At 60.3% G+C, this 52,706-nt stretch carries 61 protein-coding genes, 1 tRNA gene and 1 riboswitch; of the genes, 34 read left to right on the top strand and 28 right to left on the bottom strand.

Annotated features, from left to right (window positions below):
• Positions 1 to 63 precede the first annotated feature (63 nt).
• Complete coding sequence (locus O3A94_11650) at positions 64 to 534, bottom strand: nucleoside deaminase (protein ID MDA1356906.1); 471 nt, start codon at positions 532 to 534, stop codon at positions 64 to 66.
• A gap of 240 nt (positions 535 to 774) precedes the next feature.
• Positions 775 to 1,509 (bottom strand): class I SAM-dependent methyltransferase, encoded by a 735-nt coding sequence (locus tag O3A94_11645; protein ID MDA1356905.1) that lies wholly within the window; start codon positions 1,507 to 1,509, stop codon positions 775 to 777.
• Positions 1,510 to 1,614: 105 nt separating this feature from the next.
• On the opposite strand from O3A94_11645, the gene O3A94_11640 reads away from it, so the two are divergent.
• A complete protein-coding gene (locus tag O3A94_11640; GenBank protein ID MDA1356904.1) occupies positions 1,615 to 2,250 on the top strand; it encodes an FMN-binding negative transcriptional regulator in 636 nt (211 codons plus the stop codon).
• A 35-nt stretch (positions 2,251 to 2,285) separates the two neighbouring features.
• Complete coding sequence (locus O3A94_11635) at positions 2,286 to 4,106, top strand: adenylate/guanylate cyclase domain-containing protein (GenBank protein ID MDA1356903.1); 1,821 nt, start codon at positions 2,286 to 2,288, stop codon at positions 4,104 to 4,106.
• A 13-nt stretch (positions 4,107 to 4,119) separates the two neighbouring features.
• On the opposite strand, the gene O3A94_11630 is transcribed toward O3A94_11635, so the two are convergent.
• Entirely contained in the window at positions 4,120 to 5,244 is a 1,125-nt protein-coding gene (locus tag O3A94_11630; GenBank protein ID MDA1356902.1) for a P1 family peptidase, read from the bottom strand.
• A gap of 297 nt (positions 5,245 to 5,541) precedes the next feature.
• Between O3A94_11630 and O3A94_11625 the strand changes: the two genes are divergently transcribed.
• Together O3A94_11625 and O3A94_11620 are read left to right on the top strand one after the other, a co-directional pair.
• Positions 5,542 to 6,597 (top strand): hypothetical protein, encoded by a 1,056-nt coding sequence (locus O3A94_11625; protein MDA1356901.1) that lies wholly within the window; start codon positions 5,542 to 5,544, stop codon positions 6,595 to 6,597.
• A 3-nt stretch (positions 6,598 to 6,600) separates the two neighbouring features.
• Entirely contained in the window at positions 6,601 to 6,996 is a 396-nt protein-coding gene (locus O3A94_11620; protein MDA1356900.1) for a hypothetical protein, read from the top strand.
• Between the two features lie 30 nt (positions 6,997 to 7,026).
• Here the strand turns inward: O3A94_11620 and O3A94_11615 are convergent, their stop codons facing one another.
• The 4 genes from O3A94_11615 to O3A94_11600 form a co-directional block, all read right to left on the bottom strand.
• On the bottom strand, positions 7,027 to 7,845 hold the full coding sequence (locus tag O3A94_11615) for an FkbM family methyltransferase (protein ID MDA1356899.1): 819 nt from the start codon (positions 7,843 to 7,845) through the stop codon (positions 7,027 to 7,029).
• A gap of 82 nt (positions 7,846 to 7,927) precedes the next feature.
• Positions 7,928 to 9,247, bottom strand: a complete 1,320-nt coding sequence (locus O3A94_11610) for a tetratricopeptide repeat protein (protein MDA1356898.1) — start codon at positions 9,245 to 9,247, stop codon at positions 7,928 to 7,930.
• Between the two features lie 79 nt (positions 9,248 to 9,326).
• Entirely contained in the window at positions 9,327 to 10,322 is a 996-nt protein-coding gene (locus O3A94_11605; protein MDA1356897.1) for a carbohydrate kinase family protein, read from the bottom strand.
• A gap of 36 nt (positions 10,323 to 10,358) precedes the next feature.
• Positions 10,359 to 12,353, bottom strand: coding sequence for a BTAD domain-containing putative transcriptional regulator (locus tag O3A94_11600; GenBank protein MDA1356896.1), 1,995 nt, complete (start codon positions 12,351 to 12,353; stop codon positions 10,359 to 10,361).
• A gap of 130 nt (positions 12,354 to 12,483) precedes the next feature.
• Between O3A94_11600 and O3A94_11595 the strand changes: the two genes are divergently transcribed.
• Entirely contained in the window at positions 12,484 to 12,930 is a 447-nt protein-coding gene (locus O3A94_11595; protein MDA1356895.1) for a hypothetical protein, read from the top strand.
• Positions 12,931 to 12,963: 33 nt separating this feature from the next.
• Positions 12,964 to 13,188 carry a hypothetical protein gene (locus O3A94_11590; protein MDA1356894.1) on the top strand — a complete coding sequence of 75 codons (225 nt, stop codon included), beginning with the start codon at positions 12,964 to 12,966 and terminating at the stop codon, positions 13,186 to 13,188.
• A gap of 43 nt (positions 13,189 to 13,231) precedes the next feature.
• On the opposite strand, the gene O3A94_11585 is transcribed toward O3A94_11590, so the two are convergent.
• From O3A94_11585 to O3A94_11575, 3 genes are all read right to left on the bottom strand, one after another.
• Positions 13,232 to 13,308, bottom strand: a tRNA-Pro gene (locus O3A94_11585).
• Positions 13,309 to 13,374: 66 nt separating this feature from the next.
• Positions 13,375 to 13,941, bottom strand: coding sequence for a pentapeptide repeat-containing protein (locus O3A94_11580; GenBank protein ID MDA1356893.1), 567 nt, complete (start codon positions 13,939 to 13,941; stop codon positions 13,375 to 13,377).
• 68 nt (positions 13,942 to 14,009) lie between these two features.
• A complete protein-coding gene (locus O3A94_11575; GenBank protein MDA1356892.1) occupies positions 14,010 to 14,516 on the bottom strand; it encodes a DUF192 domain-containing protein in 507 nt (168 codons plus the stop codon).
• 192 nt (positions 14,517 to 14,708) lie between these two features.
• On the opposite strand from O3A94_11575, the gene O3A94_11570 reads away from it, so the two are divergent.
• Together O3A94_11570 and O3A94_11565 are read left to right on the top strand one after the other, a co-directional pair.
• On the top strand, positions 14,709 to 15,455 hold the full coding sequence (locus O3A94_11570) for an SDR family NAD(P)-dependent oxidoreductase (protein MDA1356891.1): 747 nt from the start codon (positions 14,709 to 14,711) through the stop codon (positions 15,453 to 15,455).
• A 31-nt stretch (positions 15,456 to 15,486) separates the two neighbouring features.
• The gene (locus O3A94_11565; GenBank protein ID MDA1356890.1) at positions 15,487 to 16,374 is read left to right on the top strand and encodes a sigma-70 family RNA polymerase sigma factor; all 888 of its coding nucleotides are present in this window, start codon (positions 15,487 to 15,489) and stop codon (positions 16,372 to 16,374) included.
• Between the two features lie 26 nt (positions 16,375 to 16,400).
• On the opposite strand, the gene O3A94_11560 is transcribed toward O3A94_11565, so the two are convergent.
• Together O3A94_11560 and O3A94_11555 are read right to left on the bottom strand one after the other, a co-directional pair.
• Positions 16,401 to 16,898 (bottom strand): helix-turn-helix transcriptional regulator, encoded by a 498-nt coding sequence (locus O3A94_11560; GenBank protein MDA1356889.1) that lies wholly within the window; start codon positions 16,896 to 16,898, stop codon positions 16,401 to 16,403.
• A 243-nt stretch (positions 16,899 to 17,141) separates the two neighbouring features.
• Complete coding sequence (locus O3A94_11555) at positions 17,142 to 17,708, bottom strand: MarR family winged helix-turn-helix transcriptional regulator (GenBank protein ID MDA1356888.1); 567 nt, start codon at positions 17,706 to 17,708, stop codon at positions 17,142 to 17,144.
• Positions 17,709 to 17,875: 167 nt separating this feature from the next.
• Positions 17,876 to 17,979, top strand: a riboswitch (TPP riboswitch).
• A 20-nt stretch (positions 17,980 to 17,999) separates the two neighbouring features.
• Between O3A94_11555 and O3A94_11550 the strand changes: the two genes are divergently transcribed.
• The 15 genes from O3A94_11550 (at position 18,000) to O3A94_11480 (ending at position 29,554) form a co-directional block, all read left to right on the top strand.
• Positions 18,000 to 18,755: an ABC transporter ATP-binding protein gene (locus tag O3A94_11550; GenBank protein MDA1356887.1), complete on the top strand. Its 756-nt coding sequence runs from the start codon at positions 18,000 to 18,002 to the stop codon at positions 18,753 to 18,755.
• A complete protein-coding gene (locus O3A94_11545) occupies positions 18,752 to 19,516 on the top strand; it encodes an ABC transporter permease (GenBank protein MDA1356886.1) in 765 nt (254 codons plus the stop codon). The genes O3A94_11550 and O3A94_11545 overlap by 4 nt, the downstream gene beginning before the upstream one ends.
• 16 nt (positions 19,517 to 19,532) lie before the next feature.
• Complete coding sequence (locus tag O3A94_11540) at positions 19,533 to 20,477, top strand: ABC transporter substrate-binding protein (GenBank protein ID MDA1356885.1); 945 nt, start codon at positions 19,533 to 19,535, stop codon at positions 20,475 to 20,477.
• Between the two features lie 141 nt (positions 20,478 to 20,618).
• Positions 20,619 to 21,119 (top strand): Na+/H+ antiporter subunit E, encoded by a 501-nt coding sequence (locus O3A94_11535; GenBank protein ID MDA1356884.1) that lies wholly within the window; start codon positions 20,619 to 20,621, stop codon positions 21,117 to 21,119.
• On the top strand, positions 21,119 to 21,388 hold the full coding sequence (locus O3A94_11530; GenBank protein ID MDA1356883.1) for a monovalent cation/H+ antiporter complex subunit F: 270 nt from the start codon (positions 21,119 to 21,121) through the stop codon (positions 21,386 to 21,388). Before O3A94_11535 ends, O3A94_11530 begins: the two co-directional genes overlap by 1 nt.
• Entirely contained in the window at positions 21,385 to 21,717 is a 333-nt protein-coding gene (mnhG, locus tag O3A94_11525; protein ID MDA1356882.1) for a monovalent cation/H(+) antiporter subunit G, read from the top strand. Before O3A94_11530 ends, mnhG begins: the two co-directional genes overlap by 4 nt.
• Positions 21,669 to 22,280, top strand: a complete 612-nt coding sequence (locus tag O3A94_11520; GenBank protein ID MDA1356881.1) for a DUF4040 domain-containing protein — start codon at positions 21,669 to 21,671, stop codon at positions 22,278 to 22,280. Before mnhG ends, O3A94_11520 begins: the two co-directional genes overlap by 49 nt.
• Positions 22,277 to 22,690, top strand: coding sequence for a Na(+)/H(+) antiporter subunit B (locus O3A94_11515; GenBank protein MDA1356880.1), 414 nt, complete (start codon positions 22,277 to 22,279; stop codon positions 22,688 to 22,690). The genes O3A94_11520 and O3A94_11515 overlap by 4 nt, the downstream gene beginning before the upstream one ends.
• Before the next feature lie 22 nt (positions 22,691 to 22,712).
• Complete coding sequence (locus O3A94_11510; protein MDA1356879.1) at positions 22,713 to 23,081, top strand: cation:proton antiporter subunit C; 369 nt, start codon at positions 22,713 to 22,715, stop codon at positions 23,079 to 23,081.
• Positions 23,078 to 24,559: a monovalent cation/H+ antiporter subunit D family protein gene (locus O3A94_11505; GenBank protein ID MDA1356878.1), complete on the top strand. Its 1,482-nt coding sequence runs from the start codon at positions 23,078 to 23,080 to the stop codon at positions 24,557 to 24,559. Before O3A94_11510 ends, O3A94_11505 begins: the two co-directional genes overlap by 4 nt.
• Positions 24,556 to 26,022, top strand: a complete 1,467-nt coding sequence (locus tag O3A94_11500) for a proton-conducting transporter membrane subunit (protein ID MDA1356877.1) — start codon at positions 24,556 to 24,558, stop codon at positions 26,020 to 26,022. The genes O3A94_11505 and O3A94_11500 overlap by 4 nt, the downstream gene beginning before the upstream one ends.
• 10 nt (positions 26,023 to 26,032) lie before the next feature.
• On the top strand, positions 26,033 to 26,275 hold the full coding sequence (locus tag O3A94_11495) for a hypothetical protein (protein ID MDA1356876.1): 243 nt from the start codon (positions 26,033 to 26,035) through the stop codon (positions 26,273 to 26,275).
• Positions 26,262 to 27,959, top strand: a complete 1,698-nt coding sequence (locus O3A94_11490; GenBank protein MDA1356875.1) for a Na(+)/H(+) antiporter subunit D — start codon at positions 26,262 to 26,264, stop codon at positions 27,957 to 27,959. The genes O3A94_11495 and O3A94_11490 overlap by 14 nt, the downstream gene beginning before the upstream one ends.
• On the top strand, positions 27,960 to 28,940 hold the full coding sequence (locus O3A94_11485; GenBank protein MDA1356874.1) for a ChaN family lipoprotein: 981 nt from the start codon (positions 27,960 to 27,962) through the stop codon (positions 28,938 to 28,940).
• 53 nt (positions 28,941 to 28,993) lie between these two features.
• Complete coding sequence (locus tag O3A94_11480; GenBank protein ID MDA1356873.1) at positions 28,994 to 29,554, top strand: DUF1353 domain-containing protein; 561 nt, start codon at positions 28,994 to 28,996, stop codon at positions 29,552 to 29,554.
• 26 nt (positions 29,555 to 29,580) lie between these two features.
• Here O3A94_11480 and O3A94_11475 read toward each other — a convergent pair whose 3' ends face one another.
• The 5 genes from O3A94_11475 to O3A94_11455 form a co-directional block, all read right to left on the bottom strand.
• Positions 29,581 to 30,411 carry a phytanoyl-CoA dioxygenase family protein gene (locus O3A94_11475; protein ID MDA1356872.1) on the bottom strand — a complete coding sequence of 277 codons (831 nt, stop codon included), beginning with the start codon at positions 30,409 to 30,411 and terminating at the stop codon, positions 29,581 to 29,583.
• A 132-nt stretch (positions 30,412 to 30,543) separates the two neighbouring features.
• Positions 30,544 to 32,253 carry an urease subunit alpha gene (gene ureC, locus O3A94_11470; GenBank protein MDA1356871.1) on the bottom strand — a complete coding sequence of 570 codons (1,710 nt, stop codon included), beginning with the start codon at positions 32,251 to 32,253 and terminating at the stop codon, positions 30,544 to 30,546.
• Positions 32,254 to 32,257: 4 nt separating this feature from the next.
• Complete coding sequence (locus tag O3A94_11465; GenBank protein MDA1356870.1) at positions 32,258 to 32,953, bottom strand: urease subunit beta; 696 nt, start codon at positions 32,951 to 32,953, stop codon at positions 32,258 to 32,260.
• Positions 32,954 to 33,075: 122 nt separating this feature from the next.
• A complete protein-coding gene (locus O3A94_11460) occupies positions 33,076 to 33,393 on the bottom strand; it encodes a TfoX/Sxy family protein (protein ID MDA1356869.1) in 318 nt (105 codons plus the stop codon).
• A gap of 25 nt (positions 33,394 to 33,418) precedes the next feature.
• Positions 33,419 to 33,994, bottom strand: a complete 576-nt coding sequence (locus tag O3A94_11455) for a hypothetical protein (protein MDA1356868.1) — start codon at positions 33,992 to 33,994, stop codon at positions 33,419 to 33,421.
• Between the two features lie 156 nt (positions 33,995 to 34,150).
• On the opposite strand from O3A94_11455, the gene O3A94_11450 reads away from it, so the two are divergent.
• Together O3A94_11450 and O3A94_11445 are read left to right on the top strand one after the other, a co-directional pair.
• Positions 34,151 to 35,059 (top strand): DMT family transporter, encoded by a 909-nt coding sequence (locus tag O3A94_11450; protein ID MDA1356867.1) that lies wholly within the window; start codon positions 34,151 to 34,153, stop codon positions 35,057 to 35,059.
• The gene (locus O3A94_11445) at positions 35,044 to 35,658 is read left to right on the top strand and encodes a class I SAM-dependent methyltransferase (protein ID MDA1356866.1); all 615 of its coding nucleotides are present in this window, start codon (positions 35,044 to 35,046) and stop codon (positions 35,656 to 35,658) included. Before O3A94_11450 ends, O3A94_11445 begins: the two co-directional genes overlap by 16 nt.
• Here the strand turns inward: O3A94_11445 and O3A94_11440 are convergent.
• Positions 35,645 to 36,268: a hypothetical protein gene (locus O3A94_11440; protein ID MDA1356865.1), complete on the bottom strand. Its 624-nt coding sequence runs from the start codon at positions 36,266 to 36,268 to the stop codon at positions 35,645 to 35,647. The two genes, O3A94_11445 and O3A94_11440, sit on opposite strands and share 14 nt — an antisense overlap.
• Before the next feature lie 128 nt (positions 36,269 to 36,396).
• Between O3A94_11440 and O3A94_11435 the strand changes: the two genes are divergently transcribed.
• The 8 genes from O3A94_11435 (at position 36,397) to O3A94_11400 (ending at position 42,616) form a co-directional block, all read left to right on the top strand.
• Positions 36,397 to 37,017: a carbon monoxide dehydrogenase subunit G gene (locus tag O3A94_11435; GenBank protein ID MDA1356864.1), complete on the top strand. Its 621-nt coding sequence runs from the start codon at positions 36,397 to 36,399 to the stop codon at positions 37,015 to 37,017.
• 4 nt (positions 37,018 to 37,021) lie between these two features.
• Positions 37,022 to 37,495, top strand: coding sequence for a molybdopterin-guanine dinucleotide biosynthesis protein MobB (locus tag O3A94_11430; protein MDA1356863.1), 474 nt, complete (start codon positions 37,022 to 37,024; stop codon positions 37,493 to 37,495).
• Entirely contained in the window at positions 37,492 to 38,388 is an 897-nt protein-coding gene (locus tag O3A94_11425) for a MoxR family ATPase (GenBank protein MDA1356862.1), read from the top strand. Before O3A94_11430 ends, O3A94_11425 begins: the two co-directional genes overlap by 4 nt.
• 113 nt (positions 38,389 to 38,501) lie before the next feature.
• On the top strand, positions 38,502 to 38,834 hold the full coding sequence (locus O3A94_11420; GenBank protein ID MDA1356861.1) for an XdhC family protein: 333 nt from the start codon (positions 38,502 to 38,504) through the stop codon (positions 38,832 to 38,834).
• 3 nt (positions 38,835 to 38,837) lie between these two features.
• Entirely contained in the window at positions 38,838 to 39,590 is a 753-nt protein-coding gene (locus O3A94_11415) for an XdhC family protein (GenBank protein MDA1356860.1), read from the top strand.
• Entirely contained in the window at positions 39,587 to 41,239 is a 1,653-nt protein-coding gene (locus O3A94_11410; GenBank protein MDA1356859.1) for a molybdopterin-binding/glycosyltransferase family 2 protein, read from the top strand. The genes O3A94_11415 and O3A94_11410 overlap by 4 nt, the downstream gene beginning before the upstream one ends.
• Before the next feature lie 12 nt (positions 41,240 to 41,251).
• Positions 41,252 to 42,364, top strand: a complete 1,113-nt coding sequence (locus tag O3A94_11405; protein MDA1356858.1) for a 2-aminoethylphosphonate--pyruvate transaminase — start codon at positions 41,252 to 41,254, stop codon at positions 42,362 to 42,364.
• A 24-nt stretch (positions 42,365 to 42,388) separates the two neighbouring features.
• Positions 42,389 to 42,616: a hypothetical protein gene (locus O3A94_11400; GenBank protein MDA1356857.1), complete on the top strand. Its 228-nt coding sequence runs from the start codon at positions 42,389 to 42,391 to the stop codon at positions 42,614 to 42,616.
• Positions 42,617 to 43,259: 643 nt separating this feature from the next.
• Here the strand turns inward: O3A94_11400 and O3A94_11395 are convergent.
• The 5 genes from O3A94_11395 to O3A94_11375 all read right to left on the bottom strand — a co-directional run bounded on the left by O3A94_11395 (position 43,260) and on the right by O3A94_11375 (position 47,515).
• Positions 43,260 to 43,469 (bottom strand): cold-shock protein, encoded by a 210-nt coding sequence (locus O3A94_11395; protein MDA1356856.1) that lies wholly within the window; start codon positions 43,467 to 43,469, stop codon positions 43,260 to 43,262.
• A 249-nt stretch (positions 43,470 to 43,718) separates the two neighbouring features.
• Positions 43,719 to 44,921 (bottom strand): acyl-CoA dehydrogenase family protein, encoded by a 1,203-nt coding sequence (locus O3A94_11390; protein ID MDA1356855.1) that lies wholly within the window; start codon positions 44,919 to 44,921, stop codon positions 43,719 to 43,721.
• A 62-nt stretch (positions 44,922 to 44,983) separates the two neighbouring features.
• The gene (locus tag O3A94_11385; protein ID MDA1356854.1) at positions 44,984 to 45,313 is read right to left on the bottom strand and encodes a hypothetical protein; all 330 of its coding nucleotides are present in this window, start codon (positions 45,311 to 45,313) and stop codon (positions 44,984 to 44,986) included.
• A complete protein-coding gene (locus O3A94_11380; protein ID MDA1356853.1) occupies positions 45,310 to 46,656 on the bottom strand; it encodes a DUF1446 domain-containing protein in 1,347 nt (448 codons plus the stop codon). Before O3A94_11380 ends, O3A94_11385 begins: the two co-directional genes overlap by 4 nt.
• Before the next feature lie 10 nt (positions 46,657 to 46,666).
• Positions 46,667 to 47,515 (bottom strand): alpha/beta hydrolase, encoded by an 849-nt coding sequence (locus O3A94_11375; protein ID MDA1356852.1) that lies wholly within the window; start codon positions 47,513 to 47,515, stop codon positions 46,667 to 46,669.
• Between the two features lie 153 nt (positions 47,516 to 47,668).
• On the opposite strand from O3A94_11375, the gene O3A94_11370 reads away from it, so the two are divergent.
• Positions 47,669 to 48,559 (top strand): NAD(P)-dependent oxidoreductase, encoded by an 891-nt coding sequence (locus O3A94_11370; GenBank protein MDA1356851.1) that lies wholly within the window; start codon positions 47,669 to 47,671, stop codon positions 48,557 to 48,559.
• A 20-nt stretch (positions 48,560 to 48,579) separates the two neighbouring features.
• On the opposite strand, the gene O3A94_11365 is transcribed toward O3A94_11370, so the two are convergent.
• From O3A94_11365 to O3A94_11345, 5 genes are all read right to left on the bottom strand, one after another.
• Positions 48,580 to 48,711, bottom strand: a complete 132-nt coding sequence (locus O3A94_11365) for a hypothetical protein (protein MDA1356850.1) — start codon at positions 48,709 to 48,711, stop codon at positions 48,580 to 48,582.
• Between the two features lie 70 nt (positions 48,712 to 48,781).
• Positions 48,782 to 49,849: an ABC transporter ATP-binding protein gene (locus tag O3A94_11360; GenBank protein ID MDA1356849.1), complete on the bottom strand. Its 1,068-nt coding sequence runs from the start codon at positions 49,847 to 49,849 to the stop codon at positions 48,782 to 48,784.
• A gap of 4 nt (positions 49,850 to 49,853) precedes the next feature.
• Positions 49,854 to 50,957 carry an ABC transporter ATP-binding protein gene (locus O3A94_11355; GenBank protein MDA1356848.1) on the bottom strand — a complete coding sequence of 368 codons (1,104 nt, stop codon included), beginning with the start codon at positions 50,955 to 50,957 and terminating at the stop codon, positions 49,854 to 49,856.
• 3 nt (positions 50,958 to 50,960) lie between these two features.
• Positions 50,961 to 51,827: a sugar ABC transporter permease gene (locus O3A94_11350; protein MDA1356847.1), complete on the bottom strand. Its 867-nt coding sequence runs from the start codon at positions 51,825 to 51,827 to the stop codon at positions 50,961 to 50,963.
• A 116-nt stretch (positions 51,828 to 51,943) separates the two neighbouring features.
• Positions 51,944 to 52,706: carbohydrate ABC transporter permease (locus O3A94_11345; GenBank protein MDA1356846.1), on the bottom strand; the 763-nt coding region annotated here is incomplete at its 5' end.

Genomic DNA, 52,706 nt, shown 5'->3' with positions numbered 1-52,706 from the left:
GGCATTTCAACAGCTTAATCTACGCTCACCGACCCTATCACGACACGCCGTGAATAATCCGGGCTAGATGCCCTCCGGCTTGGTCTCATCGAGCCAGCGCTTAAGCACAGCCCAGGCTTCCTCTCCCATAAGCCTTTCGTAAGGCCGCGCGCGGCCATCGGTCGGCGCGCTGACCTCGCGGTGCAAGCCGTCGATATCCATGCCCATGCCCTCCGCATCTTTGAGCGTATTGGCGTAATAGACGCGATCGATACGCGCCCACCAAATCGCGCCGGCGCACATCTGGCAGGGCTCCCACGTGGTATACAGCTCACAGCCTGAGAGGTCCCAGGTGCCGATTTTCTTGCCGGCAGTGCGCAGCGCGTGAATTTCACAGTGGCCGGTCGGATCGCTGTTGTTGATCACATCGTTCCAACCCTCGCCGATTATCTCGCCCTTCTTGACCACGATGCTGGCGCAATAGCCGCCCTCGCCCGCGTTCATCTTGCGCTGACTGAGATCGATGGCGTATTTCATGAAATCTGTTTTATCCATTGTTCCCTCCGCAGTTTGTCTTTTTTCCAGGCTATATCGCCTATTTCTTATGGCAACGGTGCCACGAATTGGCGCGGATGGCGAATCTCATTCACGCTAAATATGTCGCCGCGCGTGCGTGGCGCTACGTCGCGTCGCGTCACCCGGAGTTGCGGCGGGCGATCATTTGGACCGGGGCGATACGCTCGGCCTCGGTGTTCTGCAGCATGTTTTTGAATTTTTCGCGCCATGTCTCGCCCATTAGCAGATGGGTGCCGAGAGGCGGCGGGCCATCACTCGCGCTACCGGCAACGCGCTGACGGAAAAATTGCAGGGCGAAATCCCGGCGGTTCTCGGTTTCGACAATCTCGAAGCCCGCTTGGCGCAAATATTCTCGCGTCTCCTCCGGGCTGGCGACATGGCTGGTTTCCGCCGACTCGGCCCAGGGCGCCGGATAGGCGATATCGCCGGGCCCAGTTTTATCACGTCGTAGATGCAGAACGTGGCGCCCGGACGCAGGACCCGGGCGATCTCCGTGTAGAGCCCGGCGCGGTCAGGTATATTCATCGCCACATGAAAGGTGATTGCGGCGTCGAAGGTCTGGTCTTCGAACGGCATGGCGAGAGCACTGGCTGTTTCAAACTCCGGGGGCGCGGAGAGTCCAAGGCGCGCGGTTAGGTTCCGCGCCACGTCGATAAATTCCGGCGTTAGATCGATGCCGGTCGCACGACAGCCGATTGCGGCCGAGATATACCGCACCGCTCCACCGAGGCCGCAGCCGACGTCCAGCAAATGATCCGAGGCGCTTAACGACATTCTGGACACCGCGTGCTGTGTTGCCTTGCGCCCACCAATATGAAATTCATCGACCGGCGCCAGATCCTCGAGCGTGAGGCGGGCTGGGTCGACGCCGCTGGATTTTAGACCGGCGTCGATGCGTGCCAATAAATCATCGGCGCCGTAGTGCTGGGCAACCGCATTTTCCAAACTGTCCATCCCGCTCTCTTTCCGCCCCCGCCCGTTGGCTTTGCTATTGCGCATTGATCGAGCGCACTTAGGTTATGATAAGAGGCACCGCGCAATTATCGGAACCGCTATAGCATGTATCAACCGCCGGCCTTTCGGGAAGATCGCGAAGATATCCTGCATGCACTGATGCGTGCGCACCCGTTCGCGACCTTGGTAATCTCTACTGCGACCGGCATTGAAGCCAATCATCTGCCGCTCCTGTTGGATGATCCGGACGCCGGTCAGGCAGGCCTGAGTGGCCATTTCTCCAAGGGAAACCCGCTACTCCACGCGTTTGAAGGATCGAGCGGTGGACTGCCGGCGCTCGCCATCTTTCACGGACCTGAGAATTATATTTCTCCCGGCTGGTATCCCTCCAAGGCGGCTGACGGCAAGGCGGTGCCGACCTGGAATTATGCCGTCGTACACGCCCATGGCGTATTGCGGGCGATGACAGACCCGGCAAACCTCCGCACTCATCTCGATGCGCTCTCGGCCGGACAAGAAGCAGGGAGATCGCCACCTTGGTCGCCCGCGGATGCGCCGGAAGATTATCTCGCCTCGATGATGAAAGGCATTACCGGATTCACCATGGAAATCGACCGCCTCGAAGGCAAATGGAAACTCGGCCAGAACCGCAGCGCTGAAGACCGCACCGGCGTCATCCACGGTTTGACCGGCGAAGAGAATGCGAGCGCGGCGGAACTCGCCGCGATCACCCCCAGGTGACCCCATATGACGCATAAGCCGGTTTTTCAAACGCCATGAGCCCGCGTATCCAAGGGCGCGTGTCGATCACCATCACGCTGGCCACAGCGATCGGGCTGCTGGTGTTCGTCACCGCTGGCAGCGTTTTGGGTGTCGGCGTTTGGCTGGCGCAGAAAAATACCTTTTCGCTGCTCAGCACCAATGCCGATCAGGCCGTCGATGCGGCTGTGCAGCAAATCGAACAACATCTCCGGCCGGCCGAGTATCAGGCCGAATTCATCGCTGCCCGGATCGAACAGGGCGACGTGGACCCGGCCGACACAGAGAGCTTTGACCAGCTGTTGACCGGCGCCCTGGCTGCGGCGCCGCAGATCGAAGCGGTGATGCTGATCGGCCTCGATTTGCATGGCCAGGCCGCCGGGAGGAACAGGGAGCATAACCGGATTGACCTCAATAATTTTGATTATTCCGCTGATCCGGTCGTCCGTGCCAGCTTGGAGGCAGTCGGTCCGGGCAGGAATTGGGGCGCGCCGATCTGGCGCGATGAATACAAGAAAACCTACCTGAACCTGGCCTATCCTGTGCTGCGCGAGGGCAAACCATTTGGCGCCGTCGTCGCCGTCGTGTCGGTCGAGCAATTGTCGGGCTTCGTCAGCACGGTGGCGGCCGGACATACGGGCACACGCTTCATTCTTTACGGACGAGATCATGTGCTCGCCCATTCGCTTCTGACCGACGGCTATCCGGACGGCACGGTCGAGGCGCCGTTGCCGGCCGTCTCCGACTTCGACGATCCGGTGATCGCCGCCATATGGCAGGAGGAACGAAATTACGAGCTGCGGCAAATAGAACTGCCGGAAGGTACCGAGGGCCATGTCGTCCAAACTGACGATGGGGAGTATGTCTATATTTACCGGAACGTCAGCGGATTTGGCCCGCTGCCGCTGACGGTTGGCGCCTATTTCCGATCCTCGGACGTGGGTGAAGAGGTACAGCGCATGATCATGGCGCTGATCGCTGGCGTCGCGGCGCTGCTCATCTCGCTGATTGCCGCTATATTCGTGGGGCGCCGCATTGCGCGCCCGATCGTGCGGTTTTCGACCGCGACCGGGCGTATCCGCGACCTCGATATTTCCCAGGTCGAAGAACTGCCCGGCAGCATATTCCGCGAACTCAACGAGCAATCCAATAGCTTCAATGCCATGCTGCGGGCGCTCAGATGGTTTGAACTATATGTCCCGCGCAAGGTCGTCGAAAGCCTGATCAAACGCGGCTCGGCGGAGGAATCCTTATCGGACGCGCGCCAGATCACCGTCCTGTTCACCGATATCGCCGGCTTTTCCTCGGCGTCGGAGGGGATGGAGGCAGCCGAGGTCGCCGCCTTCGTGAATGCGCATTTTTCCATCATCGTCGAATGCATCGAGGCGGAAGGCGGCACGGTCGATAAGTTTATCGGCGATGCGGTGATGGCGTTCTGGGGCGCACCAGATGAACAGCCGGATTCAGCCGAGCGCGCCTGCCGCGCCGCCCTCGCCATCGCCGTCCAGATACGCGAAGAAAACCAGCGCCGGCAAGCGCGCGACGAAGCGCCCACCCAAATTCGCATCGGCATCCATTCAGGCAGCGCCACGGTCGGCAATATCGGTGCACCGGGCCGGCTCAACTACACCATCATCGGTGATACCGTGAATATCGGCCAACGGCTGGAACAGTTGGGCAAGGAAATACATCCGCATGGCACGGATGTGTCGATCCTAATCAGCGGCGATACCGCCAGCCAATTGAGCAGCGCGTTCGCCCCAGCGCCTGTGGGTCGCCATAAGGTCAAGGGCCGCATCGGCGAAATCGCGGTGTTCGATTTACGCTCGGCTCCTTAATCGCCGGTAATCGTTACGCTTCGGCCCGGCCGTAGCGCGCCATTACTTCCTGCAATTCGGCATGATCGATCGACGCGACAAAATGCCCGTCACGCCCAGTCATGTCTTGTGCCGCGACCAGGGCGTTGATCACCGCCTCATCGACGCTTTCCACCACCGCATTGAACACCGGATCGAGCGCCTCATGCGGCACAAAATCGAGCTGGCGCAACGCCCGCGCGTCGCCGCCGCCCTCTGGATTCGCATTGGCGGTGGAAAAGGCAAGGAAGATATCACCCGAATTGTTGCCAGACGGCGTGCCGGCCCGGCCGACGCCGATGGATATCCGCTTCGCCAACCGTTGCAGTTGGATCGGCAGCAGCGGCACATCGGTGCCGATCACCGCAATGATCGAGCCCTGCTCGCGCGGCCATAAGAGATTATTCGTCAAATGCTTGCCGACCGGCGCGCCGCATATTTGCAGCCAATCGCGGATGCCATGATTGGCCTGCACCAACGCGCCGACCGTAAAGGCGCCGCCGGCCAGCTCAACCGTACGTGACGCCGTGCCGGTGCCGCCTTTGAACTCATAGCAAATCATGCCGGTGCCGCCGCCAACACTGCCTTCCGCGAGTGGGCCGCCCTTGGCGCCATCGAGCGCCGCGATGACATGCTCGTGCCGCACATGAAAACCGTTCATGTCGTTCAAATGCGCATCACAAGTTTCCGCCACCACCGGCAGCGCCCAGGCATACTCACCGAACGCCGCGCCATATTGCTTGAGCATCCAGCGCGTGCTCGCTTCATGCACCGCGCCGATGCCATGCGTATTGCTGATGCAGATCGGCCCGGTGAAATAGCCTGCCTCGTTGATCCAATGCGCGCCCGTCATCTCGCCATTGCCATTAAGCGAAAACATCGCCGCCCACACCGGCGGCAATTCCTCAGTGTGCCCGCGCGGCAGAATCGCCGTGACCCCGGTACGCACCGGCCCCTCGCCGATCACCAACTCGCCCTCACCTTCAATCAGCGTGGTAAAGCCGACCTCAACCCCCGGCACATCGGTAATCGCATTATTGACCCCGCAATTCGCAGCAAACGGCAGACCAAGCCCCCGCCCTCGCGGGCGCCCATCCGGCAAACTCCGTCTCGCATCCATCCTCGCCTCCTCCTTCGGCCTCGCGCAAAAAATTAGGAATACCTAACCGCCCACACTTAACTTCTTCCCGGCGAAACGAAAAGAGCGAACCATCCGGCCACTCTGCCCTTAGAGGGGAATCTCGCTGCGCGCCAACTTCAGCGCCATGGAAGGGCAACCGGTACGCTTGCCCGCCCGAAGGCGGCACATCGATTGACTGGTGCAAGCTATTAACTCAGCCCAAAACCAACCTGGGGTTTAATTTGTGACAAGGGAAGCGCTTCATGGCGCACCCTCACCCTCGCCCGGACGCTGCGCATGACCGTCTACGAACCAAGTTTGCCCGAAATCCCCGAGCTAACCCGGGCGGAACAGCACCTCGTCACCCAAACAGTGCGGGGCGAGGTCGCTAACTTCCCCGCCGACGGCGACGAGCCCGAAGCGGAACTGAAAACCATCCGCCCAGAAGTACTCCAACGCCTGTGCGCCAACCCGTCGCCGGAATGGCCTGTGCGTGCGCATGGCGTCTATATGAATGGAGCGACGATTTCCGGCGACTTGGACATGGGAGCGGCAATAATTCCGCATCCATTGTTCCTCCACGATTGCAGCATTGCGGGCCGACTTATTCTCCGTGACGCCCGTACCCGGTCCATTGGCCTCGACGGAACTTCTGTCCAAGGCATATCTGCGGACCGAGCCGTAATCGAAGGCGCTCTACATCTGCGAATCAAATTTCGGGCAACCGGCGAGGTGCGGCTGCTCAGCGCAGTGATCGGCGGCAATTTTGATTGTAATGGGGGTGTTTTCGAGGTCAAGCAGGGCAACGCGCTCGACGCCAATAGGGCGACAGTCAAGGGCTCCGTATTCCTGAGCCTCGACTTCAAAGCCACCGGTGCAGTGCGGCTGGTCGGTGCTGAAATTGGTGGCGATCTCAACTGTATCAACGGGACATTTGAGGCCGTTGACGGCATCGCGCTACTCGCACAGAGGCTCACCGTCGAAGGTTCCTTCTTCTGGTCGCCGAAAGAAGTTTCGGGCGTGGTGGATCTCATGCACGCCCAAGTCGGATCGCTCAGCGATGACAGCAAAGCGTGGCCGTTCCTTGATAGCCCGAATCCGGAATGGCGTCTGGACGGGTTTACATACGGAGCACTCGCACCGCTCTCGCCCATTGATTCCACGTTCAGGTCCGACTGGCTCGCAGCCAACAGTACCATCGATGACGGGTTCGCCCCTCAGCCTTACGAACAACTCATCAAGGTCTATCGCGGGATGGGCCACCCCGCCGAGGCGCGCGCCATCGCCTTCGCGAAACAGGAGGAATTGCGCAAATCCGGCAACCTGAAACCCTTGGGCTGGCTTTGGAATTAGTTATTGGGATTCTTTTTGGGCCACGGGTACAAGACATGGCGGGTCCTTCCGTGGATCGTCGGCTTTCTTGTCGCTGGGACGGTCCTATTTGGCTGGGCGCACGAAGGCGGCTATATGCAGCCGAGCAAAGCGCGTGTCTTTATGGAATGCGACTATGTGGAAGAAAAAGGTGGTTGCCTGCCGGTCGGCCACCCGGAATTTTCACCGCTGATATACGCGGTGGACAGTTTTTTGCCGATTGTCGATTTGCACCAGGAGAGCTATTGGCTACCGCGGGAAAACGGCTGGGCCGGTTCATGGGGCTGGGTGAAAATCTACCTCTGGTTCCACATCGCCTTCGGCTGGATTCTTACGACCCTGGCGGTGGTCGGCCTGACGGGCATTGTGAAGAAGGATTGAGCCCAGCCTTCGTTCGCTGGCGGCCAGCGCCTATGCCTTACCCTGCCCGGCTTCCGGCGAGGTGATCTCTTGCAGGCCCGCCACTTCGAACGCGCGCTCGCGCGGCAGGCAGAACATGTTCTGCGACAGCAAATCGCCGAATTCATTGTCGTCATTGGCGAAGAAATTATCCGGGTTGTAGAGCGGGGGACGGTGCCAGAACAGGCGGTAGTCTGCGGCCAGGAGATGGGCGATCAAGCGCGGTGAGTTCTCCGCGCGGTCGTTTTCTATATAGAGCGCTGGGCGGTGTTGGGCGATGGTTTTTTCGCCGCCCCGCAGCACGTCATATTCCATGCCTTCGACATCGATCTTGATCAAATGGCAGTGTGTGAGCGGCACTGAATCGAGGGTGACGATCTGCACCGCTTCGCCGCCCGCCGCGCCGGCGAGCGCGATGCCGCCGAAATTGCCGGCGGCGGCATAGTCGATGGTGGGGAGCGCCGCAGTCGCCGCGCCGGAGCCCGCCGCCATATTGACCGCATGCACATTACCGAGCGCATTGAGCGCGATATTAGCGCACAGGTTTTGGTAGACGATACGTTGCGGCTCGAAAGCGATCACCGCGCCGTCCGGCCCCACGAGGCGCGCCATCGTCAGAGTGTGGCAGCCGATATTGGCACCGACGTCAACGGCCACCATGCCAGCGCGCAGCACACGCGCGAATAGGTCCGCTTCGCCGTAGGAATATTCGCCGTAGAGATCGAGCGACCGGCCAATATAGGTATCGCTGCGGTTGTACAGCATCAACCCATCGCGGCAGCGCTTCACCCGCATATGTTGCTCATCGGCCAATACAACGCCCTGGCTCATGATCCATCGCCCACATAAAACCCAACTGCATTGTCAGGTGAGAAAATCGTGCCAGGTCGTTGTTAATAAATGGTAAACACCCCTAATTCAAAGCGCGCGCGCCAAGTGCCCGGCTGTACGGACAATCGGGTTTGAGGGCTAGGCGCTCTTGGGTAAGGGCGCCCGCCAACGCTTTGTCGCCGCTGCGCAGCGCGGCCTCGATCAGGGTGCGGTGAATGATATCGCGCTGGGCGTGGCTGCCGCCGAAGGCGTGAGCGCGGTAGCGGATTGGCAGCAGCAACTCGGCGCAGGCGGCGTAATCGCCGCGCCCAAAAGCGGCCATAGCGCGCACCACCGGCAAGCCCACTAGGCGCTCCATTTCAGCGTTGGTGCCGTCGGCCTGCGCCGCGCGTTCGACCGCGCTGAGCAGTTTCTCCGCTGCCGCGCCACGGCCAGCGGCAGTGTAGGCCAGCATCGCATGCATATCGTTGAAGGCATAAAAGCCTGCCCCGGCTAGATTTTCGTAGTGATCGGCCAGCCTTTCCCAGCGTGTGCCGACATCCTCTCCCCGCAGATGGAGCCGCCATAGCAGCGCCGCTGCGTCGAGCAGGGTCAGCTGCACGCTATCTGGCCCGGGGCGAAGTGCTGCGTCATAAAGTTCCAGGGCGCGCGCCACATGGTCTTGATCAAGATAAAACAGCGCCGTGTGCCACCAATTGTGAAAGGCGAAGGCGTTGTCATCCTGCGCCCAATGGGCGGTGGTTTCCTCCATAAACGCGGCGCCCTCAACTTGGCGTGATTGCATTTCCATCACATGAACAACGGCATGGCGCGCCCAGCTATCTTCCGGCTCGATCTCGAGAGCGCGGCGCCCGGCGTCTTCGGCGCGGCCATAATCGCCGCACTCTTCCAGCCCAAAGGACTGCATGCCGAGGACCAAGTTATGGCCGTCCTCACCCGGCACCCAAGCCGGCAGGGCGCGGGCGATACGGCCGCGCAGATTTTCGCGGTCGCCGTGAAAGAAATCGGCGAGATGGCCCATTTGCAGCGCCAGCAGATCGTGCGGGTGGTCGATCGAAATGCGCTCCAGCCGCGCCCGCATGCCTTGCCAATCGCCCGCCGCCCAATCGCTGAGCGCCGCCGCATGGGCGCGCTCGCGATCATTGCTCTTGCCGGCCAGCGCTTTTAGGCGGCCAAGCCCTGCCTGAACCTCCGCCAGCGCGGTCTCTTCCCACAAACCGACATGCATATAGGCGCGGAAGATTTCGCCGCATATAAAATCCGGTGCTCCGGCCAGCGCCTCGTCGATGATGGCCACCGGATCGCCGCGATAAATATTGAATGCCCGGAGCGCCTTCTCATAAATCTCAAGGCTGGCGCTGTCGCCCCCCGATAGCGCCACGCCGCGCCGATCTTCCGTCATGCTGCGTCTCCATCGCTCGTGTGAAAACCAGTCAACCGGCGAAGATTGGCCCATGGCGGCGGCCCAATCAACGGGTCTTTTAGGACTGATCGAGACGTGCGGCGGAAATCTCGGCGCTACAGGTATCAGGCGATTGCGCGGTCAAGCGGGCGGCGGCGAGGCCGCGGCGGACGGCGTCGGTCAAGGGCGCCGCAGCCAGCAGCGCATCCAGCACGCCGGCGGCAAATCCGTCGCCGGCGCCGTTCACATTCACCACGTCTGTGACCGGCGCCGGATAGAGCTCACATCCCCTCGCGGCGGCAACCGCCACGCCCGCATCGCCGAGCGTCACGAACACCAAGCCCGGTCCGAGCGCCCGCAACGCGACGGCGGCGTCCTCGGCCTCGGCCAACGTCTCAACCTGCTGCCCCAACAGCGCCGCCGCTTCAGCGCGGTTGGCGAACAGCATATCGAAGCTGGCGAGGTGTGGCTTGAGGCGCGGCGCCTTGGCCGGGGAGACGGCGAGTGCGGCGAGGCGGACGCCATCCGCTTTCTGCGCGGCGAGCGCGCCGATTCCGCTTTCGGACAAATTGGCGTCGATTGCCCATAGCGGCCAGTCGGCAAGATCGGGCGCCACACGTTCGAGCCACTCCGGCGTTAGCGCCTCATAAATGTCGGCGTCGGCCAGGCCGCACAGCAGCTCCCCTGCCGAATCCAACAGCGCGGTATAGGACGCAGTGGCGCGTCCTTCGAGTTGGGCGGCATGTTGGCAATCGACGCGGTGGCTGCGGAGTTCGGCTATAAGCGCTTCACCGTCGCGGTCACCGCCGAGAACGCTCACCAGCTTCGCTGGGCGCGCCAGGCGCGCAAGGTTGAGCGCCACATTGCGCGCCACACCGCCGGACGATGCAGTTAGCGTCACCGGATTGGAAGCGCGCCAGGCGAACGCCTCTTGGCAGCGGGCGATGCGGTCAACATGCGCAGCACCGATACAAGCGATGCCGGCGCCGGGCGCCTTCATATGGGGAGGTAATTTCGCATAGGTCCGATCATAACCGCATTCGGCGGTGGCGACGCAAAACTCGGCCCGCCCCATGTCGCCCCATGGCGCACGGCCTGACCCGGCAGCACCCTACTCCTTCAGCCCGGCGGCGCGCAGGCCATCGAGGAAACGCGTCATATCTGCATCGGCCTTAAACGGCAGTTGCGCCCTGGTGCCACCTAGCGTCATGCCGGGCGACAATTGCGCCAGGCGTGCGAGGGCGGCGGCGGCTTTCTTTCGGTATTCCAACTGGCCATAGCTCGCCGCCAGGATGCGGTAGCCGCCAGCATATTCATCGTTCAACTCAATGGTCTTCTCGGCCCATGCCGCGGCTTCTTCGTAGCGTCCGGCCACAAAGGCGGCGAGTGACAGCGTATTGAACCAGAACACACTCAACGGATCGCGCGGGCTGAGGCGGATCGCCTGATTGACTTCATCTACCGCGGCATCGGTATTGCCGCAAAACGCCAGAGCCAAACCGAGGCTGGCATGGGCGTTGGCGAGATTGGGATTAAGCTCGATTGCGCGCTCAAGTGTCTCGATAGCGTCCGCGTGACGGCGCGAGACCAGCCGCACCAGGCCGATCACCGCATATGCCTGAGCATCACCGTCATCCAGGCTGATCGCGCGCTCGGCATTCTGCTGCGCCGCCAAAATTGACTGGACGCGAGACGCGCTCCAGCCCCACAGCGCGTCTTGGGTATGGCTGATGGCGAGCCCGGTATAGCCCCAGGCGCTGTCGGGATCGCGTGCGATGGCCTTCGTCAGGAGTTCACGCGCCTCGGCGTTATCGGCCTTGTTGAGGCGCGCCAGATGGGCATGGGCGCGCACCACATAGCCCCAGGCATCGAGATCCTGGACGTCGCGGCGGCGCGCGCGCTTGATCTCGGCATTGAGGAATTGCGGCGCCACGGCGGTGACGATGCATTGCGTGATCTCGTCCTGCACCTCGAAGACGTCCTCCATATCGCGGTCGTAATTCTCGGCCCAGATATGGTGGCCATCAGGTCCGTCGATCAGCCGCGCCGAGATGCGCACGCGTTTACCGGCGCGCCGGACGCTGCCGGTGAGCACATAGCGCACCCCAAGCTCAGCACCGGCCTGACGCTCATCGACATCGACGCCGCGATAGTGAAAGCTTGAATCGCGAGCAATGACGAAAAACCAGCGAAATTTCGACAGCGCCGTCAGGATGTCCTCTGCCATGCCATCGGCAAAGAAATCCTCGCCCGGATTGCCGCCCATATTCTTGAACGGCAGCACCGCGATCGAAGGCTTGTCGGGTAGCGCTATAACAGCGGGGGCCGTATCGGCGGGGGCGGCGGGAACCAAATTGGCTGCTGGTGCCGGGCCGCGCCTAACGCGGATTCCCTCGTACAGCCGCTCCGTCTCCGCGTCCGGCCGCACGCCTAAATCGCGCAGCAAAATATCGCTACAGGATTCATATTGCCGAAGCGCCTGCCCGCTCTGGCCGCTGGTATCGAACAGCCGCATCAGCGTGCGGTGGGCGGATTCGCGCAGCGGATCAAAGGCGACAGCACGCCGCGCGACCTCTATCGCCGCTTCGAAGGCGCCCAATTCCTCATGCTGAGCGGCCAAGGATTGCAGTACACAGAAGGCCAATTCGCGCAGGCGTTCGCGCTCGCGCTCCAGCCATTCCTGAAACGGCAGCTCGGCAAGCGCGAAGCCATCGAGAAGATCGCCGCGATAAAGCGCATCGGCCGCCTGTAAATCGGCGATATCGCTGGATTGGGCCAGACGCGCGAACCGGACGGCGTCGACATCTACCTGCTCTGCCGCCAGCGCCAAGGTCTCTCGTACGCTGACAAGCGGTTCAGTCGCGTCCGGCGCGGCTTCGCGCAAGCCTTTGCGAAGAGCCGTCAGCGCTTGGCGCAGGCTGCTTTTCGCCTGGTCTTCGCCGCGTTCGCTCCATAGCAGATGAACGAGCCTGGCGCGCGGCACGGTGTGATCCGGCGCCAAGGCAAGATAGGCCAAAATCGCCTGCGCCTTGCGTTGGCCGAACACCAACGCGCGATCCCGCGCAAGCCATGCCTCGAAGCCGCCCAACAACTCAATTTGCAGCAAAATCCTACCCTCTGACGCGGACTAAATCCGCCCCGCCAGCATTTTTAACGCATTTTTCACGCGGCTCATAACATCCAGATCACGCCCGCTCCTTAAAAACAGGGTCATCACGAAGCGCAGGAGCAGGAACATGTTGCAGACAATCGACCATCTGAGAGAGATCAAACAGCGCTGCATGGCAGGCGAGCCGCTCGAGACACAACAATCGGAATGGCTCGCCTCAGCCTTGGAGCATTTCCTCGATCGCCGCTGCACCTCCATGGACGATGCGTTGGGCCTGCGATTTGCCCAGGGCGGCATGCCGTGGTGGCGCGAGGAAGCCAATCGCGTGCGCGACGCGGCACTGCGCGAAATTGCCGACACCTACGAGAACGGGCTGTCGAAATCCGCCCAGGCCAAACAAATCGCGCTTTTGGCCCTGCGTTACGGCGCGTCGGCGTGGCGCTTCGACCGCATTAGCGACGACATGCCGGCGCATTACGAAGACACCGTCAAGGAGCAGTTGTGGCAGGCCTTTCAATCCGGCGCGACCATGCCGATCGGCGAGCGCCAGCTACGCAACATTTTGGTCGGATAAGCAAACCCGACCACACACCTTAAGGAGGCAATCATGAAAACAGCAAAATGGCTTTCGATAAGTTTTAGCGCGGCGCTGGCATTGGCACTGCTCGCCGCGATGATTCTTAGCGATCCCGACCGGAGCACAAATCGCAGCGCAACGATCGCGCCGCCCGCGCGCGCGCAATCGGTCAACCTACGGTCGCTGCTCGATCAAGGGTTGATCTCGGCGACGGAGGCAGAGGTGAAGCGCCGTAATATCCTCGCCACCTTGTAAGACACGGCGCCACCCCGCGCGGCCTCGGCGAGTTCTCTAAATTTGGTCGGGGCGAGAGGATTCGAACCTCCGACCCCCTGCTCCCAAAGCAGGTGCGCTACCAGGCTGCGCCACGCCCCGAACTATCGCTAGGTAATGCTTTCGCCGGTTAAAATCCAGCGGCTTATGATCCGCCGGCTGATCGCCTTAACGGTCGAAGATGGAAATCTTGCCGGAGCTGCCGACTTCCGCCTCAGTGATTCCGATAGATTTATCGACCTTTAGGTCGGTTAGGTCGGCGCGGCGAATTTCTGCGCCCCAGAAATCCGCGCCGGTCAAGTTGGCGCCGCTGATATCGGAGCCGGTTAAATCCGCGCCGCGCAAATTGGCGCCGGTCAAATTGGCATCGGAGAGGTCCGCGCCGGTGAGATTGGCGCCCTCAAAGTTGGCGCCGGAGAGGTTGGCACCGCTCAGTTTGGTTTTTACCATCTCTGCTTGGCGGAAATCCGCGCCAGCCAAATCGGCGCCAGTGAGATCCGCGCCGGTGAGCCTGGCGCCGCTTAGCTTCTGCGCGCCGAGCTTGGCGTTTGAGAGATCGCAGTTCACACAGCGCCCGGTCTTGATGAGATGCTCCAATTGAGTGGCGATCCGCGCCGCCTCTTCCGCCGCATCTTCTGCATCGTCGGCCCAAACGGGCGCCGATAGCGGCACGGTGAGGAGCGCCACGCACAGGCAGGCGGCAAGTGAAAAGGCGGCGGCTTTGGTTATCCACATAGTGTGCGATGCCCGGCTGGGATCGCGATGCTCGGCTGGTTTAGAAAAGATAGGCCATCTCGCTATGTTCAAGGCAGGTTACCGAACATTGAATGCCGCACCGTGTCGCCGGACGCAATACCCAAGCGCTCGACGCTGCCGGCGAGAAGCTCGAGAACGGCGCCGACTCGCACCCCGGAAGAGATGCGATCGGTGGAGAATGGGTTGGTATGGGCGGCGATCGAGGCCACTGTTCCGTCCTCGGTGATGAATAGCATATCTAGCGACAGCGGCGTGTTTTGCATCCACATGGTCACATGGCGCTCGACATCAAAATCGAACAGCATGCCGCGATCCGGTGGCATGGTCTTGCGCCACATCAGGCCTGCGGCGCGCTGCTCATCGGTGCGCGCCACTTCGACCTGGAATAGGCGTTTGCCCACCGAAGTCTCGATGGCCAAAGCCTCGAGCGGCAATTCCTGCTGTTGCGCGTGCAGCGGCGAGGCGACTAATAGAGCGCTGACGATCACGGCAAACGCCACCGCCCAGCGAAGGCCTGCCCCGCGCCGACAAATTCGCTTGAACCAAGCCTTCATCGCGCCTCTCCGCGCTTTTCTCTGCAGATTGTCATTGGCGCATCATAGCGCCGGTTCATACGAGCGCATAGCGCCGGAACAGATTTTGGCGGTGACGAACTTTTCACCAAATAATTTTCTCGCGACGAATCCTTTTGCCTCTGACGATCGTCTTACAGGTAATTGAAACATAAAATTGGAGAGGTCTCAGCCATGTCCATTAAATTTCAGCGCGCCCTAGTTATCGGTGGCTCGAGCGGCGTCGGCCGCGAAGTATCGTTGGCATTAGCCAAAATTGGCGTCCGCACCGCCGTCGCTGCGCGCGGCGCGACCGCGCTGGCGGAATTGAAGGCCGCCGCGCCCGAAATCGAAACCGTCGCCGCCGATGCCGCTGCGGATGGCGTGGCGCAGGATCTCCTCACGCGGTTCAGTCCGGACCTGCTGATCCTGGCGGGTGGCCACCGGCCGAAGATGGCGGCGGTGCACGAACTGGATTGGGATGAATTTAGCGCCGCCTGGAATAACGACACCAAAATCGCATTCGAATTCACCAAGGCCGCGCTGACGGCGCCGCTCGCCGCCGGCGGCTTGTTCGTCAGCTTCTCGTCGGGCGCATCGCTCGCTGGCTCACCGCTTTCGGGCGGTTATGCCGGGGCCAAGCGGATGCAGTATTTTCTGGTGAATTACGGCCAGCGCGAGGCCGATCGCATGGAACTCGGCTTGAGGTTTATGTCGATCATTCCCAAGCAACTGATTGCTGGCACGGAAATCGGCAACATGGCCTCGGCCGCCTATGCCGCATCTGCCGGCATGCCGATCGACAAATTTATGAGCCAGTGGGAGCATCCGCTGACCGCCGAACTCGCCGGTGCGCATCTGATTGATCTTTTGGGCCGTGCACCCGAAGCTGGCGCCAGCGCTTTCACGATTACCGGCAGTGGCGCTGAAGCTATGGCGTAACCGGCTTGTATGACGGACGGTGGCATAACAGGTGGCGAACGCGGATACCCAGCCGATCTCGCAGACGACGTTCGAGCAGGCTCTGCCCGAACTCAGGCCGGAAATACACCGCTATTGCAGCCGTATGACCGGCTCAGTGATCGACGGTGAGGACGTCTTGCAAATCGCCTGTATGAAAGCGTTCGAAGCGTTGAAGCGTGGCGACCAAGTGACCAATTTGCGCGCTTGGTTGTTCCGCATTGCGCACAACGTCACGCTTGATTATTTGCGCGGCAAGAAACGGGACAAGGCCATGCTCAACGCGACAATGCCGGCGGCCGAGACGGTGCCGCAAGCCGTCATGCGTAGCGAAGTTGCCGATTCGTTGCGTCCCTTCCTGGCGCTGCCGCCGCGCCAGCGCAGCACGGTAATATTTCGTGACATTCTCGGCTATACGGCGGGTGAGGTCGCCAATCTGACCGATAGCAGCATCGCGTCGGTTAAGGCTTCCCTGCACCGCGGCCGGGAAAACTTGAAACGCGGCGAGACCGCCTCGGCGGCGGATTCATCGCCGCTCACACGAGAAGAACGGCAGCGGCTCGGCCTCTATGCCCAACATTTCAACGATCATAATTTTGATAAGCTAAGAGACATGCTGTCCGCCGAAGTGCGGCTGGAACTGGTAGGCCGTGTACGGGAAACCGGGCGCCAGCAGATCGGAAATTATTTTGGCAATTATTCGAAGCGGCGCGATTGGCGGATGATGCCGGGGCTGGTGGAGGGTCGCGGCGCAATCCTGGCCTTTGACCTGGAGCACGCCGGCAGCAAACCGGCCTATTTTATCCTGCTGGAGTTTCGCGGCCGGGAGCTAGGCTTTATCCGCGATTTCCGCTACGCCCGCTATGCCATGACTGATGCCCAATGGGAGGTGTTTGGCTGAGTCGGGCGGATTTCGCTCAATATTATTTAGCTAGCTATTTGTTTATTGGTTTTATCTTTTTCGCGCAGATGTTTTCGGTAGTGTGCTGCGTCGGCCCAGCATTTATCGAGGATCACTTCGAGGGCTGTGGCGACATCGGCTTTACCCGATGAGCGCGCCTTGATGACGCAATCCTCAAGCAGGTCGGTAACGCGGCGGCGCACGCGTTTGGAGCGGATGGCGAGCGGGCGGCTGTTTCCGTCTGCTGTGCCGTCTGCTGTGCCGCCGGGGGCTGCGCCCGGCATTTCATCACTCGCCGGCGCATAGCTGGGCGGCGCATAGCTGGCGCCATATCTGAGTTCGGCAGATGTCATCCCGGCGAGCGCGGCTATTTTGGCCAGCATATGCTCGCTCGGCGCATGTTTGCCCTGTTCCCAGCGCGACACCGCGCCCTGGCTCACAACCAGGGCTTTGGCGAACTTGGCCTGGGTCATCCCGAGGCCCTCGCGCAACGCCTGTATTCTCGCGGCAAACGCCATTTCCATCGCTATACACTCCTGGTCTCGCGCCTAATTTGACGCCTGGTCTCACGCGTGGTCTCGCGAATCACCTTGCCGTACACGAATAACATAACTTGGTTAATATGCGTATAGCGAATTTATTGTCCTCTCACGCCAAGGAACCGGTGCTTCCCTATAGACGGCTAGGAGCCGGGGGACGGAAGAGCGGCTGTTTCCGTGTTACTTTAGTCTCTTGGCGATATATCCGGCGCCTACAGGGACGCCTACCTAATGACCGTTAAAGCGCCCGCGTGTGTGCGCCGCGGTATCGAGGCCGGAGGCCAGGCCGAAGCCCTCCTTGCCAATTGCGGCAACACCGCTCTCGATCTTGGCCAGCAGTGTCTCCAGTAAGCGCATCTCGGCGCTGTCGAGATCGGCTACCAGCTTGTCCTGATAGGCACGTGCCACCGGCACGATCTGGTCATAGACCTCGCGCCCGCTATCGCTGAGATAGAGCTTGGAGCGGCGCCGGTCGCTGGGGTCTGAATCACGGCGGACGCGCTCAAACTGTAACAACCGCGCCACACCGCGACTGACCCGCACCTTGTCCATCGCCGTCAGTTCGCCGACCTCATTGGCGCAAACCCCGGGAAAGCGTCCCAATACGGTCATGATACGCCATTCCTGAACGGTCAAATCGAAGCGCACGGCATAAAGCCGGGCCAAACCGCGGCTTACACGGCTGGCGATGACGGAGAGCTGATAGGGCAGGAAGCTTTCGAGCGCGATGCGGCTTTCAGCGCGCAGCGGCGGGATACTGAGTTCCTGATAAACTTTCGCCGAATTGGTTGCCATGTCCACTCTCCTAGATTCGTTTCGTCTCCCCCCTATTTATGCATGATACGAATATATGTCAAGTATGATTATGCGTATATGTAATAATTACTCGCGGCACCGCCCCGAAAACCGAGAGAATCCGCTGGATTGGCCTTGCGCCTGCCGCACCAGTCGGACATAGTCATATTCTTCTCGGGGGGAGCCATTTCGGCTGAGAGGTTGGCGCCGCCAACGACCCCGAAACCTGATCCGGTTAATGCCGGCGTAGGAACTGGGAATTTGCCGCACACCCCCACTCCCCCCTCTGCGATATCGCCGTCCCCTGCCATATCGATTTCAGGCGTAAGCCTCAGCTACGCCGGTGCGTATCTCTTTGAAGGCCTGGATCTGGACTTGCCAGCTGGCCTGTGCAGCGCTCTTCTCGGGCCGAGCGGTGTGGGCAAAAGCAGCCTGCTGCGATTGATCGCTGGCCTTGAAGAATTTGAGACTGGCGGCAAGATCGACATCACTGCAAACGGTGCCGGTGCGCCGGCCAAATTATCGACCTCCATCGCCTATATGGCGCAACAGGATTTGCTGTTGCCGTGGCTGGATGTGCTCAGCAACGTCATGTTGGGAGGGCGCCTGCGCGGTGAACTGCCGGACCGCGCCCGCGCCCGCGATTTGCTAGCCCGCGTCGGCCTGGCGGACCGCGAGAAAGCCTTGCCGGCGACATTGTCGGGCGGTATGCGTCAGCGCGTCGCCCTCGCCCGCACCCTGATGGAAGACCGCCCAGTGGTGCTGATGGATGAGCCGTTTTCCGCGCTCGACGCCATAACCCGCCTGCGCCTCCAAGAGCTTGCTGCCGAGTTGTTGCGCGGGCGCACGATCCTGCTCGTCACCCACGACCCGATGGAGGCACTGCGTATCGGCGAGCGCATCTTTATCATGGCCGGGCGCCCGGCGGAGCTTAGCCAAGTGCCGCCGCCCGCCGGCAACACGCCACGCGATCCGGCCGACGCTGATTTTCTCGGCCATCACGCGGAATTGCTGCGCCGCCTCCGCGCCGCCGACGCACAAATATGATGCGCTTCATCCGCCCGCTCATAATCATCGCCGGCTTGGTGCTGCTGTGGCAGATCATCGTCTGGCTGACAGACGCGCCGCATTTCATTTTGCCGGCGCCGGCGCGCGTTGCCGAAGCCTGGTGGACGCATCACCTGACGATCCTCGGGCATGCCGGGGTCACGTTGTTGGAAATCGCCCTCGGCCTTTTGTGCGGCGTGGCGCTCGGCGTATCAAGCGCCCTGGCGCTGGCTTATTTCCGCCCTGCCAGGCGCTGGCTGTTGCCGGTTTTGGTCGCGTCTCAGGCGGTGCCGGTCTTCGCGCTCGCGCCCATCCTGGTGCTGTGGCTGGGCTATGGCATCACCTCCAAGGTGGCGATGGCGACTCTGATTATCTATTTCCCGGTAACCGTCAGTTTCTTCGACGGCCTGCGCCGCACCGAGCCAGGCTGGACCGATCTCGCCCGCACCATGGGCGCCAGCCGTTGGAAGATGCTCACCCGCATCCGTATGCCGGCCGCCCTGCCCGCCCTTGCTTCGGGATTGCGCGTCGCCACTGCTGTCGCGCCTATCGGCGCGGTAGTCGGCGAATGGGTCGGCGCCAGCGCTGGCCTCGGCTATCTCATGCTGCATGCCAACGGGCGTGTACAAACCGATTTGATGTTCGCCGCGCTGCTCACTTTGGCGTTCTTCGCCGTGATTATCTATTTCATCGTCGACAACGGACTGCGTCACGCCTTGCCCTGGCAGCCCGACAAATTGCCGGCCCACCAACAGGAGTAATCCCGCCATGTTTTACATGTTCCGACGCTCTTTTCTGTTGCCGGTGACACTCGTGTTGCTGCTGGCATCGACAGGCGCTCAGGCGAACGACAAACTAACTCTGCTGCTTGACTGGTTCATTAATCCCGATCATGCACCGCTGTTGGTCGCCCAGGAACGCGGCTATTTCGCCGCGCATGGGCTCGACGTGGAGATCATTGCGCCCGCCGATCCCAACGATCCGCCGAAGCTGGTCGCCGCCGGCAAGGCCGATATCGCACTCTCGTATCAGCCGCAACTTTATGTCCAGGTTGCGGCGGGCCTGCCGCTCACGCGCTTCGGCACGTTGATCGCGACGCCGCTCAACACCTTACTCGTGCTCGAAGATGGCCCGGTAAAATCGATCGCCGATCTCAAAGGGCGCAAGGTCGGCTATTCCATCGGCGGTTTCGAGGATGCGTTGTTGAGCGCCATGTTGGCGCGCCACGGCCTTAGCCTCGACGACATCACCCTGGTGAACGTCAATTTCTCGCTCTCGCCGGCATTGCTCTCAGGCCAGGTCGATGCGGTGATCGGCGCCTACCGCAACTTCGAGCTCAACCAAATGGACATCGAAGGCCATACGGGCCGCGCCTTCTATGTCGAGGAAGAAGGCGTGCCGAGTTATGACGAATTGATTTTGGTGGCCAATACGGAGCGCATGAACCGCGCCGTCCTGCGCCGCTTTCTCGACGCCCTCGAAGACGGCGTGCAATATCTGGTGAACCATCCTAACGAAAGCTGGGCGCTGTTCATTCGCGGCCGCAGCGAATTGGACGATGAACTCAACCGGCGCGCCTGGCGCGATACGCTGGCGCGCTTCGCACTCCGCCCCGCAGCGCTTGACCGCGCGCGCTATGCCCGCTTCGCCCACTTCATGTACGAACAGGGCCTGATCCCGGAAGCTCTTTCCGTCGACGACTACGCCACCATATTAGAATGATCCGGGCGCGCGCCTCATACTGGTCCAGGGGGCTTTGCGCCCCCTCGCCCATGAGGCATAATTGAACGGCGAATCGTACCGATTCCCTTTGGCTTTGGGCGTTTCGCGGGTTCTATCTTAGCGGAGGGAATATTGTTGCACGTGGTCGGCCTGTTCGCGGTGCTATTCGGCACCTGGGTGATCCTTTCCGGCCATTTCACTCCCTTTCTCCTCATCGCTGGGGCTATTTGTTCCGCGATAACCGTCGCCATTACGTTGCGCATGGACCTACTGGACCGGCGGCGCGATTTCATCGGCCCTGTGTGGCGCCTGCCGCTCTATTGGCTGTGGCTGGCCGGGCAGATCATCCTTTGGTCGCTGATCGTCTCGCGCAAAGTGCTGGCACCGCGTCTCGATATAGATCCGGTGCTGGAGCGTATTTCGAGCAGCCAACGCAGTGACCTCGGCAGGGTCATGTACGCCAACTCGATTACGCTCACCCCCGGCACCGTCTCAACCGATGTCGGCGAAGGCGAAATTGAAGTGCACGCGCTCACCCGCGCGGCGATGGCAGACCTGAAAACGGACGATATGGACCGCCGTGTCAGCGCCACCGAGGCCGCGCCAACCAAAGCGGCCGGGCCGGCGGGTGGCGGGCCGTGATGTTCATCGCCGCCGCCGCCGCTCTAATCGCCGCGATGTTCCTGGCGCTTGCCCGGGCCTTTGCCGGGCCGACGGTGTATGACCGTATCCTGGCGGTGAATCATATCGGTAGCCAGACGGTGCTGCTCATCGCGGTGATGGGCTTCATCAGCGGGCGGCCGGATTTCCTTGATATTTCGTTGCTCTACGCGTTGATCAATTTCGTCGCCACGATTGCTGTGTTGCGCTACGTCAAACGCGGGCGCGCGCAGGTGGACAAACAATCGTGATTCTCGACATTCTCAGTTGGATCTCGATCTCTATCGGCGCATTTTTCGTGCTCGTCGGCGGCATCGGCATTTGGCGCATGCCGGACTTGTTCACCCGCATGCATCCCGCCGGAATCACCGATACGGCCGGCGCCGGATTTCTCCTGTTGGGCCTGCTGCTGCAATCGGGCGATTGGCTGGTATCGGTCAAGCTGGCGCTGATTTTCGCATTCTTGCTGTTCACCAGCCCGGTCGCCACGCACGCCCTGGCCCATGCGGCGCTGCTCGACGGGCTCAAGCCGTGGACACGGCCGCGCGACAAGACGCGCGACAAGGACGGCGAGCCATAGACCTTATCCTCAACATAATCCTGCTGATCTTTGTCACTGCCACCGGCATCGCCGCGGTGTGGCTGCGCAATCTGCTCGCCTCGGCCATGGTGCTCGGTATTTACAGCCTGCTGATGGCGGCGCTGTGGGTGGTGCTGGATGCCGTCGACGTCGCGTTCACCGAAGCCGCCGTCGGCGCTGGCGTCACCACGGTACTGATGCTGCTCGCCATCGCGCTTACCGGGCGCGAGGAAAAGCGCGCCCGCACGCGGCCGTGGTTTCCGCTTGCCATCTCACTCGCCACCGCCGGATTGCTGATTTATGCCACCCTCGGCATGCCGGCGTTCGGCATTGCCGATGCCCCGGCGCAGCTTCATGTCGCGCCTTATTATTTGCAGCGCGGCGAAGCCGAAACCGGCGTGCCAAATATTGTGACCGCCGTGCTGGCCAGCTACCGCGGCTTCGACACCTTAGGCGAGGTGACGGTGGTCTTCACGGCTGGCATGGGCGTGCTGGTGCTGTTGAGCAGCGCGACACGGCGCCGGCGAAGCGCCGCAGCGCCGGCCAAGGAGGATTCAGCGTGAGCGATTTCCTCGTCCTTAAGGTGACGGCCAAGCTGCTCATCCCATTCATTCTGCTGTTCGGTTTTTACGTCCAGATGCATGGCGATTACGGCCCCGGCGGCGGCTTTCAAGCAGGCGTCATCGTTGCGACCGCGTTCATCCTCTACGCCATTGTTTTCGAGATCGGGACGGCGCGCCGCGTCGCGCCGATGACGGTATTGGTCTCCATTGCCTGCTTGGGCGTGCTGCTCTATGCCGGCGTGGGTGTTGCCAATCTCATCTATGGCGGGCGCTTTCTCGAATATGGCGTGCTCGCGCATGACGCGGCGCATGGCAATCATATCGGCATTTTGATCGTCGAAATCGGCGTCGGCATGGCGGTTGCCGCGGTGATGATGATTATCTTCTTTAGCTTCGCCCGGCGGCGCTGAAACGGACGGGCGGACCGCTACAATGGATATCCTCAGCCACGTCAATTATTGGGCCGCGATTGCGCTCGCAACAATCGGTATTTATGCCGTGGTGGCGCGCCACAATTTGATCAAAAAGCTGATCGGCCTCAGCCTGTTTCAGACGGCGGTGTTTCTGCTGTTCATCACCATCGGCAAGGTGACCGGCGGCACAGCGCCGATCCTGGATGACGCCTATAGCGTTTATTCCAACCCGCTACCGCATGTTTTGATTCTCACCGCCATCGTGGTTTCGGTCTCGACTCTGGCGGTCGGGCTGGCCCTCGCCATTGCCATCAAGCGCGAATATGGCACGGTCGAGGAAGACGAGATTCACGATGCGGATAGCGATCCGGGGCCGGGCAGCGCATGATCGCCAGCCATCTTCCTGTGTTGCAGGTCGCGCTACCGCTGATCGCGGCACCGCTCTGTGTACTTCTGCGCCGGCCCACCCTGGCCTGGGCCTTCGCCACCCTGGTGAGCTGGGCGCTGTTGGCGATGTCGATCTCGTTGCTGATCCGGGTCATGGCGGATGGTGTTATTTCCTACCATCTCGGCGGTTGGGCGCCGCCGTTCGGCATCGAATACCGCCTCGATGCGCTCAACTGCTTCGTGCTGTTGGTGATCTCTGCCGTCGCCGCCGTAGTCACGCCCTATATGCGCCAAAGTGTCGCCAGCGAGATCGCAGCACCTCGGCACAATCTGTTCTACGGCGTTTATCTGCTGGCATTAACCGGCTTGCTCGGCATCGCGGCAACCGGCGATGCGTTCAACATTTACGTCTTCATGGAAATTTCGTCGCTCGCCTCTTATGTGCTGATCGGCCTGGGGTCCTCACGCCGCGCCCGCGCCGCCGCCTTTCAATATCTGATCATGGGAACCATCGGCGCGACGTTCCTGCTGATCGGTATCGGCCTCCTCTACATGATGACCGGGACGCTCAATCTGGCCGATCTGTCGGTGCGTGTGGCCGAGGTGCCCGATATGCGGCCCATATATGCCGCCTTCGCGTTCATTACCGTCGGCGTGCTGATCAAGCTCGCACTCTTTCCGCTGCATATGTGGCTGCCCAACGCCTATACCGAGGCGCCCTCCGCCGTTTCTGCCTTTCTCGCTGCATCGGCGACCAAGGTTGGCGCCTATGTGCTGCTGCGCTTCGTCTTTACCCTATTTGGCCTGGAGTTTTCCTTCGAGCGCATGCCGCTGATGGAAATCCTCATGCCGCTGTCGCTGATCGCCATTCTGGTCGGCTCGGGCGTGGCGATATTCCAGCATGACCTGAAGCGCCTCTTCGCCTATTCCAGCATTGGCCAGATCGGCTATCTGGGGCTCGGCATCAGCTTCGCCTCGACCAGCGGGCTGACCGGCGCGATCGTGCATATCTTCAATCACGCGATGATGAAGGGCGGAATCTTCCTAGCGCTCGGCTGCATGATGTACCGCACCGGCTCAGTCGAAATCAGCGCCCTTCATGGCCTCGGCCGGCGCATGCCGTTCACCATGGCGGCGTTAATTATCGGCGGGTTGGGCTTGGTCGGCGTGCCGCTCACCTCCGGATTTGTCAGCAAATGGTATCTCGTACAAGCCGCACTTGAAGCCGACCTCTGGCCGGTCGCTGTCTTAATCCTGATGGGCTCGCTGGTGGCTCTGGTTTATGTCGGGCGGGTGATTGAAGCCGCCTATTTCCATCCGCCCCCGCCAGGTGCGCCGGCGATCCGAGAAGCGCCATTGCAGATGTTGATCCCAACCTGGATTCTGCTCGCCGCCTCGATCTATTTTGGCGTTCATACCGATATTACCGTCAGTATTGCTGAACGCGGGGCAGAGATGCTGTTGGGGCAAGCGCAATGAGCGGCGGCGCGCTCATTCTGCTGGCCCTGGCGATCCCCATCGGTGGCGCGGTTTTGCTTTCGGTTGTCGGACGCTTTGCCCACTTGCGTAACGAAACGTCATTGATAACGTCGTGCGGGCTGTTGGCCGCGGTGGCGGCGCTCGTGCCCGCGGTCATGGCCGGAGCCCGGCCGTCCATTAGCCTGTTCGAGTTCGCCCCCGGCCTCGAATTCGCATTCGAGGTCGAACCGCTCGGCATGCTGTTCGCGCTGCTCGCGTCATTCCTCTGGATTATCACCACGATCTATTCGATCAGTTATCTCGCCGCCAACGGCGAGGCGCATCGGACGCGGTTTCACGTCTGCTTTTCGCTCGCCCTAGCGAGCGTCATCGGCATCGCCTTTGCCGGCAACATGCTGACCCTGTTTTTTTTCTACGAGGCGCTCACTCTTTGCACCTATCCGCTTGTCGCCCATAGCGGCACCGAGGCGGCGCGCCGAGGCGCGCGGCGCTATCTGGCAATTCTCCTTTCGACCTCGATCATGCTGTTGTTGTTGGCAATCCTCTGGACGTGGGTGGCGGTTGGGACGCTTGATTTCCGCGCTGGCGGCATTCTCATGGGCGCCGTATCCGAGCCCGTCATGGCGGTCCTGTTGGTGCTTTACGTCTTTGGCGTCGGCAAAGCGGCGTTGATGCCGTTTCATGGCTGGCTGCCAGCGGCAATGGTGGCACCGGCGCCAGTTAGCGCCCTTCTGCATGCCGTCGCGGTGGTCAAGGCCGGGGTGTTTACCATCGTCAAAATTGCGCTCTATATCTTCGGCCTCGATGCGATACGCGATTTCGCCAGCGGCGAATGGCTGCTCTATGTTGCCGGCGCGACCATCTTGATCGCCTCGCTCCTGGCACTCCGCCAGGACAATTTGAAACACCGCCTCGCTTATTCGACCGTAAGCCAGCTTTCATACGTTGTGCTCGGTGTCGCCATGGCCAATGCCCATGCGGTGATGGGCGCCTCTTTGCACATCGCCATGCACGGTTTCGCCAAGATCACGCTTTTTTTCTGCGCCGGCGCGATCTACACGGCGACGAGAAAAACGCATATCAGCCAATTGGACGGCATCGGCCGGCGCATGCCGGTAACCATGGGCGCGTTCACGATAGGCGCGCTGGCGCTAATCGGCCTGCCGCCTTTCTCCGGCGCCTGGAGCAAATATTACCTCGTGCTCGGGTCGCTCGACGACCGCGAATATGGGGTGCTTGCCGTGCTGCTCATCAGTTCGCTCCTCAACGCGCTTTATTTTCTGCCCATTATTGCGCGTGCCTATTTCCCAATCGGTGGGCAGCCGCTCCCGGTCGCCGGCGGCATCACCGAAGCGCCGAAGTTACAATTGGTTGCGATCTCGATCACCGCGCTCGGTTCGGTGGCGCTATTTGCCTATCCGCAGTTCTTATTCAACCTGCTGCGGCCGCTGGTCGGGATGTGAGGATAGCGGCATGAGCGATAAAGCCTGGATCGAGAAACGCAAGAACGTGGTGCTGATGGTGCGCATCCTCCTCGCCGTCAGCATCGTCTTGCTGCTGCTCGACCTGGTGATCCACCGCCATGATTTGTTCAGTTGGGAGGGTTGGTTCGGTTTTTACGGCTTCTACGGCTTCGTCGCCTGCGTCGCGCTGGTGTTTGCGGCCAAGGTCCTGCGCAAATTGGTGATGCGCCCGGAAGATTATTATGATCGATAGCCTGCCGCCCTTCCTGATCTTCTTCGCCGGGGCGCTGCTGGTGGCGTTGGCGCCGGGCCGTCTGCGCCCGATCCTGACGCTGATGGTGCCGATCTTCGGCGGCTGGAACCTGTGGTATATCGCCGACGGCGGCGGCGGCCTGCAAGTGGCGTTGTTCGATACCCAACTTGAGTTGGTGCGCTCCGACAAACTGTCGCTGCTGTTCGGCATTCTGTTTCACCTCGCAACATTCCTCGCCTGTCTCTATGCCTTCCACCTCAAAGACCGGATGCAGCAGGTCGCGGCGTTGATCTATGCCGGCGGTGCGCTCGGCGCGGTGTTTGCCGGTGATTTGATTACGCTCTTCGTCGCCTGGGAAATCATGGCGGTGTCATCGGTATATTTGATTTGGGCGCGGCGCACACCGCGCGCCAGTGCGGCGGGCCTGCGCTATCTGACGATGCAAATATCCTCCGGCCTGCTGCTGCTCGCCGGTGCGCTCCTACATATATCTGAGACCGGTTCGCCAGCTTTCGGTCCAATGGGCTTGAGCTCACTCGCCGGTATTCTCATCTTCACCGCCTTCGGCATCAAATGCGCCTTTCCCTTGGTGCATAGCTGGCTCACCGACGCCTATCCGGAGGCGACGCCCACCGGCATGGTTTTCTTGAGCGCCTTTACCACCAAAGTCGCGGTCTACGGGCTGGCGCGCGGATACGCCGGCACCGAGGTACTGATCTATATCGGCACCGCCATGGCCATGTTCCCAATTTTCTTCGCCGTGATCGAAAATGATCTGCGCCGCGTGCTCGCCTTCAGCCTGATCAACCAGGTCGGCTTCATGGTGGTCGGCATCGGCATCGGCAGCCAATTGGCGATGAACGGCGCCATCAGCCATGCCTTCAACGACGTGCTGTTCAAGGGGCTATTGCTGATGTCGATGGGCGCGGTGCTGCATCAAACCGGCAAGATCAACGGCTCGGAACTGGGCGGCCTCTATAAGAGCATGCCGATTACCACCGGTCTCTGTATTGTCGGCGCGGCGTCGATTTCGGCGTTCCCGCTATTCTCGGGATTCGTCAGCAAATCGATGGTCATGGTGGCGGTGGCGGACGAAGGGCATTGGGTCGTCTGGCTGCTGTTGTTGTTTGCTTCCGCCGGCGTGTTTCATCATGCCGGCATCAAAATTCCCTATTTCGCGTTTTTCGCCCATGATTCCGGCATTCGCACCCGCGAGCCGCCGCTCAATATGCTGCTCGCAATGGGGTTGAGCGCGCTGCTGTGCATCGGCATCGGCGTCTTCCCGAGTGTGCTGTATGGTCTTTTGCCGTGGGATGTGGATTACGCACCGTACACGGCGGACCATGTGCTCACCCAACTGCAGTTGCTGTTTTTCTCGGCGCTGGCCTTCGCCTGGCTCAACCTGGCTAAGCTCTATCCGCCGGAACTGCCATCCGTCAATCTCGATGCCGATTGGCTCTACCGCCGCCTCGGCCTCGGCGCGGCGCGGCGCGGCGAACGCCTTTGGATAAAAGCCGAGCAAGGCAGCGCGCGCCTGGCAGCGCATGGCAGTGGCTTGTTGCAGCGCGCGGCGGCGCGTCATTACGGCCCGGCCAGCGTCCTCGCCCGCACCTGGAGCACCGGATTTGCCGCGCTCTGGATTGTTGTGCTGCTTGGTATCTGCCTGATCCTCTATTATCTCTAGATGATGCCGAACAGACGTCTATTCGCTTGTCTCCTGGTCGTGCTGACGCTGCTTGGCGGTTGCGCCGCGCCTTCCCTATGGCGCGCCGAACACTACCGCGACCACGCACTAACCGGCCGCATTTGGAATGTCGCCGAAGCCCGCTTCATCGAACGCGCGGAATTGTTTGCCGCCCTCGCACCGGCTCGCTTCATCCTGCTTGGTGAAACGCACGACAATCCGGATCACCATCTGCTGCAAGCCGATATCGTCACCGCTCTAGCGGATGCGGGCCGCCGCCCGGTGCTGGCCTTCGAGATGTTCGACATGTCGCAAGCTGCGGCTCTTAGCGCGCATTTAGCAAATTCGCCCGGCGATGCCGCGGGGATCGGCGCGGCGGTCGGTTGGGAAAAAGCCGGCTGGCCCGACTGGGCACTCTACCTGCCCATCGCCGAAGCGGGTTTGCACGCCGGCCTAGAATTGCGCGCTGCCAATATGACCCGAGCCGAAGTCCGCGTTCTGGCACAATCGGGCTTGGCCGGTACGGCGCCGGAGCTTGTCCAACGCCTGCAACTGGATCGCCCGATGCCGGCGGTGGATGAAGATAATTTGAATCAGGAGATCGATGCCGCGCATTGTGGCTACGCCAATAAAGAGATGATCGAGGCCATGGCCTACGCGCAATTCGCCCGCGATGCGCATTTGGCGCGCGAAATGAGCGCTGCCGGCGAGATCGATGGGGCTGTCTTAATCGCCGGCGCCGGCCATGCGCGCAGCGACCGCGCCGTCCCCTTCCATCTCCGCCGAATGGCGCCCGGCCGCGCCATCATCAGCCTCGCCTTTCTGGAAGTGAGCGCGGGCGAGGACGCCGCAGCCGCCTACGCCACGCCGTTCGGCGGCGAGGCTCTGCCGTTCGACTATGTCTGGTTCACGCCGCGCGTCGATATCCGCGATGCCTGCGAGCGCTTCGAAGAGCAGCTCAAGAAAATGCGCGGGGAATAGACCGGGCCGCACTATACTCGAAGGCTGGTACGCAACGTGCGAGGAAGCAAGCGATGTCCGAATGGGAACCCGGCGCCGATCCGTTTCCGCAAGACAAAGTCGAGAAAATCACAGACCTCACCTATGCCGGTGAGTTGAGTTTCGTGCGCCACGCCAAGGTGCATCTCGACAGGCCGCCCAATTCGCTATGGCAGCTGGCCGGGGATATCAGCGCAACCATGACCGTTCATCTCGAGAATGGCACGTCCTATTCCGTCACCGTCACCGCACCGCGCGGACTCTATACCGACCTTGCCTCGGTGCCGCAGGCGCTATGGTTCGTTGTCGGGCCGATCGGCAAGCATTTAGAAATCAGTATACTGCACGATTATCTCTACATGGCCTGGACCGATCACCGTGCGGCTGCCGCGCGCCAGGACTGGAGATTTGCCGACAAGATGTTTCTCACTGGTCTTAAGGAGTCAGGAGTCGGCTTACTCAAGCGCAACTTGATGTTCGCGGCGGTACATTCCGGTATCGGCTGGCGCGTGTTCAAAGCCAAATCCTACACGCTCAAGCAGCGCATGGACGACTGGCTGCCGCATCTCGATCCCGGCCACGACCGCGAGAGTTAAATGCCGGTCTATGGCCGGATGACGAACTAGTCGGAACCGGCTTCGGAGCGCGGCCAAACTTTTGGAAAGTCCGGAGAATTTCGCATCAATTCGCCGTCCGCTATTGCCGGGTCCTGGTGCGGAAATTCCGATGGCGGCACACGAACAGAATAGGTTGCATCATCGCCCAGGTAGCGGCCGACGATTGCCCTGCGCCTGGTCGTCGCCGTGAGATTCGCTTTGCCTTGGTGCAACAAGAGCGCTTGAAAAACAAGACAATCCCCAGGCTCGAGGGTCCACGATACGATGTCGTAAGCGTCACGTTCCTTATCGATATCCGGCGCCTTCTCGAATTTCTCGCCCTCAAAAGAACTGCCATCACGCATCTTGTCAAACGGCGCATACCACTTGCCCCAGCGATGTGAGCCGCGAACGAATTCGAGCATTGTATCTTCGGAAATTGGGTCCAACGGAACCCACATTGAACAAAACTGCTCGCCATTGACTGCCATATACGGTTGGTCTTGATGCCATGGCACACGGCTCTCGCGCGTGCCCGGCTCTTTCACGAACAGATGATCAAAAAACAGGTTGATCTGTGCCGCGCCCATAAGCTGCGCTGCGATCTCCGGGCCCGGCCCGTTGAGGGCGAATTCCCGGAATTCCGGAATCCGTTTGAACATGTAGAAATCATTGAAAAACAGTCCGGGATCTTCCAGTTTTGTGTAGACCTCGACGTGCGGGCCTGGAAAGACGAGGTCCTTTTCCACGGCGACGCGCAGCGTATCGATCCACTTAGCGTCGACGGCGCCGCGTAGTACGACCACACCATCGCGCCGGTAAGCCTCGATCTCGCTCTCGCCAATCAGGCGGTTCATAGCCATAGACTCCACTCTATCCCCCACATCACGCAAGTCGCGATAGCCCAGTGCTTCGTGCCGATTAAGTCGCGACTTGCCGGAGCTAGTCGCTAAGCAGCGCCGCGTCGCCGTCTGTCCCGTCTGCGCGGCTCATCGCAACATGTAGTTCTGCCCGAGGCAAACTTCGTCTGCCGGTTCGCAGGTCGCGAGTTCGCCATCAACGAACACGTCCCAGGAATTCGGGTCGACTCTGATCTCCGGACAGATGTCGTTGTGTAGCATGTCCTTCTTGCTCAATTTGGTGAAGCTACCGATGGGCAGCAACGGCTTGCTGGTCCCGAGCTTGCCCGGCACGTCGATGTCGAGCGCCCGCTGATGCACGAATACCGCACTCAGCGAGGCCGGCGCCCGGCCGCTTCCGCCGAACTGCGCGCGCTGCTTCACCGGCTCTGTCGCCCAATAGCTGCCCGCGCTGTCGCCGGTCGCGCCATGGGCAACGAAGCCACCCTTGATGGTCGCAACAGGCTTGATGCCGAAGAACGATGGCTTCCACGTCACCAGATCGGCCATCTTGCCGGGCTCAAGCGAGCCGACATATTTGTCGATGCCGAAAGCGCGCGCTGGGTTGATCGTGTATTTCGCGATGTAGCGCTTGATGCGCTCGTTGTCGGCGTCTCTGGATTTTTCTTCAGGCAGACGACCGCGTTGATCTCGCATCTTGCTCGCAAGTTGCCAGCAGCGCGAGATCACTTCGTTGATACGCCCCATGCCTTGACTGTCGGAACCGAACATGGCGATCGCGCCCATGTCGTGCAGCACATCTTCCGCCGCCATGGTGCCGGGACGCACGCGGCTTTCGGCAAACGCCACATCCTCCGGAAGGTCGTAGCGCAGGAGATGACACGACATCGTCATGTCGAGGCCTTCGTCGAAAGCGTTTTTGGTATAGGGGTTGGTCGGATTGGTCGATGAAGTCAGGCAGTTCAACTCGCCATTGCAGCGGATGATGTCGGGCGCATGGCCACCGCCACCGCCCTCAACGTGATACATATGGATCGTCCGTCCCGCGATCGCCGCGACGGTGCTTTCATAAAAGCCCGCTTCGTTCATCGTATCGGTATGGATTTGTACCGGGAAATCATAATCCTGAGAGGCCGTGAGACAGGCGTCGATGGTCGCCGGCATGGCGCCATAATCCTCGTGGATTTTGACGCCGATGATGCCGCCGTCCAGATGCTCGATGATGGTATTCGGGTCGTGCGATGAGCCGCGCCCTAGGAAGCCGAAATTCATCGGAAAACTTTCCGCCGCCTCGATCATGCGATGGGTGTTCCAGGGGCCGCCGCAGTCGATAGAAAAGAGCGGTCCCAACGCGCCGCCAATCATCGTCGTCAGCCCCGTAGCAATCGCATGGTCGCATTGCTCGGCCGAAAAAAAGTGGGTGTGGACGTCAATGCCGCCCGGCGTCACGATCAGTCCACCAGTTGGGTAATAGGTTGTGTTTGGCCCGCACACCATGTTGGGGTCAACACCGTCTTGGATATTAGGATTGCCGGCCTTGCCGATGCCGGCGATTTTGCCGTCGCGGATGCCGATGTCGGCCTTGATGATACCCAGCACCGGGTCGATGATCGTGGCGTTTTCCATCAGCATGTCGAGCGCACCGTCAGCGCGCGAGGTATGCGCGTCATAGGCCATGCCGTCGCGCATGGTGCGCCCCGCGCCGACCCAACATTCATCGCCATAGCTCGTGTGGTCGTGCTCGATCTCCGCATAGAGAGAAGAATCCCCCAAGCGGACTTTGTCGCCCTTGGTCGGCCCATAGAAAGAGGCATATTGCTCGCGTGTGATTTTTACCATTGTCCTATGCTCCTCTAAAGCCTTGTTGACGAGCGCGCTCCAGCGCTTGTTGTTTGACCTCTTCGGAGCGGATGGAGCCGTTGGTCAGATTGTTGAACCCCGTTACATTGCGCGCACCGGCAATCTCGACCAGCGCGACTTCCTTCTGCTGGCCCGGTTCGAAGCGCGCCGCCGTGCCCGACGGAATATCGAGGCGCATGCCGAACGCTGTCTCGCGATCAAATTCGAGCATCTTGTTGACCTCGAAGAAATGAAAATGGCTACCGATCTGGATCGGCCGGTCACCGGTGTTTGTTGCCTTGAGCGTGGCACTCCGCCGTCCCGCGTTGAGCTCTATTTCCTCGTCGGGAGTTACGATCTCGCCGGGCGGTCTGCGCTTCGGTTGCGCAATCTTACCGGGCCGGATCGGCTGATGCACGGTGATCAGCTTGGTGCCGTCCGGGAACATCGCTTCGATATGAAGCACCGGCATGAGATCATCAACTCCTGGGAGCACATCGTCCGTGGTGAGCAATTGAGAGCCCATGCCCATCGCATCTTTGAGCGATTTACCCTGCCGTGCGGCATACAGCAGCTCGTCACACACATAGGCGACGGCCTCCGGGTGACTCAGCTTGATGTCGCGCTTTATATGCTCGCGCGCCAGTTGGGCCGCCGCGAAGATCGTCAGCCGTTCGAGTTCGGTCGGTGTTAAATTCATTGTGTCCTCCCAAAAAAGATTGTCCCGTTTCGTTCGTTCAGGGAAAGGCGAATGCTTCGCCCATTGTGTCGCGACGTGGCGATCTCAGCCGCTGGCGAGTACGTGAAAAGCGTCGCCTGAAGCTATTTTTTCTTGGCCTGGCGCGATGCCGCGGCCACGGAAGAACGCGCCCAAGTCAGTATTTTCTTGCTGTCCTCGAGATCTACCGCCTGCACTTCGTAATATGGCATTTTGCCCGCCTTGGGCATGCCCGCAGCTTCGAAGGCCGGCAGATTTTCAGTGTCTCCTTTTAGCGCGACGATGCCCTTGGACGAAATCTTGGCGAACATGTCATCATCGAGAAAGATGCCATAACCGCCGAACATCGCTTTTGCCCGTGCCGGGCCGAGCGGCGCTATGGTCGCCAAGAATTTCTCCATCACCGCTTTTTTGTCCGTCACCCGTCTGATCCTCTGCGCAATCAGGTCAGCGCACCCAGGTTTCGGACCAGGCGAGGCACGACATGCCGCTTGGATGCCCGGCCATCATGTCGGGGTAGGTCTTTCCGGCAGCGGCGCGGCCCGCCACAGTCAGCGAAGCCGTTGCCGCCGGCGTCAGGCAGCTATAAACGCCCCACTCGCCAAGGCTCTCGCTGCCCGGCGATATGGCCAGCATGAAGGGCTCGCCCATATCGCTCCAGCGCATGACGATTTCACCCTCGGCTGAAGAGACAGTCTCGGTGAAGCTGGTGCCAATATCACCCGAATTGGAAAATTTGGCGGCAATGATCGGCAGATCTTTGTTGGCAAAGGTCTCCGGATGCAGGGTTTCCTCGATGATCTGGATAAAACGAGCGAAACCTTCATTGTCGCTATAGACGCGGATTTTCCCGTCCGTTACTTCGCTTTGCAGGAACAGCACATGGCCGGGTCCGGCCGGCGAAATCAAGCCGCGCCAATGGGCGCAGGTGGTGGTGTCTGCCCCGCCCTCCTCGGCGCACAGCCGTAAAAAGGAATTTTCGCCGGTAAAATGAACCTTATGTGACACGACCGCATCGCTCATGAGCTTTCTCCCCTGTTTAGAATGTTCTGAACATTCACCGTAAGGCATCTAGCGCGGCGACCGCAAGAAGCGGGTTGCTCCGCCGTCGGGCCGACAAGTAGCTTGCGGGATAGTTGGTAGGAGTAGGTCATCTTGAGCCAAGTAATCAACAGATCGATGACGCCGCGTGAGTGGGGCATGTTGATTGTCCTCTCTATGCTGTGGGGCGGCTCGTTCTATTTCGTCGGAATTGCGGTCATCGAGCTGCCGACCTTCACGATCGTATTTCTTCGTGTCGGTATCGCAGCACTGGGCCTACATGTGATCGTCCGGGTCATGGGCGAGCGCATGCCAACCGGCTTCGGAATCTGGCGCGCATTCTTCACCATGGGGTTTCTCAACAACATCATGCCGTTTTCGCTGATCGTTTGGGGTCAGAGTCACGTCGCGAGCGGCCTCGCCTCCATTTTACTGGCCACCACACCGTTGTTTACCGTCGTTGTCGCGCATTTCATGACTTCAGACGAGCGCCTGTCGGGGGGTCGGCTAGCGGGAATTGCGGTCGGCATTGTCGGCATCGTCATTTTGATCGGCAGCGACGCCGGCGAGGGATTTGAGTATTCTCTCCTCGCACATATCGCACTGCTCGGTGCGGCACTTTTCTACTCTTTCGGTGGGGTGTACGGGCGGCGCTTTCAACGCATGCACGTGACGCCGATTGTCACGGCCACCGGGCAGATCACAGCATCCAGCCTGATGTTGTTGCCGGTGGCACTGGTGGTCGACCGGCCCTGGGTCGTGGACATGCCGGGCGGCGGCACTTGGCTCGCCCTGGCCGGTCTGGCGCTGCTCTCCACTTCGCTCGCCTATATCCTCTATTTCCGTATCTTAGCGACGGCAGGCGCAACCAACCTGATGCTTGTGACCTTTCTCATACCGGTGAGCGCGATTATTCTCGGCGCGGCATTCTTAGCCGAACGCCTGCAAGTTAATCATTTTATCGGCATGGCGATCATCGGCATTGGCCTCGGCGCAATCGACGGACGACTTCTCAAACTGGCACTACGATTATGGAAGAGAGCTTGAGCACGAACGACAGCGGGCTGATCTGCGACTTCACCGGCGGCGCAGTTGGCCACCGCCAGCGCGCCGGCGGCGGTCGTGGACAAGCGTTGCCGCGCGCCGCTGGATTTACCAAGGGCCGCACGCCGTCGGTTGTGGACGCCACGGCTGGGCTTGGGCGCGATGCATATCTGCTCGCCTCGCTCGGTGCAGAGGTGACGCTGATAGAACGCTCGCCAGAAATTTACGCCCTGTTGCAGGACGGCCTGGCGCGCGCCGAGGCGGCCGGCGGAAAGGTCGCGGAAACCGTGGCCCGCATGACCCTTCTATTCGGTGACGCCCAAGCGCTGCTGCCGCAGTTGGCGCCCGAAATGGTGCTGGTCGATCCGATGCACCCGCCGCGCGGCAATACGGCGCTGGTAAAGAAGGAAATGCGCCTCTTGCGCGCCATTGTCGGCAGCGACCCGGACGCCGCAGATCTCATGCGGGTGGCTCTCACCGTCGCAACGAAAAGAGTGGTGCTAAAATACCCGCTGCGCGCCGAAGGGATGGCGGAATTGGCACCGCCATCACATCAAATTCGTGGAAAAACGACGCGCTACGACGTGTTTATGATCGGCTAATTCCCGCCGCAAGGCCGGGAATCCACGGGACGGTAGGCCGGTCACGGCCGGTGTCTGCAACTTCTTCGCGAGCGCCGGTGCGGTCCGCCTCATCACGCGCGGCAGAGATGATATCGGCAATAAAATCCGGAACATCGTCGGGCATTCTGTCGGGGATTTTGTCGAGCGGCAGGGCCTTTTTGTTTGGCGTGTGATGCCGGCACATCACGTCGAGATCGATAATCGCGGCCACTCCGCTCACCCTCTCGGTTTCCTTGAAGGCCAAATCCTGCATCGCCAAGCGGTTTAAAGCTTCTATCTCACGCGTACCAAAGGTGCGCCAAATCGATTCGACGAACGCCATGATGTTCTCGGGCAGATCATGGACAGAGACCTTGGGCGGCTCATGTTCAATGGCGCGATGTAAATTGGGCTCAAGCGGCCCGACTTCACTGACCACGAAAACTGAAGGCATCAGAGGTGCGCCGTCATGCTGGCCGGCATAGCGAGCCTGCGCCAAGTAAAGCAGGCGTTGCAGCTTGAGCGGTGAAACAAAGATGCCCTCAAATTCACCGCGCTGTAAAAACCAATGGGCGATATCGAATGTCGATGAAACGATCGGTGGTGTCATGTTCTCTGCTTGGATGCTATGAAGCGCGGGAGGTGGCGCATACGCTCAACATTGTGGGAAATTCGCCGTAAAGAAACTGTTAAGATTGTTAAGATCAATCGAAATTATCCCTGCCTAGCGGAGGCAACATGAAGTTAAGCGGCGAACATCTCATCCCGGCCAGTCAGCAAACCGTTTGGGAAGCACTGAACGATGCGGACATGTTGCGAGCCTGCCTGCCCGGCTGCGAGACGTTGGAAAAAATCTCCGACACTGAAATGACGGCCAAGATCACCACCAAGATTGGCCCGGTCAAAGCAACGTTCACCGGCGCTGTGACACTTTCCGATCTCGATCCGCCCAACGGATATAAGCTAAGTGGCGAAGGCCAGGGCGGCACCGCCGGTTTCGCTTCCGGCTCGGCCAGCGTCAATCTCAGCGAGCAGGATGGCGGCACGCTGTTGCGCTATGAGGTTGAGGCCAAGGTCGGCGGAAAATTGGCACAAATCGGGTCGCGCCTGATTGATTCCGTTACCAAGAAGTTGGCCGCACAATTCTTCACCTCCCTGGTGGAGAAACTGAGCCCCGGCGAAAAAACTGATACAGCGCCCGAAAGTGCTGAGAGCGCCGAGAGCGCGCCCGCCAGCGCCACGCCGGCAACTGCAGCCGCCGCCTCACCATCTAGGCGCGGCATTCCAACCCCGGCCTGGGTCGTCGGCATCATCGGCCTGGTAGCGGTGCTGATATTGTGGGCCGCCGGCGTTTTTTGAATTCATGACTTTGATCGGCATTCGCGGCGGTGGCGACAACGAGCAGGCGGATTTAGCGCGCCTGTTGTTGGGCGAATTGAAAGCGCGCGGCCAAAGCGTCTCGGTACTCGCCTATGCGGGTGCCTCGGCGGATATCGATATCCCCGGCAAGGACAGTTATGAGCATCGCCGCGCCGGCGCGCGTGAAGTGTTGGCGGTCTCGCGCTTGCGCTGGGCTTTGGTGCATGAAGCAGCGGAGGCGGATACCTACACCCGCCCGGCCCTGGATGAATTGTTAATTCGCCTCGTGCCGGTTGATTTCGTATTGGCGCTCGGCATCTCGGAAGACACCGGCATTACCCTCGACCTGGCAGACGGCAATGGCTCAGTGCAAACGACGCATGACGGCGGCCCGGCCAAGGTCTTTCGCCTTGACAGAACAGCACAAATCGCCGATTTCATCGTCAACTCACCGGTCGAAAAGCACCCCATCCCGTGACACTTCCGCTGCCCAAATCCGTTGACGAAACAGTCGAGATTCTTGCCGCCGGCAACTATGTTGCCGATCGCAATCTGGCAACGACACTCTATCTCTCACTCAGCATGCAGCGCCCGATTTTCCTCGAGGGTGAAGCCGGCGTCGGCAAGACCGAGCTGGCCAAGGTGGTGGCTGAGCAATTCGGTCGCAAACTTTTGCGCCTGCAATGCTATGAAGGTCTGGACGTCTCCTCGGCCGTCTATGAATGGAATTACGCCCGGCAAATGATCGAAATTCGGCTGTCCGAGGCGCTCGGCGACCGCGACCGGGACGCACTCGCGGAGGATATTTTCTCTGAACGCTTCCTGATCACGCGGCCGCTTCTGAAGGCTCTGGAGCCGACGCCCGGCGGCGCACCGGTCCTCTTGATTGACGAACTTGACCGCGCCGACGAGCCGTTCGAGGCATTTCTCCTGGAAGTCCTGGCTGACTACCAGATTACGATTCCGGAAATCGGCACCGTCAAGGCCGCCGAGCCGCCGATCGTTCTCATCACCTCGAACCGCACACGCGAAATTCACGACGCGCTCAAGCGCCGCTGCCTTTATCATTGGATTGACTATCCCGACGCCAAGCGCGAACAGGCGATTCTCACCACGCGCCTGCCGGCGGCAGACAAAAACCTCAGCCGCCAGGTGGTAGCCTTCGTGCAGGAGCTGCGCCGGGTAGACCTGTTTAAACTACCCGGCGTCGCCGAAAGTATCGATTGGCTGGCGGCGCTCACCGTCCTCGGTGAATCCACATTGAACGAGGATATTGTGCGCCGAACTTTGGGTGTGTTGCTCAAATATCAGGACGATATTGAGAAAATCGAAGGCGCAGAATTGCACCGCCTACTTGAAGTCGCTGCCTAACCAAAAACGACGTCAGTGCGCCCTTGCAGAGCGCCCGGCAAAGCTCTACATCTTGGCCATGCTATTATCCGAACCATCCCGGTCGATTGGCCGAATCAGGAGGGGCTGGCGTGATGACAACTGCACAAACCCAACATGAAGACATTCTTGCGACCGCGGCGGCATGGCGCGATTCTGGCCGCGAGGTTGGACTGGCAACCGTGATTGCCACCTGGGGCTCGTCGCCGCGCCCGGTCGGCAGCCAATTGGTGGTCGACGGCGACGGCCGCTTCGAAGGCTCGGTTTCGGGCGGATGTATCGAAGGCGCGGTGATTCAAACCGCCCAGTCGGTCATGCAAAGCGGCCAGCCAGAATTGCTCGAATTCGGCGTTTCCGACGAGCAGGCCTGGGAAGTTGGCCTCGCTTGTGGCGGCACGGTCCGGGTGTATGTTGAAAAGATTGACTAGCAAGTGAAGCGTGACACGCTCAAACAGTTGAATGCCGACCGGGCAGAAAACCGGCCTGTTGCGCTGGTCACAGAAACCGCATCCGGCGCGCAATGGCTAGTATATGGCGATGCCGTGTCGCCCGGAGCGGACCTGCCGCAAGACCCTGGCACGGACCTAGCACAAAAATTGGTGAGCGAAGCGCGCGCGGCGTTGGCCAACGACCGCAGCGCCACCTGCGACGTGGACGGCAAATCCTATTTCATCCAGGCTCACAATCCGCCACTTCGTCTCTATATCGTCGGCGCCGTACATATCACTCAAGCGCTCGCGCAGATGGCGAGCATCGCCGGTTATGCCGTAACGGTGATCGACCCGCGCCGCGCATTTGCCGAGCCCGAGAGGTTTCCCGGCATCGCGGTCTCCAATGGGTGGCCGGACGATGTTCTTGCCGCTGTCATGCCGGACCGGCGCACGGCCATCGTCACCCTGTCACACGACCCCAAGATCGATGATCCTGCCTTGGAAACGGTGCTGAGATCGGACGTGTTCTATATCGGCTCTCTCGGCAGCAAGCGCACGCACGGAAAGCGCCTGGCGCGGCTCGATGAGAAAGGCTTCAGTGCCGCCGAAACGGGGCGCATTCACGGGCCGGTTGGCCTCGATATCGGTGCCAAATCACCGGCGGAGATCGCTATTTCGATTATGGCCGAGATCACCCAGGCGCGACGCGCATCTCGCGAGAGCGCGCCGGCAACGGGCCGAGGTGCAGCGTGATATTCGGTGAAATTCCAATCGCCGACGCGGAGGGATTGATTCTCGCCCACAGCGTCCGCTTGGCTGGCGGCGCGTTCAAGAAAGGCCGTGTGCTCTCCACTGAGGATATTACGGTGCTGCAGGCAGGCGGTGTGGCTGCGGTCTCGGGCGCCCGGCTTGAAGCGGATGATGTGAGTGAAGACGCGGCCGCCTTGGCGCTCGCAAAAGCGATCGCCGGGCCGGAACTGGCGCTCGGCACCGCATTCACCGGGCGCTGCAACCTGTTCGCCACCGCGCGCGGGCTTATCGTTCCGGATCAAGAACGCATCGATCGCATCAACCTGGTCGACGAGGGCATGACGATCGGCACGCTGGCGCCCTATAGCCAGGTTGAATCGGGCCAGATGGTGGCCACGGTAAAAGTGATCCCTTTCGCGCTATCGCGCAGCATTGTCGAGACTTGCCTGTCTATCGCGCGCCAGGAAAGCCCGGTCATGCGCTTTGCACCATTTCGCGGCCGGCGCGTCGGATTTATTCAAACCCGCCTGCCGGGCACAAAGGAAAGTGTGCTCGATTCTACCACTGGCACCCTCCTCGGCAGGCTCATCATATTGGGCGGTGAGCTTGCGAGCGAGATTCGCTGTGCCCATTCCAGCGCCGAAATCGCCGAGGCGGTGGGCCGCCTCCGCACCCTCGGCTGCGATATGATCCTGATCGCCGGCGCCTCGGCGATCGTTGATCGGCGCGATATCATACCGAGCGGGATCGTTGCAGCAGGCGGTGAAATCGATCATTTCGGCATGCCCGTCGATCCCGGCAATCTTCTCCTCATCGCGCATCTCGGCGATATAGATGTGCTCGGCCTGCCGGGCTGCGCGCGATCCCTTAAATTGAACGGCTTCGACTGGGTATTGCGCCGCCGTTTCGCTGACATAGAAGTCAGCCGGCGCGATATCATGACCATGGGCGCCGGCGGATTGTTGATGGAAATTCCGAGCCGCCCACTGCCACGCGCCTTCGCCTCACCCAAGGACCCGAACGCTCGGGGGGACCAGGAGACGCATGAATCCGGCCCCACCAAGGTGGCGGCACTTGTCCTGGCGGCCGGCGAATCGCGCCGCATGGGGGCAATCAACAAGCTACTGGTCGAGGTCGATGGCTTGGCGATGGTGGCGCGCGCGGCCGATGCGGCGCTGCAAAGCGGCGCCGATCCGGTGATCGTCGTCACCGGCCATCAACATGAAAAAGTGGAAGCCGCGTTGGCCGGCCGGGCCGTCCAAATTCTGCACAATCCTGACTATGCCGAGGGCATGAGCACCTCCGTGCGCGCCGGTCTTGCCGCGCTTCCGGCGGATACCGGCGCTGCGGTGATTTGCCTCGGCGACATGCCGCATGTCGATTCAGGTCTCATCTCGCGCCTCATCGCCGGCTTCGACCCGGCACACGGCCAAGGAATCTGCGTTCCAACTTATAAAGGCAAGCGCGGCAATCCGGTGCTCTGGTCGTCCCGCTATTTCGGCCAAATGCAGCGCCTTGCAGGCGATGTCGGCGCGCGTCATCTTATTGGTGAACATAGCGACGACGTTCAGGAGATCGAATGCGGCGATGCCTCGGTCACATTCGACGTGGACACGCCCGAAGCGCTTGCATCTCTCATGGTACGAAGCTAGCGGAGGCTGCGGATGCCGCGCGATCCTATCCTCCTGACACCGGGCCCGCTCACCACGAGCGCGCGCACCAAGCAGGCGATGCTGCGCGATTGGGGCTCCAGGGACCAGAGCTTTATCGAATTGACGGCACGCCTCCGTCGCCGCTTGACTGCCTTGGCCGAGGCCGAATCCGAGCATGTCTGCGTGCCGATTGCCGGCAGTGGAACTTTCGCTGTCGAAGCCATGCTCGGCACCTTGGTTCCGCGCGACGGACGGGCGTTGGTGCTGGTAAACGGCGCGTATGGCCGGCGAATCGCGAATATACTGACCCATGCCGGGCGCCACTGCGAAATCCTCTCAGGTGCTGAAGACCAGCCGTTGGATGCCGCCGCGGCCGCTGCCTATTTGGACGCAGATAGCGCGATCAGCGATGTCGTCATGGTCCATTGCGAAACCACCAGCGGCGTCCTCAATCCACTGTCAGAGATCGCTGAAGCCGTATCCCGGCGCGGTAGGCGCTTGCTGGTGGATGCGATGAGCTCTTTCGGCGCTATTCCCATCAATGCCAAACAAATACCGTTTGATGGTCTCGCCGCGTCGGCCAACAAATGCCTGGAAAGTGTGCCCGGCGCGGCTTTCGTGCTGGCGCGACGCAGCCATTTGGAAGCGTGCGCAGGAACCTGCCACAGCATCAGTCTCGACTTAGAAGCGCAATGGCGCGGCTTCGAACAGAACGGACAATGGCGCTTCACGCCGCCAACGCAAATCGTCGCCGCGCTAGATAGCGCGCTCGACCAACTCGCGGCGGAAGGCGGCATCGGCGGGCGCTTCGCGCGCTATTGGGAAAATTGCCACACACTGGTCTCTGGCATGCGCGCGATGGGATTCGAAACCTTCCTGCCGGACGACATACAGGCGCCGATCATCGTGACGTTCCGCATACCACCGAATCCAGCCTTCGTTTTCACCGCTTTTTACGAAGGCTTGGCGCGCCACGGCTTCCTGATATACCCTGGAAAATTGACCAATGAACCCAGTTTTCGCATCGGATGCATCGGTGACGTCCGGGCCGAGGACATACAAAACTTGCTTGCGGCGATAACGTCAGTTCTCGACGAATTGGGCGTCGGCCCGATCGCCGGTTAATTTGGCAGCAGAGAATCAGCGCAAATGCCCAATAAATTTTTTGTCAGAAAAGCGCGCGTCAAAGTGCAATTGCAGATGTCGGACGGCATCTCGATGCAAGGCAATGTATTTATAAATATCGATGTGCGCGTTTCTGATCTTTTGAACGATTCCTCGGTGACATTCATGCCCTTTGAATCCGAAGACGGCAGCACGCATCTGCTCAACAAGTTCGAAATCCTGCGCCTCACGCCGCTCAGCCACAAAAGATAGCCGGCAGCACGATTGGACGGCAGAATGTTTGAATCTATTGATCTAGATCAAAGCGCTGGTGACACGGTTCTATAGGATGGACAGCGTTGTGGACGGTGTGATTTTAAGCAGATCGATTCGGGATCCATCGCGACTGGTTCCTTCCCTGCGCTGAACCATCACTCCTCCTTCGCGACCCGAACCCCTTCCCGGGCGCCGCCCACAACACCCCTTTTGCGGGCGTCGAAGGCCAAGCGGCCACTCCAAGCAAACGCTGTCGACCGGACCTACGGCGACGCAACAGTAAGCGAGCGCCTACTGGCCGCTGCAAATGGCGTACGCCGGACATGGCAACGGGCGAAGACGCCGTCACACCGTCCGGTTGTCGTCAGTGCTGGGTGGGGTCAGTCTTGCACCGAGTCTGAATCGCCCGTATCGGAGTCATCCCGGGCCGCGTCTCCCTCACCAGACTCGACGGCATTTTCGTCCCCGCCGTCTGGCACAGGTTTACGCTCAGCTCGAGCCGCCGTCCGCGCGGCCTTTTTTTCGGCCTTTTGGCGTTCGCGCTCGATTCGTTCAAATCGATAGTTGGGTTTTCGGGGCAACGAAAATTCCCCTCATTGTCTAAGTAAAGTTTTGAGCGGCAAGCCGCCCTTCACCCGAATTAGTCTATGAGCGACAGGTTTTCAGCAGCCATTTTTCCATCGCGACCCGAAACCAGCTCGAACGACACGCGCTGGCCTTCCGACAGACCGGGCAAACCAGAACGTTCGACAGCGCTGATATGCACGAACGCATCTTTCGAACCATCTTCCGGCTCGATGAAGCCAAACCCTTTTGTCGGGTTGAACCATTTAACAGTACCATTAGCCATAACATTTTCCTTTTAGGACGAGAGAATGGGAACTCCACCTCATGGAGGTTCCCGTGTCAACAACCACAATGTCGGGGAAGTAACTTAGTTAACCGCCTTAACGGTGATCACAAGTGCAACAACGACAGTGCAACGTCGAGTGACAATACGCACAGACGAGTAATATTCAAGATTAATTCTACGAAATCAGCACCTCCCTACTTGAGGGAGGCGGAGTGCCCCTGCGCGAATGGCCAGTATATCAGGTGCCTAGATCGCTAGGTCCGCTGACGGCAGGCCGAGCAGCACCCGCCCATGATTGGATGCATTCACATCTAAATTCTGGGTGATGTGGCCGCGCATGCAGTTGGCGTCCCGCATGGCGCGCGAAATCGGATTGCGGTCATACAGGCCGGCGCCGCCCGAAACCTGATATAAGAGATCAACCGCTTGGGCCGAGAGCACGCCCCCCATACACGCCTTGGCGCGAAGTTCGGTCTTCAATTCCATCGGCGCCACTTCGCATTTTTCGGCCACCGCCATGCCAAGATCGCAGCAATTATGCAGCAGCAACCGTGCCGTCTCGACCGCGGTATGCGCCTCCCCAACTTTGGCTTGTACTGTGGAATAATCGGCGATGCTCTTGCCCGACATGCGGGTCACCCGAGTGCGGCCCTCTTCGATATATCTATCAAGGGTCGCCTGCGCTAAACCGAGCGCCGCTGCGCTCTGATTAATCGAAAACATCGCGAATGCCGGCAGCTTGTAGGTCGCCTCGGGGTTGATCGCACAGCCCGGCGCGTTGCCGCCGCCTTTGGTTTCGTTGATCGGCAAGGTGCGCGCCGCCGGCACAAATATATCGTCGATGGCAACGTCGGTGCTGCCGGTGCCGCGCAATCCCGCCGATTGCCAAGTATCAAGGATTGTATAGTCGGCAAACGGCACGGCATGCATCTGAGCGATCGGCGGGCCGTCGCCGTTCTCGGCAAGGGCCGCGGCAATAAACCAATCCGCGCCGTAAATGCCACTGGCGAACGGCCATTGTCCGCTCAGGCGCCAGCCACCATCGACTTTGCGCGCTTTGCCGCAGCCCGGAATCAACACACCGGCGACCAGGGCGTCAGGCATCGGGCCCCAAATTTCGTCCTGTCCTTCAGGCGGCCAATAGCCGAGTAAGCAATTATGCGAGCAATATTGTGTCAGGCACCAACCGGCGGCACAGCAAGCTTGAGAAATGGTATCGATGATATCGACCATGCCGGAAAAATGCCCCGCGGTCCCGCCGTGGCGGCCTGGCTGCAAAATACGGTGAAGTCCAGCCGCTCGCATGGCCGCAATTGTCTCATCGGAGAGACGGCGGGCCTCCTCGGTTTCCTGCGAGCGCGCACGGACTGTGTCGAACAAATCCTGCGCCCGTGACAGAAGCGTGGCACGGCTCGGTATCGTTGCGGACGGGGTTGTTGGTACGTTCATAAGTCACCAGCTTAGCGTCTCACTTGCGCCACCGCTATGCGCAATCTATCGAGCGGAATCCGTCACGACGCGTGTGGCTCATTGCCAAACAAGCATATGCCGAGCATAAGCCCGCTCAGGCTTTTGCCGTGAATATCGAGCGCCGAGGTTTGGGTGACGCTGCCGCCGCGAATATTCTCGACAACAAAATTCATCGCTCGCAGCTGGGCCAGTTCAAAGCGCCGCACCGGGCCTTTCGCGACCGGGGCAAATGCCGCTAAAACGCGCGCTTCGGTCAGCTCACGGAGCAGCCGCTCATAGCCCGCGTCATCATGCGCGGTCACCGAAATGTTGACCCAGCTGCCCTTATCGCCGGCGCGGGCATGGGCGAGATCGCGCACCGTCACACTCATGGTGCAGTGACCAACTCGACCCGGGTAGGCACCAATTCGCGCGGCAGCAGCACGGATTGAACGGCAAGAATCTCGCGCACATTGGCGAAATCCCCGGCGCCGCCCGCCGGGCCATTGGTATAGAGTGCTGAAACCTCCCAACCCACCGCCTCTGCGGCTTCGCGGAGCACTGTTCTGCCCGCTACCCGCAGGCGCACCTCGTAAGGCTCCGGCCGGCCGTCAGCGGGCCCGTGAAGACTATCAAGCCCAATCAAATCGATGCGCAGATCGTCAAATGTGAAACCGCGCAACGCGAGCCTCTCTTTCACGATTTCGCCGGCGAGACGCGCGCGAGCCACGGCGTTCGGTCCACCGTAGGACAGCTCGCCCTCGCCGAGAAAGCCGTCGAAATAGCCGACGCTCACCTTGTAGGTCGGTGTGCGCGGCCGGGCGCGCGCACCAGCGACCCGGACCCGATCACGGGCAATTTCGGTGAGGCTGATGCCGCTCATGTTGAGCACGCAGTCAGGCGTAATATAGGCCGATGGATCATTGACCTCGTAGAGCAGTTGCTCGGTACAGGTTTGGCAGTCCACTCGACCACCGGCCTCCGCCACCTTGCTGATCACGACGTCACCATCGGCGCTGACGTCGGCGAAGGGGAAGCCGAGCCGAGCCAGCGCCGGCACGTCTTTCACGCCCGGATCGGCAAAATAACCGCCGGTCACCTGTCCTGCGCATTCAAGGAGATGTCCGGCTGCGGTGGCTTGCGCGAGCTTGGCATAATCGTCGTAAGACCAACCAAAAGCGTGCATCAGCGGGGCAACAAATAAGGATGGATCGGCAACCCGGCCGGTGATGACAACAAGTGCATCGCTCGCCAGTGCCTCGACAATCGCATCGGCGCCGAGATAGGCATTGGCCGAGGCCATGCGCGGCAGGATGCTCTCAAGCGGCTCACCGGTCTCCAGCAAGATCAATTCTGGACGATTTGACAGCACAGCCTGGACGTCGTCGCCGAGCAGCACCGCACAGGAGAAATCAGCGAGATCGAGCTCCGCTGCGATGCCGCAGGCAGCGCGCGCTGCGGCCATAGGGGCAGCCGCGCCCATATTGGTTACAACCCGAATGGCTTTCGCCGCGCAGCCCGGCAACACAGCGCGAAAGCGCGCCTCCAGCTTGGGGCTGTATCCCGGACCATCGCCGCGGCGGAGCGCCAGGGTTTCGCGCGCGATGGTACGTTCAGCCAGGCATTCGAAGGCAAGCACGTCGATATCGCCGCGCTCGACCAATTCGACAGCAGGCTCCCAACGATCGCCGGCGAAACCCGCGCCGGAACCAATACGAAGTTTTTCCCGAGCCATCCGTTGTAGCCTAGGTCAAGAACGCGTCGACTAGCGCGTTGAACTTGGTCGGATTCTCGTAGCACATGAAATGTGAGCCGCCTTCGTCTGCCGGGAAAATTTCGACCTGTGCACCGGGAATCTGGTCGGCGATCCAGATTTGCGATTCTGCGGAAAAGATACTCTCTTCTGCGCCGACAACGAGCGTCGGCAGGCGGATCGTTTTGATTACATCGCGCCAATCGAGCGAACAGTGATTGTACAGCAGGTCCGCCGCATGGCGGCGCGGCAGCTTGATAATCTCGCTCGCGAAGTACAACAGCTCGTCGGCGGGAATCTTGGGAGAGAACAGCCGCGCAACCAGCGGCGCCGTTTGCTCTGCCGTCTCGGCGCCGAGCACATCGAGATAGAATTCGGCCAGCGCCGGCAGATCTGGCAACAGGCAACCATAGGTAACGATGTCCTCTGGCGACCAATCGGGTTTGGCGGTGACCGAGGGCGCCTGATCGACGAATACCATACGTCCGAGGCGGTAATCGCCGAAGAGGTCATGATAGCTCCAGATGATCGAGGAGCCGATGGAATGCCCCATCAGGTCGACGTCCGACAAATCAAGCGCTTCGATCACGGCGCGGAGATCGGCGGCCAGACGGCTTACCCGGTAGCCATTGTCTGGCGTGCTCGATTCTCCATGGCCACGCATGTCGAGCGAGATCACCCGCCGATTATGCGAAAGGCCGTGCAATTGATGCTGATACCACCCGCCGGTCAGTGACCAGGAGGGAATGATGATTAGCGGTTTGCCCTCGCCCGCTTCGACATAATGCAGCGAAATGCCGCCTTCGATTTCAACGGTGCGGTCGATGAGTTGCTGAGACATTCGCGTTTCTCCCGGATGGTAGGTGCACAAATTCATGTGCCGAGGGAGATTATCGTTTGGCGCCCTGCGACGGCAAGTCGCCCTGTCGATTGTCCGCTCTCCGGGTGGAAGCTATGATGCGCGCCAATGCCAAGCCAACAGAGGAAGAGGGATATGAACAACAAAACGGACGCGAGCAAGAACGTCGCCTTTGTGGGTCTCGGAGTCATGGGATACCCGATGGCGGGACATCTAGCGAATGCCGGCCACAGCGTCGCCGTTTACAACCGTACTCGGGCGCGCGCCGATAAATGGGCCGGCGAATATAGCGGACGCATTGCCGACACGCCTGCGGCGGCGGCAAAGGGCGCCGAGTTGGTGTTTGCATGCGTTGGTGCGGATGACGATCTCAGAGAAATCCTCTATGGCGACGATGGCGTATTGGCCGGCATGTCGGACGGCGCCATCTTTATCGACCACACTACCGATTCCGCCGTCGTCGCGCGCGAGGCCGATGAAGCGGCGCGCGCACAAGGCTTCGGCTTTCTCGACGCACCGGTTTCAGGTGGTCAGGCCGGCGCCGTGAACGGCGCGCTCACCGTGATGGTGGGCGGTTCGGAACAAAGCTTCGCCGCTGCGGAACCGGTGATGCAGTGCTATTCGCGCAACGTCACCCATATGGGTGCAGCGGGCAACGGCCAGCTCACCAAAATGGTGAACCAGCTGTGCATCGCCGGCGTGGTTCAGGGCCTGGCCGAAGGGATCAACTTCGCCCAGCGTGCGGGGCTCGATGGCGAGCGCGTGCTCGAAGTCATCTCCAAGGGCGCGGCGCAATCTTGGCAAATGGAAAATCGCGGCTCGACCATGCTCAAGGGCGAATTTGAATTCGGCTTCGCCGCCGATTGGATGCGCAAGGATTTGGGTCTTTGTTTCGAAGAAGCAAAAAAGAACGGCGCACTCCTGCCGATGGCCATGCTGGTCGATCAGTTTTACGCCCATGTCCAGCAACGCGGCGGCGGCCGCTGGGACACCTCCAGCCTGATTCATCTGCTTCAGAATATGTAACGCGCGCGGCTGACGGACCCCTACGAATTTAACAAACTGCGCCGCGCCAGATTACGCATCAATACGGTGAGATCGAATTCCCAGGGCGGCACCTGATCGCAACGCGTGACGGTCTTGACCAACGCGCCGAGCTTGGCGCTTGAGGTCGTCACCGCGTCGCTGTCATGATGCGTGAAGCCTCACCCGCCTCGCAGCGCGCGCGGCAGAGACCGCGAATACGCGTCAACCGGCGTCGGCGATTCTGTCGCCGCTGTTGCCGTCGAACAAATGGCAATTCATCGGTTCGACCCACAGGCGGACCGGTTTGCCGAGTTCAAATTCCGGCTGTCCTGCGACTTGCACCTTGAGGATTTTATCGCCGATGATGATGTCGACGATGGTGAACGCGCCGAGAGGTTCGACCTCGTACACCTTGGCCTCGATGCCGTCCTGATCGGCGCCACGGATTTCGATATCCTCGGGACGCACGGCAAGGCTGGCCGGGCCGCGATAGCTCACGCCCGCAAACGGCAGCATGATGTTTTGCTCTACCGCCCGAAAAGCGCCGCCCTCGACTTGACCTTCAACAAAGTTCATCGGCGGCGAGCCGATTAGCTCGGCGACGTAGCGGCTATTTGGCAAATTGTAGATTTCCGCTGGCGCGCCGACCTGACGAACCCGCCCGCCTTCGAAAATTGCCATCCTGTCGGCGACCGACATGGCCTCTTCCTGATCATGAGTTACATAGACAAGGGTATGGTTTTGCTCACGTTGCAGGCGCTTCAGTTCGACCCGCATTTCCTCGCGCAAACGCGCATCCAGTGCCGCAATGGGCTCGTCCATAAGAAAGGCACCCGGATCGCGAACCAAGGCGCGGCCGATCGCCACGCGCTGGCGCTCGCCGCCGCTCAAATGCGCCGGTAGCTTGTTCAGGAGCGGCGTGATGTGCAGGGTCTCCGCCACCTGTTTGATGCGCGCCTCAATCAGCGATTTTTCCATTTTGCGTTCGGTTAAGGGAAAAGCGAGATTCTTCCGCGTCGTCATATGTGGGAAAAGCGCCAGATTCTGAAATACCATGGCCAGATTTCGGTCCTTGGGCGGCTGATCGGTGACGTCTACGCCGCCGATACGCACCTGGCCCGAATCCGGCGCAACGAGGCCGAGCAGCAGCCTTAAAATGGTGGTTTTGCCGCAGCTTGGCGGGCCGAAAATGCAGAAAAATTCATTGTCGGCAATCTTGAGGTCGATGTCGGCGACGGCCACAGTGTTGCCGTAGGACTTGCTGACGCCACAAAGTTCTAGGCTTGCCATAGCGCTATTCCAAACCTATCGCGACGCGCGATTCGGCATCAAAAATATGGCAACGTCCCTTGGGAAAGATCGCCTTGACGATGGCGCCGAGTTCGATCGGATATTGCTTATCCTTGGCCACCTTGATGTGGTGATCGCCGGCGGAAAGATGAACCACCGTGCGCGGCCCAATGGGCTCGACGAAAGTCACTTCCATGTCGAGGCCGGGGCGCCCGACTTCGCGCGGCTGAATGTCGATGTCCTCGGGTCGCATGCCAAAGATAATTTCGGCTTTGGACGCGCTTTTGCAGCGCCGGAGGAGTTCGCCGTCCTCGATGGTCGAGGACCTAGCGGCGCCAAAATCTAGGCCATAGGTGCCATCCGCGCCGGTTAATTTGCACGACAGCAGATTCATGCTCGGGCTGCCCATGAAGTTGGCGACAAACGTGTTGCGCGGCTTGTTATAGACCTCGTTCGGCGTGCCATACTGTTGCAGCAGGCCGAGATCCATCACTGCGATCCGATCTGCCAGGCTCATCGCCTCGATCTGGTCATGGGTGACATAGACCATGGTTTGCTGGAACTCATGCTGGAGATGCTTCAACTCGGTGCGCATGAAGGCGCGAAACGCCGCATCGAGATTGCTCAACGGTTCATCCAACAAGAAAATCTCTGGCTCCGTCACGGCCGAGCGGCCGATCGCCACTTTTTGTAATTCGTTGACGCTGAGCTTACTGGTACGCCAATCGAGGCGGTCGTTGAGGCGCATCAAATCGGCCATGTTTTGCACCCGGCGTTCGATTTCGCTCTTCTCGACGCCGCGTACTTTGAGACCGAATTCCAAATTCTTCCGCACTGTCATATGGGTGAAGATGGCGTAATTTTGAAAAACAAATCCGACATCCCGCTTGTTGGCGGGAATCATCCGCATGTCCTTGCCACCGAACAGAATCGAACCGCTAGTCGGCATTTCAATTCCGGCGATCATGTTCATGGTCGTCGTTTTGCCGCAGCCGGAAGGCCCCAGAAGGGCGACAAATTCCTTGTCGCGGATCTCGAGATTAAGTTCATTCACGGCCAGCAATTCGCCGAATTTCTTGGTCAGGCCGGTAATCTCGATAGAGGCCATGTCTCAGGCCTCCGCTTTCTTCTGCGCCGCCTGCATGCGATTGATACCGACCACGGCGATCAAACTGAGGCAAATCAGGATAAAGAGTCCAATCGACGCCACGTAGGACCATTCGAGATCCTTAAAAGTGAGATCGAGAATGTAGACGGAGATCGACTTAGTGGCGACGCCAGGACCGCCGCCTGTCATGACGTAAAGAATGTCAAAAATCTTGAAGCATTCTACGGTGCGAATCACTAGGGCAATGATCATGACCGTTTTCATGCGCGGCAGCACAATACGCCAAAAGCGATGCCATGAATTAGCGCCGAGCAGCGTCGCCGCTTTCATTTGATCCTCCGGCACACCGACCATGCCGGCGAGCAGAATCAGGAACATCAGTGGCGTCCATTGCCAGATGTCGGCAACCATCACTGACAGCATTGCCAGATCGGGGTCGGCGAGCCACAGCGTCTCCACCTTGGTTCCAGAAATACTGCTGAGGATGCCGTTGATCGGCCCCGTACTCTGAAACAGCATGAAGAACATGTAGCCGGCGACGGCGGGCACGATCATCATCGGCATCAGCATGATCGAATAGAAGATGCGTTTGCCGGGGAATTTTTCGGCGAACAACATGGCCAGACCGAGACCGAGCAGAAATTCAACCGGCACCACGACAACAACAATTAGAAAGGTGCGGCCAAGCGATTCCCAAAATTTCGAATCATCGAAAATCTCAATGTAATTGCCGAACCAGTTCATTGATTCATAGGCGTAGTACCAAGGCACGCCATCGAGCGGCCCCCACCAGCTGAAGCTGACATAGAGCTGCATACAGAGCGGAAAGGCGACGATAAACAACAGCAGAAGCTGGGCAGGCAAGGTCATGAAAAGACCGAGCCGTTTGCCTTCACGCTCGAGCGGTGTGAGCGCCGGCTTGTTCTTGCGGCCAGACTTGGCGGGCCGCGGCGATAATCCGGGCGGGGCGATGACGGCAGTATCCGTCATTGCTTGAGCGCCCCGAAGGTGAGGCCGCGCACCAGGTATTTCTGAATGGCGATGCCGAATATCACCGGCGGCAAGGCCGCGATCAGGCCGAGCGCCGCCTTGGCGCCGTACATCTGCCCCGACATCGCCGAAGACAGCGAATTCATATAGACCGGAATCGTCACCCAATCCTTGCGCGTCAACAGCAGCGCTATGACATAGTCGCTCCAATTTAGGATAAAGACGAACAGCGCCGTACTGGCCAGCGCCGCCTTGACCATCGGCAACGTCACCTTCCAAAACACCCGGAACCAGCTACAGCCTTCGACCAGCGCGGCCTCTTCGATCTCACGCGGTACTTCGTCGAAGAATGTTTTCATCAGCCAAAAGGCGAACGGCAACGTGACGATGCCATAGATCAGCGAGAGGCCCCACCAGGTGTCCATGGCACCCAAGAAGGCCCACATGATCATCACCGGAATCATCACCGCGAGCGGTGGGAACAAGCGTAATTGCAAGACGCCAAGCGGCAAATTGCCGCCCACCTTGAAGCGAGAGACGGCATACGCGCCGAATGTTCCAGCCACCACCGCGATTATCGTGCCCAACAACGCGGTGACAAGGCTGGCTAATATCGGCTTGCCGGCCGTGCGCTCATGGGAAATCGAAACCGCGTCGGTATGACCGGTAAAGATATATTCGAAATTGCCCCAGGTTTCCTCATGCGGCAACCAGTGCAATTCCGACGCGCTGGTCACCCATTCGGTATGCGGCTTGGAC

Source organism: Pseudomonadota bacterium (assembly GCA_027624955.1).
In the GTDB taxonomy this organism is placed as follows: Bacteria; Pseudomonadota; Alphaproteobacteria; order UBA828; family UBA828; genus PTKB01.
This window is presented reverse-complemented; position numbering and strand designations above follow the sequence as displayed.

What these genes read in the sequence shown, in the direction of transcription:
- O3A94_11650 (MDA1356906.1), bottom strand. Translation starts at nt 534, where the DNA reads ATGGATAAAACAGATTTCATGAAATACGCCATCGATCTCAGTCAGCGC.
- O3A94_11645 (MDA1356905.1), bottom strand. Translation starts at nt 1,509, where the DNA reads ATGGACAGTTTGGAAAATGCGGTTGCCCAGCACTACGGCGCCGATGAT.
- O3A94_11640 (MDA1356904.1), top strand. Translation starts at nt 1,615, where the DNA reads ATGTATCAACCGCCGGCCTTTCGGGAAGATCGCGAAGATATCCTGCAT.
- O3A94_11635 (MDA1356903.1), top strand. Translation starts at nt 2,286, where the DNA reads ATGAGCCCGCGTATCCAAGGGCGCGTGTCGATCACCATCACGCTGGCC.
- O3A94_11630 (MDA1356902.1), bottom strand. Translation starts at nt 5,244, where the DNA reads ATGGATGCGAGACGGAGTTTGCCGGATGGGCGCCCGCGAGGGCGGGGG.
- O3A94_11625 (MDA1356901.1), top strand. Translation starts at nt 5,542, where the DNA reads ATGACCGTCTACGAACCAAGTTTGCCCGAAATCCCCGAGCTAACCCGG.
- O3A94_11615 (MDA1356899.1), bottom strand. Translation starts at nt 7,845, where the DNA reads ATGAGCCAGGGCGTTGTATTGGCCGATGAGCAACATATGCGGGTGAAG.
- O3A94_11610 (MDA1356898.1), bottom strand. Translation starts at nt 9,247, where the DNA reads ATGACGGAAGATCGGCGCGGCGTGGCGCTATCGGGGGGCGACAGCGCC.
- O3A94_11605 (MDA1356897.1), bottom strand. Translation starts at nt 10,322, where the DNA reads ATGGGGCGGGCCGAGTTTTGCGTCGCCACCGCCGAATGCGGTTATGAT.
- O3A94_11595 (MDA1356895.1), top strand. Translation starts at nt 12,484, where the DNA reads ATGTTGCAGACAATCGACCATCTGAGAGAGATCAAACAGCGCTGCATG.
- O3A94_11590 (MDA1356894.1), top strand. Translation starts at nt 12,964, where the DNA reads ATGAAAACAGCAAAATGGCTTTCGATAAGTTTTAGCGCGGCGCTGGCA.
- O3A94_11580 (MDA1356893.1), bottom strand. Translation starts at nt 13,941, where the DNA reads ATGTGGATAACCAAAGCCGCCGCCTTTTCACTTGCCGCCTGCCTGTGC.
- O3A94_11575 (MDA1356892.1), bottom strand. Translation starts at nt 14,516, where the DNA reads ATGAAGGCTTGGTTCAAGCGAATTTGTCGGCGCGGGGCAGGCCTTCGC.
- O3A94_11570 (MDA1356891.1), top strand. Translation starts at nt 14,709, where the DNA reads ATGTCCATTAAATTTCAGCGCGCCCTAGTTATCGGTGGCTCGAGCGGC.
- O3A94_11560 (MDA1356889.1), bottom strand. Translation starts at nt 16,898, where the DNA reads ATGGAAATGGCGTTTGCCGCGAGAATACAGGCGTTGCGCGAGGGCCTC.
- O3A94_11555 (MDA1356888.1), bottom strand. Translation starts at nt 17,708, where the DNA reads ATGGCAACCAATTCGGCGAAAGTTTATCAGGAACTCAGTATCCCGCCG.
- O3A94_11545 (MDA1356886.1), top strand. Translation starts at nt 18,752, where the DNA reads ATGATGCGCTTCATCCGCCCGCTCATAATCATCGCCGGCTTGGTGCTG.
- O3A94_11540 (MDA1356885.1), top strand. Translation starts at nt 19,533, where the DNA reads ATGTTCCGACGCTCTTTTCTGTTGCCGGTGACACTCGTGTTGCTGCTG.
- O3A94_11530 (MDA1356883.1), top strand. Translation starts at nt 21,119, where the DNA reads ATGTTCATCGCCGCCGCCGCCGCTCTAATCGCCGCGATGTTCCTGGCG.
- O3A94_11510 (MDA1356879.1), top strand. Translation starts at nt 22,713, where the DNA reads ATGGATATCCTCAGCCACGTCAATTATTGGGCCGCGATTGCGCTCGCA.
- O3A94_11505 (MDA1356878.1), top strand. Translation starts at nt 23,078, where the DNA reads ATGATCGCCAGCCATCTTCCTGTGTTGCAGGTCGCGCTACCGCTGATC.
- O3A94_11500 (MDA1356877.1), top strand. Translation starts at nt 24,556, where the DNA reads ATGAGCGGCGGCGCGCTCATTCTGCTGGCCCTGGCGATCCCCATCGGT.
- O3A94_11495 (MDA1356876.1), top strand. Translation starts at nt 26,033, where the DNA reads ATGAGCGATAAAGCCTGGATCGAGAAACGCAAGAACGTGGTGCTGATG.
- O3A94_11485 (MDA1356874.1), top strand. Translation starts at nt 27,960, where the DNA reads ATGATGCCGAACAGACGTCTATTCGCTTGTCTCCTGGTCGTGCTGACG.
- O3A94_11480 (MDA1356873.1), top strand. Translation starts at nt 28,994, where the DNA reads ATGTCCGAATGGGAACCCGGCGCCGATCCGTTTCCGCAAGACAAAGTC.
- O3A94_11475 (MDA1356872.1), bottom strand. Translation starts at nt 30,411, where the DNA reads ATGAACCGCCTGATTGGCGAGAGCGAGATCGAGGCTTACCGGCGCGAT.
- ureC (MDA1356871.1), bottom strand. Translation starts at nt 32,253, where the DNA reads ATGGTAAAAATCACACGCGAGCAATATGCCTCTTTCTATGGGCCGACC.
- O3A94_11465 (MDA1356870.1), bottom strand. Translation starts at nt 32,953, where the DNA reads ATGAATTTAACACCGACCGAACTCGAACGGCTGACGATCTTCGCGGCG.
- O3A94_11455 (MDA1356868.1), bottom strand. Translation starts at nt 33,994, where the DNA reads ATGAGCGATGCGGTCGTGTCACATAAGGTTCATTTTACCGGCGAAAAT.
- O3A94_11450 (MDA1356867.1), top strand. Translation starts at nt 34,151, where the DNA reads ATGACGCCGCGTGAGTGGGGCATGTTGATTGTCCTCTCTATGCTGTGG.
- O3A94_11445 (MDA1356866.1), top strand. Translation starts at nt 35,044, where the DNA reads ATGGAAGAGAGCTTGAGCACGAACGACAGCGGGCTGATCTGCGACTTC.
- O3A94_11440 (MDA1356865.1), bottom strand. Translation starts at nt 36,268, where the DNA reads ATGACACCACCGATCGTTTCATCGACATTCGATATCGCCCATTGGTTT.
- O3A94_11435 (MDA1356864.1), top strand. Translation starts at nt 36,397, where the DNA reads ATGAAGTTAAGCGGCGAACATCTCATCCCGGCCAGTCAGCAAACCGTT.
- O3A94_11430 (MDA1356863.1), top strand. Translation starts at nt 37,022, where the DNA reads ATGACTTTGATCGGCATTCGCGGCGGTGGCGACAACGAGCAGGCGGAT.
- O3A94_11420 (MDA1356861.1), top strand. Translation starts at nt 38,502, where the DNA reads ATGACAACTGCACAAACCCAACATGAAGACATTCTTGCGACCGCGGCG.
- O3A94_11405 (MDA1356858.1), top strand. Translation starts at nt 41,252, where the DNA reads ATGCCGCGCGATCCTATCCTCCTGACACCGGGCCCGCTCACCACGAGC.
- O3A94_11400 (MDA1356857.1), top strand. Translation starts at nt 42,389, where the DNA reads ATGCCCAATAAATTTTTTGTCAGAAAAGCGCGCGTCAAAGTGCAATTG.
- O3A94_11395 (MDA1356856.1), bottom strand. Translation starts at nt 43,469, where the DNA reads ATGGCTAATGGTACTGTTAAATGGTTCAACCCGACAAAAGGGTTTGGC.
- O3A94_11390 (MDA1356855.1), bottom strand. Translation starts at nt 44,921, where the DNA reads ATGAACGTACCAACAACCCCGTCCGCAACGATACCGAGCCGTGCCACG.
- O3A94_11385 (MDA1356854.1), bottom strand. Translation starts at nt 45,313, where the DNA reads ATGAGTGTGACGGTGCGCGATCTCGCCCATGCCCGCGCCGGCGATAAG.
- O3A94_11380 (MDA1356853.1), bottom strand. Translation starts at nt 46,656, where the DNA reads ATGGCTCGGGAAAAACTTCGTATTGGTTCCGGCGCGGGTTTCGCCGGC.
- O3A94_11375 (MDA1356852.1), bottom strand. Translation starts at nt 47,515, where the DNA reads ATGTCTCAGCAACTCATCGACCGCACCGTTGAAATCGAAGGCGGCATT.
- O3A94_11370 (MDA1356851.1), top strand. Translation starts at nt 47,669, where the DNA reads ATGAACAACAAAACGGACGCGAGCAAGAACGTCGCCTTTGTGGGTCTC.
- O3A94_11360 (MDA1356849.1), bottom strand. Translation starts at nt 49,849, where the DNA reads ATGGCAAGCCTAGAACTTTGTGGCGTCAGCAAGTCCTACGGCAACACT.
- O3A94_11355 (MDA1356848.1), bottom strand. Translation starts at nt 50,957, where the DNA reads ATGGCCTCTATCGAGATTACCGGCCTGACCAAGAAATTCGGCGAATTG.
- O3A94_11350 (MDA1356847.1), bottom strand. Translation starts at nt 51,827, where the DNA reads ATGACCTTGCCTGCCCAGCTTCTGCTGTTGTTTATCGTCGCCTTTCCG.